The organism is Corynebacterium sp. HMSC14H10, assembly GCF_001807105.1.
GTDB lineage: Bacteria > Actinomycetota > Actinomycetes > Mycobacteriales > Mycobacteriaceae > Corynebacterium > Corynebacterium jeikeium_D.
In genome coordinates this window covers 1-43,087 of the sequence record NZ_KV787438.1, presented here as the reverse complement: position 1 = coordinate 43,087, position 43,087 = coordinate 1, and the positions used below count along the sequence as shown (strand labels likewise).

At 58.8% G+C, this 43,087-nt stretch carries 37 protein-coding genes; 26 read left to right on the top strand and 11 right to left on the bottom strand.

The genetic code is table 11. The features are described from left to right. Positions 1-114: 114 nt before the first annotated feature. From HMPREF3135_RS07795 to HMPREF3135_RS07785, 3 genes are all read right to left on the bottom strand, one after another. A complete protein-coding gene (locus HMPREF3135_RS07795) occupies positions 115-768 on the bottom strand; it encodes a response regulator transcription factor (RefSeq protein ID WP_016421571.1) in 654 nt (217 codons plus the stop codon). A gap of 133 nt (positions 769-901) precedes the next feature. Further along, the gene (locus HMPREF3135_RS07790) at positions 902-2,008 is read right to left on the bottom strand and encodes a histidine kinase (RefSeq protein ID WP_246818326.1); all 1,107 of its coding nucleotides are present in this window, start codon (positions 2,006-2,008) and stop codon (positions 902-904) included. Between the two features lie 263 nt (positions 2,009-2,271). Further along, positions 2,272-5,577 carry a heterodisulfide reductase-related iron-sulfur binding cluster gene (locus tag HMPREF3135_RS07785; RefSeq protein ID WP_070439040.1) on the bottom strand — a complete coding sequence of 1,102 codons (3,306 nt, stop codon included), beginning with the start codon at positions 5,575-5,577 and terminating at the stop codon, positions 2,272-2,274. 790 nt (positions 5,578-6,367) lie between these two features. On the opposite strand from HMPREF3135_RS07785, the gene HMPREF3135_RS07780 reads away from it, so the two are divergent. After that, on the top strand, positions 6,368-6,976 hold the full coding sequence (locus HMPREF3135_RS07780) for a YdcF family protein (RefSeq protein WP_016421568.1): 609 nt from the start codon (positions 6,368-6,370) through the stop codon (positions 6,974-6,976). A 6-nt stretch (positions 6,977-6,982) separates the two neighbouring features. Here HMPREF3135_RS07780 and HMPREF3135_RS07775 read toward each other — a convergent pair whose 3' ends face one another. Beyond that, a complete protein-coding gene (locus HMPREF3135_RS07775; protein WP_070439037.1) occupies positions 6,983-7,759 on the bottom strand; it encodes an enoyl-CoA hydratase in 777 nt (258 codons plus the stop codon). Positions 7,760-8,005: 246 nt separating this feature from the next. Between HMPREF3135_RS07775 and HMPREF3135_RS07770 the strand changes: the two genes are divergently transcribed. Beyond that, positions 8,006-8,770, top strand: a complete 765-nt coding sequence (locus HMPREF3135_RS07770; RefSeq protein ID WP_049171735.1) for a cyclase family protein — start codon at positions 8,006-8,008, stop codon at positions 8,768-8,770. Positions 8,771-9,047: 277 nt separating this feature from the next. Here HMPREF3135_RS07770 and HMPREF3135_RS07765 read toward each other — a convergent pair whose 3' ends face one another. Beyond that, entirely contained in the window at positions 9,048-9,779 is a 732-nt protein-coding gene (locus HMPREF3135_RS07765; protein ID WP_049171733.1) for a YcnI family protein, read from the bottom strand. Positions 9,780-10,297: 518 nt separating this feature from the next. On the opposite strand from HMPREF3135_RS07765, the gene dnaK reads away from it, so the two are divergent. The 4 genes from dnaK to HMPREF3135_RS07745 are packed head-to-tail and all read left to right on the top strand — an operon-like array spanning position 10,298 to position 14,396. Beyond that, positions 10,298-12,139: a molecular chaperone DnaK gene (dnaK, locus tag HMPREF3135_RS07760; RefSeq protein ID WP_048734453.1), complete on the top strand. Its 1,842-nt coding sequence runs from the start codon at positions 10,298-10,300 to the stop codon at positions 12,137-12,139. Positions 12,140-12,141: 2 nt separating this feature from the next. Next, positions 12,142-12,729: a nucleotide exchange factor GrpE gene (gene grpE / locus HMPREF3135_RS07755; RefSeq protein WP_016421563.1), complete on the top strand. Its 588-nt coding sequence runs from the start codon at positions 12,142-12,144 to the stop codon at positions 12,727-12,729. Positions 12,730-12,789: 60 nt separating this feature from the next. Then, positions 12,790-13,986, top strand: a complete 1,197-nt coding sequence (gene dnaJ / locus HMPREF3135_RS07750; protein WP_005511752.1) for a molecular chaperone DnaJ — start codon at positions 12,790-12,792, stop codon at positions 13,984-13,986. Then, positions 13,986-14,396 (top strand): heat shock protein transcriptional repressor HspR, encoded by a 411-nt coding sequence (locus tag HMPREF3135_RS07745; RefSeq protein WP_016421562.1) that lies wholly within the window; start codon positions 13,986-13,988, stop codon positions 14,394-14,396. The genes dnaJ and HMPREF3135_RS07745 overlap by 1 nt, the downstream gene beginning before the upstream one ends. Before the next feature lie 108 nt (positions 14,397-14,504). On the opposite strand, the gene HMPREF3135_RS07740 is transcribed toward HMPREF3135_RS07745, so the two are convergent. Further along, complete coding sequence (locus tag HMPREF3135_RS07740; protein WP_070439035.1) at positions 14,505-16,067, bottom strand: alpha/beta hydrolase; 1,563 nt, start codon at positions 16,065-16,067, stop codon at positions 14,505-14,507. Beyond that, positions 16,055-16,372 (bottom strand): hypothetical protein, encoded by a 318-nt coding sequence (locus HMPREF3135_RS07735; RefSeq protein WP_070439032.1) that lies wholly within the window; start codon positions 16,370-16,372, stop codon positions 16,055-16,057. The genes HMPREF3135_RS07740 and HMPREF3135_RS07735 overlap by 13 nt, the downstream gene beginning before the upstream one ends. A gap of 143 nt (positions 16,373-16,515) precedes the next feature. Between HMPREF3135_RS07735 and HMPREF3135_RS07730 the strand changes: the two genes are divergently transcribed. The 3 genes from HMPREF3135_RS07730 to HMPREF3135_RS07720 all read left to right on the top strand — a co-directional run bounded on the left by HMPREF3135_RS07730 (position 16,516) and on the right by HMPREF3135_RS07720 (position 18,819). Further along, on the top strand, positions 16,516-17,364 hold the full coding sequence (locus HMPREF3135_RS07730; protein ID WP_070439029.1) for a nitrilase-related carbon-nitrogen hydrolase: 849 nt from the start codon (positions 16,516-16,518) through the stop codon (positions 17,362-17,364). A gap of 115 nt (positions 17,365-17,479) precedes the next feature. Next, positions 17,480-18,097, top strand: a complete 618-nt coding sequence (locus HMPREF3135_RS07725) for a trimeric intracellular cation channel family protein (protein WP_038626783.1) — start codon at positions 17,480-17,482, stop codon at positions 18,095-18,097. A gap of 83 nt (positions 18,098-18,180) precedes the next feature. Beyond that, a complete protein-coding gene (locus HMPREF3135_RS07720) occupies positions 18,181-18,819 on the top strand; it encodes a DedA family protein (protein WP_070439026.1) in 639 nt (212 codons plus the stop codon). 131 nt (positions 18,820-18,950) lie between these two features. Here HMPREF3135_RS07720 and HMPREF3135_RS07715 read toward each other — a convergent pair whose 3' ends face one another. Next, the gene (locus tag HMPREF3135_RS07715) at positions 18,951-19,838 is read right to left on the bottom strand and encodes a fructose bisphosphate aldolase (protein WP_038626781.1); all 888 of its coding nucleotides are present in this window, start codon (positions 19,836-19,838) and stop codon (positions 18,951-18,953) included. 360 nt (positions 19,839-20,198) lie between these two features. Between HMPREF3135_RS07715 and clpB the strand changes: the two genes are divergently transcribed. The 3 genes from clpB (at position 20,199) to HMPREF3135_RS07700 (ending at position 25,373) form a co-directional block, all read left to right on the top strand. Continuing rightward, positions 20,199-22,778, top strand: a complete 2,580-nt coding sequence (clpB, locus tag HMPREF3135_RS07710; RefSeq protein ID WP_070439023.1) for an ATP-dependent chaperone ClpB — start codon at positions 20,199-20,201, stop codon at positions 22,776-22,778. A gap of 184 nt (positions 22,779-22,962) precedes the next feature. Beyond that, positions 22,963-23,610, top strand: coding sequence for a GNAT family N-acetyltransferase (locus HMPREF3135_RS07705; protein ID WP_049193764.1), 648 nt, complete (start codon positions 22,963-22,965; stop codon positions 23,608-23,610). 224 nt (positions 23,611-23,834) lie between these two features. Further along, the gene (locus HMPREF3135_RS07700) at positions 23,835-25,373 is read left to right on the top strand and encodes an HNH endonuclease signature motif containing protein (RefSeq protein ID WP_070439021.1); all 1,539 of its coding nucleotides are present in this window, start codon (positions 23,835-23,837) and stop codon (positions 25,371-25,373) included. A gap of 24 nt (positions 25,374-25,397) precedes the next feature. On the opposite strand, the gene HMPREF3135_RS11460 is transcribed toward HMPREF3135_RS07700, so the two are convergent. Beyond that, a complete protein-coding gene (locus tag HMPREF3135_RS11460; protein ID WP_187401481.1) occupies positions 25,398-25,565 on the bottom strand; it encodes a hypothetical protein in 168 nt (55 codons plus the stop codon). Between the two features lie 70 nt (positions 25,566-25,635). Between HMPREF3135_RS11460 and HMPREF3135_RS07695 the strand changes: the two genes are divergently transcribed. The 8 genes from HMPREF3135_RS07695 (at position 25,636) to HMPREF3135_RS07660 (ending at position 34,236) form a co-directional block, all read left to right on the top strand. Beyond that, positions 25,636-26,466 carry a sulfurtransferase gene (locus HMPREF3135_RS07695; protein ID WP_016421551.1) on the top strand — a complete coding sequence of 277 codons (831 nt, stop codon included), beginning with the start codon at positions 25,636-25,638 and terminating at the stop codon, positions 26,464-26,466. 188 nt (positions 26,467-26,654) lie between these two features. Next, complete coding sequence (locus HMPREF3135_RS07690) at positions 26,655-28,691, top strand: type III secretion system chaperone family protein (RefSeq protein ID WP_070439018.1); 2,037 nt, start codon at positions 26,655-26,657, stop codon at positions 28,689-28,691. Positions 28,692-28,742: 51 nt separating this feature from the next. Then, positions 28,743-29,303, top strand: a complete 561-nt coding sequence (pyrE, locus tag HMPREF3135_RS07685; protein ID WP_049169851.1) for an orotate phosphoribosyltransferase — start codon at positions 28,743-28,745, stop codon at positions 29,301-29,303. Between the two features lie 98 nt (positions 29,304-29,401). Beyond that, a complete protein-coding gene (locus tag HMPREF3135_RS07680) occupies positions 29,402-30,247 on the top strand; it encodes a lysoplasmalogenase family protein (RefSeq protein ID WP_016421548.1) in 846 nt (281 codons plus the stop codon). Further along, positions 30,234-30,905, top strand: coding sequence for a TrmH family RNA methyltransferase (locus HMPREF3135_RS07675; RefSeq protein ID WP_038626765.1), 672 nt, complete (start codon positions 30,234-30,236; stop codon positions 30,903-30,905). Before HMPREF3135_RS07680 ends, HMPREF3135_RS07675 begins: the two co-directional genes overlap by 14 nt. 69 nt (positions 30,906-30,974) lie before the next feature. Further along, positions 30,975-32,192: a glycoside hydrolase family 76 protein gene (locus tag HMPREF3135_RS07670; protein WP_049169856.1), complete on the top strand. Its 1,218-nt coding sequence runs from the start codon at positions 30,975-30,977 to the stop codon at positions 32,190-32,192. Between the two features lie 132 nt (positions 32,193-32,324). Then, a complete protein-coding gene (locus tag HMPREF3135_RS07665; protein ID WP_016421545.1) occupies positions 32,325-32,735 on the top strand; it encodes a DUF3151 domain-containing protein in 411 nt (136 codons plus the stop codon). A gap of 97 nt (positions 32,736-32,832) precedes the next feature. Then, positions 32,833-34,236 carry an FUSC family protein gene (locus HMPREF3135_RS07660; protein ID WP_005510217.1) on the top strand — a complete coding sequence of 468 codons (1,404 nt, stop codon included), beginning with the start codon at positions 32,833-32,835 and terminating at the stop codon, positions 34,234-34,236. A 101-nt stretch (positions 34,237-34,337) separates the two neighbouring features. Here the strand turns inward: HMPREF3135_RS07660 and HMPREF3135_RS07655 are convergent, their stop codons facing one another. Together HMPREF3135_RS07655 and HMPREF3135_RS07650 are read right to left on the bottom strand one after the other, a co-directional pair. Continuing rightward, positions 34,338-35,030, bottom strand: coding sequence for a DUF1707 SHOCT-like domain-containing protein (locus HMPREF3135_RS07655; RefSeq protein ID WP_070439015.1), 693 nt, complete (start codon positions 35,028-35,030; stop codon positions 34,338-34,340). A 134-nt stretch (positions 35,031-35,164) separates the two neighbouring features. Continuing rightward, positions 35,165-36,109, bottom strand: a complete 945-nt coding sequence (locus HMPREF3135_RS07650; RefSeq protein WP_246818325.1) for a hypothetical protein — start codon at positions 36,107-36,109, stop codon at positions 35,165-35,167. Positions 36,110-36,160: 51 nt separating this feature from the next. Here HMPREF3135_RS07650 and HMPREF3135_RS07645 point away from each other — a divergent pair, with 51 nt between their 5' ends. The 6 genes from HMPREF3135_RS07645 to purT all read left to right on the top strand — a co-directional run bounded on the left by HMPREF3135_RS07645 (position 36,161) and on the right by purT (position 43,022). Then, positions 36,161-37,450 (top strand): adenylosuccinate synthase, encoded by a 1,290-nt coding sequence (locus HMPREF3135_RS07645; protein WP_070439010.1) that lies wholly within the window; start codon positions 36,161-36,163, stop codon positions 37,448-37,450. Positions 37,451-37,722: 272 nt separating this feature from the next. Next, on the top strand, positions 37,723-38,307 hold the full coding sequence (locus HMPREF3135_RS07640) for an LppP/LprE family lipoprotein (protein WP_016421541.1): 585 nt from the start codon (positions 37,723-37,725) through the stop codon (positions 38,305-38,307). Positions 38,308-38,469: 162 nt separating this feature from the next. Beyond that, the gene (locus tag HMPREF3135_RS07635) at positions 38,470-39,108 is read left to right on the top strand and encodes an LppP/LprE family lipoprotein (protein ID WP_048734507.1); all 639 of its coding nucleotides are present in this window, start codon (positions 38,470-38,472) and stop codon (positions 39,106-39,108) included. 192 nt (positions 39,109-39,300) lie between these two features. Next, entirely contained in the window at positions 39,301-40,557 is a 1,257-nt protein-coding gene (locus tag HMPREF3135_RS07630; RefSeq protein WP_069358962.1) for a glycerophosphodiester phosphodiesterase family protein, read from the top strand. A gap of 96 nt (positions 40,558-40,653) precedes the next feature. Then, positions 40,654-41,685: a nucleoside hydrolase gene (locus HMPREF3135_RS07625; RefSeq protein WP_070439045.1), complete on the top strand. Its 1,032-nt coding sequence runs from the start codon at positions 40,654-40,656 to the stop codon at positions 41,683-41,685. A 116-nt stretch (positions 41,686-41,801) separates the two neighbouring features. Then, positions 41,802-43,022: a formate-dependent phosphoribosylglycinamide formyltransferase gene (gene purT, locus HMPREF3135_RS07620; protein ID WP_070439007.1), complete on the top strand. Its 1,221-nt coding sequence runs from the start codon at positions 41,802-41,804 to the stop codon at positions 43,020-43,022. The last annotated feature ends 65 nt before the right edge of the window (positions 43,023-43,087 follow it).

Here is a 43,087-nt window from a genome sequence, read left to right as displayed (position 1 = left end):
ATGCGGACACACTTTTCTTTACTTAACCCTGAATATGCCCCTTTTTGCTATCCATCTCGGGCCTGCAAAGGCTCAATTCAGAGCCGCTAACCGGCCAAATCTTAGAGCCCCTGGTTATTCTGCGGCAGCGGATGCCGGCGGGTGGAAGCCTGCGTCTATTGCTTTCAGCGCCAGGTCCAGGCGAGAGGTAGCTCCAAACTTATTGAACATGCTGGAGAGGTGCTTCTTGATAGTGCCCGGCGACTTGCCGAGTTCCTTGGCGATGTCGTGGTTTGACTTACCGCGGCAGATTAGGCCGAGAACCTCTCGCTCGGCTTGAGTGATCTTGTACGAGGAAATGTTGCGGGACGGCAGAGTTTTAATCAGCCGAGTCGCAGAAATCGGCGAGATGACGGTGCCACCCTGGAAGACATCTTCAACGGTGCCAATGACAGATTCCGGGCGGGCAGTTTTGAGAATGTAGCCATTTCCGCCGAGACTCAAGATTTTCAGCATTGTTTCATCGGTATCAAATGAGGTGATAGCGATGAATTTCGGTGGATTCTCCACCTTCTTAATGCGCTCAAGTAGCTCAACGCCGTCCATGTTGGGCATATGAATATCGGTCAAAACTACGTCAACGCCACCACGGGCAATAATGTTGAGAGCCTCGTGGCCATCGCTGGCTTCATCGACCACGGTGATATGCGGTGCCTTCTTGAAATAGGTTCGCAGCGTCGAGAGTACGAGTGGGTCGTCGTCGACAATGAGAACCTTAATGTCAGACATCCGCGAACCTTTCATAGAAGTTATAAAAACCGAACAATATCTGTCATCGTGTGATATTACTACGCTAACCAGGACTTTTCGAGAGATATCTTCGTCACAGGCGGCTACTACATCAATCTTACGCTAGCGTAACCTACTGGTTGGTAGGTGGCATGTGGAGTTTGCAATTCCACACATTTCCTTCTCGTTCTGACGTGATGGAACCGTCCCACGGTCGCACTCGCCGATGCAGTGAGGAAAGCCCCAAACCGCTCGAGAGCATCGCCCGCGGCAGAAAATGCGGTAGCGCCTTCGATATCTGATTGCTGATGTCGAGCGTGAAGCCATCTTCTTCATTGCTCAGCGCCAGAATGTGAACGTTCGTTTGCGGTTCGCCGTACTTCTGAATGTTCGTGCAGAACTCCGACAGCGCCGGCGAGATAACCTCTGAAATCTGCGTCAAAGAGGGCTCGGTTTCGATCCTCGTGGCCAGCGAAACGTTAAACCCAGCTTCCTGTAGTTCATCTTTGGCCTGTTGGAGCACCTTGTTCATGCTGGGAACTCGCTCATCCTGGCCGATAGCGGAGGTCAAAGAACTCTCGTCGTCAGCGGATTTCAGCAATGAAAGCAACTGGCGAAGCTGTAGCAGGCCTTCTCGGGAGGTCTCTGCGATGTCCTCCAGGGATTCTTCAAGTTTTTCATCGGTCCCTTCTCGCTCGATGGCGAGCGCCTGTGCCAGCATGGTTACGCGAGTAAAGGACTTGGCGGTGGAGTCGTGCAGTACGGTCGCCAACTCAAGGCGTTGTTCTTCCAGAGCGCGGTTAGATTCAATCGTTGCCCGCCGGCGTTGCTCTTTGTAGCGGCTGCGCATCATGCCGATGGCGTAGGCAATTACAAAAAGCAGTGTTGTCACAAAGGTTGCGACATGGTCGCGTGCGAAAGTACTTGTGTTTACGTCGTAGTTTGAAATCACCAACAAGAGCAACGCAGTGATTCTCGCCGGCATCTTGTTGTTGTTAGCACGCATCACTTCCACGATGAGAAGCGCACAGAAAATCTGCATTGGAGCTTGCTCTGTTGGGAGGAAGGTCAACGCCAAGAAATTCGCTGGGACAACCACCATGGCAAAGAGCGGCAAATACGTGGCCACTGCAACAAGAATGACCTGAAGGCCACCGATAATGGTCGGCAACAATAAATCAGAGTTGCTCTCGCGGAAAATTAGCGCATCGAGAGCCGTGAGGATCAGCGCAATGACCATCTCCACTGACCCCGGAGTCCTCAGAAAGTCTCTTATCTGTGACAGCGATTTCTTAATCACTACGCCAAGACCTCTTTCCACACCACAACGCGGTCATCTCTAACGGGATGCAGTAATCAATATGCAGTAATCAATATATTGTCAGTGCGGTTGAGAGTGCCATTTGCATGATTAATGCCGTGGCGCAGGGGTCGTCGTAAAGCACAAAAAATCCGCCCGGGAAGAATAACCTCTCGGGCGGATTCCTGTTTACTTAGCGAGCGCTACTTACGTCGCGCCGATCCTGGCAGCGGAACTCCGTGCTGGTTGCGCGGAAGGTTCTTAGCGCTTGCCGACGGCGCCTGCGTCTCCTCGGCTGGGGCCTCAGTGGCCTGCTCGGTGGAGGTGGCATCTTCCGCCGACTGCTGTTCGGTAACCTCTGGCTGCGCCGGAGCCTGCTCTGCCTCTGGCTGAGCAGGAGCCTCCTGAGCTTCGGTTTCCTCTGCTGCCGGGGCAGGGGTGCTGGCGACTGGCTTGGCCTTGCGTGCGCCACCCGGGATTGGAGCGCCCTTGCGTGCGCCGCCCGGAACCGGAGCACCGGATGCGGTCTTCGGCTGCTCAGCTGCTGGCTGGTCAGCTGCTGGCTGCTCGGACTCGGTGGCCGCTACTTCAGCAGCGGTGTCCTCGGCGGGAGCGGTTTCCTCGGCCTTCGGCTTGGCGGCCGGGGCTGCCTTCTTAGCACCACCTGGAACCGGGGCACCCTTGCGTGCGCCACCCGGAATCGGAGCGCCCTTGGTTGCCTTCGGAGCCTCAGCCGGAGCTTCGGTTTCTGCAGCTGCTGGCTCTGCCTGCGCGGCCGGCTTAGCGGCCTTGGCGCCGCCCGGAACTGGAGCGCCCTTCTTAGCGCCACCTGGAACCGGTGCGCCGGCCTTGGCGCCGCCTGGCTTCGGAGCGCCGCCCGGAGCTGGAGCACCCTTCTTGGCACCGCCTGGGGTCGGGGCGCCGCCCTTTGCACCACCTGGAACCGGGGCGCCGGCCTTGGCGCCGCCTGGCTTCGGAGCGCCACCCGGAGCAGGAGCACCCTTCTTGGCGCCACCCGGAGTTGGTGCGCCGGCCTTGGCACCGCCTGGCTTTGGAGCACCACCCGGAGTCGGAGCGCCACCCTTGGCGGCAGCGCCTGCAGCAGCACCAGCAGCTGCGGCACCAGCGCCGGCAGCGGAAGCCTTCTCTGCCTTCTTCTTCTCGGCAGCCTCAGCCTTCTTGCGCTTAGCTTCCTCTTCCTCGAGGCGCTGACGCTCTTCCTCTTCAGCCTTCTTCGGATCGACCCAGCCACGCTCCGGCTGCTCAATCCACTCCGGTTCGCGTGCCTGCGGCAGCTCGCCGTCGACCTTCACGGAGTCGCGGAGCATCTGGGCGATGTCCAGGACCTCCGGCTTCTTCTCGTCGTCCTCGATGACGTTGTTGACGCCATCGTTCATCATCGTCTTACAGAACGGGCAGCCGATGGCAATTGCCTCAGCGCCGGTTCCGACAGCCTCTTCGGTGCGGTTTACGTTGATGCGCTGACCGATGGTCTCTTCCATCCACATGCGAGCGCCACCAGCACCACAGCAGAAGCCGGTGTTCTTATTACGTGGCATTTCGACGAGGTTGGCGCCGGACGCGCCAATCAGCTCACGCGGAGCTTCGAATACCTTGTTGTGGCGGCCCAGGAAGCATGGGTCGTGGTAGGTGACCTGGCGGCCCTGACCCGAAGCAACCGGCTGCAGGCGGTTAGCACGAACCAGCTTGTTCAGCAGCTGGGTGTGGTGGACAACTTCGTACTGTCCGCCCAGCTCCGGGTACTCGTTCTTGAAGGTGTTGAAGCAGTGCGCACAGGTGACGACAATCTTGCGCTGCTTAGGCGGCACACCGTCGAAGACCTCGTCGAGCTGCTCGATGTTCTGCTCAGCCAACATCTGGAAGAGGAATTCGTTACCAGCACGGCGAGCGGAGTCGCCAGTACAACCCTCGGCCTGGGAGAGCACAGCGTACTTCACACCTGCGGTGTAAAGCATCTCTGCAACAGCCTTGGTGGTCTTCTTCGCATTGTCGTCGTAAGCACCGGCACAACCGACCCAGAACAGGTACTCGGTATCGTCGAAGCTCTCGACATCCTCGCCCCAAATCGGGACAACGACGCCTTCCTTGCGGACCTCATTGATCCAGTCGGCGCGAGTGGAAGCGTTCTGGCCCCACGGGTTGCCCTTGGTCTCAAGGTTCTTGAACAGGCCAGCCAGCTCGGTCGGGAAGTCCGACTCCACCAGGACCTGGTAGCGACGCATATCAACGATGTGGTCGATGTGCTCGATGTCAACCGGGCACTGCTCAACACAGGCACCACAGTTGGTGCAGGACCACAGAACGTCCTGGTCGATGATGCCCTCGTCGCCGTCGCCAACCAGCGGCTTGGTCAGGAGTGCTGCGCCAGCACCTTCGCCCTCGCGAGCGGTTTCGATGGTCTCGCCAGCCAACAGGTACGGGGCAGAAGCGTAAGCGTGGTCACGCAGCTGGTTAACCAGCAGCTTCGGGGACAGCGGCTTGGAAGTGTTCCATGCCGGGCACTGCTCCTGGCAGCGACCACACTCGGTGCAGGAGGTGAAGTCCAGCAGAGCCTTCCAGGAGTGGTCGGTGACTACGCCGGTGCCCATGGAGTCAACCTCCGGGTCAGCCTCTTCCAGGTTCAGGATTTCGCCGTTAGAGGTCATCGGCTTAGCCCCAGCGAGGGCGTTGTAGCCGTCAGCGTTGCGCTTGAGCAGGATGTTGGCGAACGCCAGGAAGCGGTGCCATGCGACACCCCAAGTGAGGTTGCGGCCAACAACGAAGAGCCAGACCATACCGGACAGCAGCTTAATCAGCGCGAAGATGGACACCATGACTTCGGAGGCCGGCAGAATCTGTGCGATACCACCGGTGACGAAGTTCGCCCAGGTCCAGACCTCGGCGCCAGTGTGACCGTGGTCGCCGTAGGTAGCCAGCTTGGCAGCCTTGACGAACATCATGCCCAGGCCCTCGATGAGGACGACGGCCTCAACGAAGTAGGCAGCCTTGGCGTTGGATCCGTAGAAGCGGCTCAGACGCTCCTTGCCCAGGTTGGTCTGGCGGACGAGAATCAGTGCCAGGATGCCCAGGGTGGTGCCCAGGCCGAGCAGTTCGTCGATGAAGTGCCAGGCCGTCAGATTCCTGAGGATTGGCCAACCACCGGCTGGCCAGAAGGTCTGAATGTACGCCTCGAACCACACTAGGGAACCGAGGAGGAAGCCCACCATGACGAACCAGTGAGCCACAGCAACGCCGGGCTTCTTGGCCATCTTGGTGTGACCGACGATCTCTCGGATCATGGTCCAAATACGGGTTCCCCATTCACCGGTGTGACCGTACGTCTTTTGGCCCACCATGATGGTCTTCACCATATGGGTGAATCCCTTAATAAAGATGAACCAGCAGGGCAGGGACAACAGGACGCCAATAACGCCGACTGCGACGGTGAATCCGGTAGATTCCGGAATCGCCGTGTCAGCCGTCGCCGCGGCGAGGTTGAGCACGCTCATAATGTTCCTTCTAGGCTGGCTCAGCCAGGGTGATGGCTGAGTGAAAATAGTTCTCTTGTGAGTTCTATCACGAGCCGCGGACGCTTACCTAACTAATGTGCAAAATAGTGCTGAATTCATCGATACACGGTGTAACCAGCGGTTATTTGACGAATTACGCAAAAAAATCGTTGTTTTATTCGAGAGGGGTTCGACGGGTTTTAACGCCTTCGCTTAACGACGGCGCGCGGCACTTTCGTCGTCACGCTTTTATGGGCGGAAGTGGCGGCGGCGTTGCGTGTATGTAGTTGTCGAGTGTTGCCGATTCGATGTTTTGCGGACGCATTGTGGGGGTAGTGCCGGAGTGTCGGGGCGGGACTGTGTCGCGAGACGGAGGGGGTGCTCGGTGGTGTGTTGGCCTTCGAAAATTGACTGAAGCAGACATGTATTCACATGCGTTACATGCTTAACATAAATAACAATAGTGACTTCTGTACCTGTGTTTTGGTGGATAATTTGCTATTGGATCCCGGGATTTGCTGGCAGTTAACGAAAAAGTCATTAAATGTAACTCACTTTTATGAATCCCAAGTGGATTTAAAAGCCTCTACGTCCGCAATTTACCTGGTAGGCGGCGTGCTATTTTGGTGGCGAAGAGAGTGCCTGGCCACCCCCGCGTAATTCTTATGTAGGCGCCATTTTGTGTAGCGCCTAGTATTAGCAGCGTGATACTGCGGATTTATCCGCCTGATTCTAAATGGCATGTGGAGTGTGGATTTCTCCGTGCCACTTTTTCTTGAGAGGGACTTTAATGGCGCGATCTTTCCGTGCAATCGCTATGGCTGGAGCAGGCCTTATTCTTACTGCGAGTGCGGTCTTTGGCTCGGGTGTAGTGGCAAACGCCAATCCGGTCAGTGCGGTCGCAGTCAAGGCGTTCAATAGCTCGCTTGTGACTCCAGTGGTGGTGTCCCCGGTCGGACGTGCAGCTGCGGAGACTGCGTTACTTGATCCTCAGGTGCCGATTATTGTGCTCGGAGCCCGTCTTAATCCCGACTGCAGTGCTCCTGCTGTTTTGACGTCCCGATTGGAAACTGCACGTTCGCTGGCGCTGCGTCATCCGCTTAACCCGGTCGTCGTCACGGGTGGTCGTACTCAGCCGGGCTGCCAGACTGAGGCTGAGTACATGCGTGATGCGCTTGCATCTATGGGAGTGTGGAAGCGACGAATCACGATGGAAACAAACTCAGACTCCACCGTTGAAAACGCGGCAGGCACTGCATACCTTGCAGGATCGGGAGCCCGTGGCGTTCGTGCTGCTGTCATTGTGACTTCTCCAACGCACACACCGCGTGCACGAGACACCTATGCTGCCGCCGACAACTCGGCTCTGTGGCTGGCAGTCCCGTCGACTGTGAACTAGCAGTTTCTAGGAATTGGTGAAGTTTGCCTCGCGCTTTTCAGTGAAAGCGGCCATGCCTTCCTTCTGGTCATTGGAGGAGAACAGGGAGTGGAAGGTGCGACGCTCAAAGAGCAGTCCCTGCGACAGCGTCATTTCGTAGGCCTGGTTGATCTGTTCCTTAATCTGAGTAGTGGCTACCAGTGACTTCGACGCAATGGTGTCGGCGACCTTCAGGGCCTCGTCGAGAAGCGCCTCCGGCTCGACGACGCGGGCGACCAGACCTGCGCACTCAGCTTCCTCGGCACCCATCATGCGGCCGGTGAGGCACATCTCCATTGCCTTAGCCTTGCCGATTGCGCGGGTGAGACGCTGCGAGCCGCCCATGCCCGGAGAGATGCCGAGGTTGACCTCAGGCTGACCGAACTTGGCCTTAGCGCCAGCGATGATGAAGTCCGCCATCATAGCGACCTCGCAGCCACCGCCCAGGGCGTAGCCGTTGACGGCGGCGATAACTGGAGTGCGGACGGAAGTCAGAACATCCCAACGTGCGAACCAGTCAGAGACATACATCTCGGTGCCGGACTTGTCCGCCATCTCCTTAATGTCCGCACCTGCGGCAAACGCCTTCTCGGAGCCGGTGATGATAATCGCGCCGATTCCCGAGTTGTTGTCGAAAGCGGTGGCTGCTGCGCCGATCTCTTCCATGGTCTTGTGGTTCAGGGCGTTCAGTGCCTTCGGGCGGTTCAGGGTGATAATGCCGACGCGACCTCGGGTTTCGGTAAGGATGTTTTCGTAGGTGGTCATTAGATACTCCTTTGGGATGGCTTGAGTTTGGTGAAAGTTGTGTATGTAGCCCGCAATTCCAAAATCTGAAGAACGTGGCTGCGGCTTGAAAAGTCTTTCCTGTATGCGAGGGTACCTGCGGTAGCGGGTGTCGTCAGGCTGTTTGAGCTGATAGGTGCAGGGTGGGGCGAGTTGGTGTCTTTTAGTGCTCGATGTGCCGGTGGCCATATTGGCTAACTAGACAGCTTTGTCTATATACTTCGCTTTATGTCGAACAAGAACACCGCAAACACGCACGAACTATGGGACATTGCTCGCAAGCTTCGGGAAAACCACACCTATGTTGACTTGACTCACGCGTTTCACGCCGGTCAGCCGAAATTCCCTGCGCTTCCCGACGAACAGCGAACACGGCTTTTCACCGTTGCTGAGCATGGATTTGAAATCGACCAGTATCAGTTTGTTGGCCAGTGGGGTACGCATGTGGATCCGCCTGTGCATTTCGTCCAAGAGACGAGAACTCTTGACAATATTGGCGTCGAGCAGATGATCCTGCCTTTGGTCGTCCTAGATTTCACTGCTGAAGTCGCTCGGGATAATGATTTCTCCCCTTCGATTGCTGATGTCGAGGCGTGGGAGGAACGCAATGGTTTGATTCCGGGCGGTGCATTTGTCGCATTTCGCAGTGACTGGTCAAAGCGGTGGCCTGACGCTGAGGCAATGGCCAATGCGGATGAAGAGGGCGTGACTCACTACCCAGGATGGAACGTTGAGGTTGTCGAATGGTTGATAGACAACCGTGGCGTTGTGGCGATTGGGCACGAGACCACTGATACGGACCCCGGCATCGTGGCTCATGGTGGCAGCTTGCCGACGGAACTCTATCTATTAGGGCGTGACCGATGGCAGATTGAACTTCTGGCTGGGCTCGACCAGGTGCCGGAAACGGGGGCTCTCGTGGTTGCCTCCTGGCCGAAGCCAAAGGATGGGACGGGGTTCCCAGCTCGAGTTTTTGCTGTTTTGCCAGTGTAATCCTCCCACTGCCTTCGAACGGTTTTCGAATACGCCATAAAGCTTCGCCTAACTCAATCCGAGCCTAGATGCGTGATTCAGCCGTCATTGTTTGAGAGCTTTGCATTGTCCGTTCACTGCGTCGACCGAAACGACGAGCCGACAGCACGGATTATCCTCCGGCGTGCATTGTCAAGATCGGCCGGCTCTATGTGCTCGCATGGGGTGAGCTCTGTGAAGGCATGGGCGGCAGTGCCGCGGTGAAGGCGGATTCCCGAGTGGCAATCCGCCTGTGGTCTTAACCTCGCTTACGCAGTGAAACTACCAATGCGGCAATACCGGTCAGCGCGCCCACGAGGCCGAGCCCCAGGCCCCAGCCGCCAAGCGTGCTGCTCGAATCCTCGCTGGTAGCAGCTGCGGAATGCTCCACGTCGTCTGAGCGGCTATCGCCGTGGTTTGTCTCGCTGGTGCCATGGTTGTGGCTGTGGTCGTGGCCGTGGCTATGTTCATTGTCTTCCGACTTCTCAATCAGCTCCACAGTTGGAACCGGGTAGTCACTATCGTGGTCCTTTTCAGCCCAGTTCATCGAACCCTTTTCACAGGTTTGCAGCGTCGGCACCTCAACTGTCGACGGCTTTGCGTCATCAGCCACCTTCACGCTGAGCGTCAGAGAATCCTTCAGGTCCGACGGCAGTGGAGTCTTTGCGGTGTAGATGACCTTCTGCACCTTTTCATTCTTGCCAGAGCCGGTCGACTCCTTGGTGACATCCCAGTTCGCGTTCACGTTCGGCGTAACCTTTTCGAACTCCTCCGGGATGGTGAACTCGACCTTCGTCGTCGGCGAACCGTCGCAGCCATGGCCGACCCCGAAAGCCAGATCCGCGTAGCCGCCAATCGGGGCAGACGACGGGGTTGCATGCACATGTGCGGATGCAATGGCAGGGAAGGCGAGGGTTAGTGCGGCGCTTGCCGACGCTACTGCGAGCCCACGGAAAAAGGGGAAATGGTGTCGCTGTGCATTCTGAGGCACGAAAAACTCCTAAATAAGTGGGATGAATTCTTGGCTCAATCGCCCCGTAAATGGGGAGAATTTAGACATGTATTAGTGGAGCCGCCAGAGCTGATTCGGTGTCAGGCCATGGGGTAACAAGGGCATGGCCTGTTGATGAGCCGGTGGCTGCAAAACACGTCAGGGGATTAGTCGGTTCGCTGTGCAGGAAAGTTCCCAGGGCTAGTGCTAGGAAATTCTTTGTCCCCCTGGAGTCCAGAGGCAGGATTCTGTATAGAAAATTGCGCTGTCGGCTACCGTGAGTGGCTTTAGAGCATAGTCTTGTAAAAATCTTTTATCGCGGTGACCTGCGGTGATGACGGTTTTTTTAGAAAAGTTGAGTCGGGTTGGAATAACTTTGTCCCATAGTCCGTTGCATAGCATGACAAACATTGAGTCGGACACACTCAAGTTTGCTTGACAGATTTTCTACGGCAATGCAGACTTGAGCGCGTAAGACTTAAGGGCAATTCTTTTACTTTTCTAGAAAGGTGTTCATCATGGGACGCGCTGTTGGTATTGACTTGGGTACGACGAACTCCTGTGTCTCCGTCCTCGAGGGCGGCGAGGCTCAGGTGATTGCGAACGCTGAGGGTTCGCGCACCACTCCGTCGGTGGTTGCATTTGCAAAGAATGGTGAGGTCCTGGTTGGCCAGTCCGCTAAGAACCAGGCTGTCACTAACGTTGATCGCACTATTCGTTCGGTCAAGCGCCACATGGGTACTGACTGGAGCATCGAGATTGATGACAAGAAGTACACTCCGCAGGAGATTTCCGCTCGTACGCTGATGAAGCTGAAGCGCGACGCTGAGTCTTACCTGGGTGACGACGTCACTGATGCGGTTATTACCGTTCCGGCTTACTTCAACGACGCTGAGCGTCAGGCAACCAAGGAAGCGGGTCAGATTGCTGGCCTGAACGTCCTGCGCATTGTCAATGAGCCGACTGCTGCTGCACTTGCTTACGGTCTGGAGAAGTCCGACAAGGAGCAGACCATTCTGGTCTTCGACCTCGGTGGCGGTACCTTCGACGTCTCCCTGCTGGAGATCGGCGACGGTGTTGTTGAGGTTCGCGCAACTGCTGGTGACAACAAGCTCGGTGGCGATGACTGGGATCAGCGCATCGTTGACTGGTTGGTTGAGAAGTTCCAGTCCAGCAACGGCATTGACCTGACCAAGGACAAGATGGCTCTGCAGCGTCTGCGTGAGGCTGCTGAGAAGGCCAAGATTGAGCTGTCCTCCTCGCAGCAGGCATCTATCAACCTGCCGTACATCACCGTTGATGCTGACAAGAACCCGCTGTTCCTGGACGAGACCCTGTCCCGTACTGAGTTCCAGCGCATCACCTCTGATTTGCTTGACCGCACTCGTAAGCCGTTCCAGCAGGTCATTGCTGACGCTGATGTTTCGGTTTCCGACATTGACCACGTCGTGCTGGTCGGTGGTTCCACCCGTATGCCGGCAGTCTCCGAGCTGGTCAAGGAACTGACCGGTGGTCGTGAGCCGAACAAGGGCGTTAACCCGGACGAGGTTGTCGCAGTTGGTGCTGCTCTGCAGGCCGGCGTTCTGCGCGGTGAGGTCAAGGACGTGCTGCTGCTCGACGTCACCCCGCTGTCGCTGGGTATTGAGACCAAGGGCGGTGTCATGACCAAGCTGATCGAACGCAACACCACTATCCCGACCAAGCGTTCGGAGACCTTCACCACTGCTGAAGACAACCAGCCGAGCGTTCAGATTCAGGTCTTCCAGGGCGAGCGTGAGATGGCTGCAGCTAACAAGCTGCTGGGCTCTTTCGAGCTGGGCGGTATCGCTCCGGCACCGCGTGGTGTCCCGCAGATTGAGGTCACCTTCGACATCGACGCCAACGGCATTGTCCACGTCACCGCTAAGGACAAGGGCACTGGTAAGGAAAACACGATCACCATCCAGGACGGCTCCGGCCTCTCCAAGGAGGAGATCGACCAGATGATCAAGGACGCTGAGAAGCACGCTGACGAGGACAAGAAGCGCCGCGAGGAGCAGGAAGTCCGCAACTCGGCTGAGTCCATGGCTTACCAGACCCGCAAGTTCGCATCGGAGAACGAGGACAAGGTTTCCCAGGACATCCGCGACCGCGTTGAAGAGGCTGCCAAGGAAGTCGACGAGGCTCTGAAGGGCTCCGACATCGAGGCCATCAAGTCCGCCGTCGAGAAGCTGTCCACCGAGAGCCAGGAGATGGGTAAGGCTATCTACGAGGCTCAGGCAGCTGAGGGTGCAACCGCAGCCGAGGGTGCTGAGGCCGCTGACGCTGACGACAACGTCGTTGACGCTGAGGTCGTCGACGAGGACGAGAAGGACAAGTAAGAATGACTGACCAGGATCAGGGAAACCAGCCCACCCCGGAGGAGCCGGCCAACCTGGCCGATCAGGTCAACGAGGTCTTCGAGCAGGCCAAGCTTGACGACGACGTGGAGCCGGCGACCGAAGGTGCCGCCGGCGACACCGCCGCGGAGGAAGCTGCAGACCCAGTTGCAGCCATCCAGCGTGAGTTGGATGAGCGCACGGAGGACCTGCAGCGCCTGTCGGCGGAGTTCGCAAACTACCGTCGTCGAGTTGACCGAGACCGTGAAGCCGAGCGCGTACAGGCGAAGGCAAAGCTGGCTGGAGAACTGCTGGTTTTGGCTGATGACCTCGACCGGGCTGAAGAGCACGGCGACTTGGCAGACGGCACGCCGCTGAAGGCTTTCGCGGATAAATTCCGTGGCGTGCTGACCGCACAGGGTGTTGAGGAATTTGGTGCCGCAGGAGAGGAGTTCAACCCGGACATCCACGAGGCTGTCCAGGATCTCTCTGAAGGGGATGACAAGGTTCTAGCCAATGTGCTGCGCAAGGGCTACCGAATTAATGACCGTGTCATTCGTACGGCGATGGTAATCATCGGCGATCCGCAGTAGCGGAGACACAAGTGACGCAGATTTCTTTGAATTAGTTTTTCTGAAAGGAGGAGATGCACCATGACTCAACGGGAATGGGCAGATAAGGACTATTACGCTGACTTGGGCGTCTCTAAGTCTGCGTCACTCGACGAGATTAAAAAGGCCTACCGCAAGTTAGCCCGGGAGAACCACCCGGACAAGAACCCGGGTAACAAGGCCGCTGAAGATAAGTTCAAGCGAATCTCCGAGGCATACTCGGTGGTCGGTGACGAGGACAAGCGCCGCGAATACGATGAGCTGCGTGCAGCTCTCGCAGGTGGTTTCCGATTCCCCGGTGCCGCAGGTGCCGGCGGAGCCGGTGCTGCCGGTGCACGTGGATTCGACTTCGACGTGTCGGATCTCTTCGGCGGAGGTGCCGGATTCGGTGGCAATGCTGGTGGTGCAGGTGGCCTAGGTGATTTCCTGGGCGGCTTCGTAAACCGCAATGGTGGCGCTGGTGCTGCCGGGCGGCAGAAGGCCCGCCGTGGTGCGGATGTGGAGACAGAGATTACGCTCGATTTCCGCGAGGCTGCCCAAGGTGTCACCATCCCGCTGCAGCTCACCAACCCGTCGCCATGCACGAACTGCAATGGTTCGGGTGCAGCGCCGGGAACCTCACCGGTGACGTGTACCACCTGTCATGGTTCGGGATATGTCAAGGAGCAAAAGGGGGCCTTCGGCTTCTCCAGTCCGTGTGCGGACTGTGGTGGCCAGGGCACTCGTATCGAGAACCCTTGCTCGCAGTGTAACGGCACCGGTGTGACCACCCGCCGTCGTACCATCACCGTTCGCGTCCCCGCAGGTGTGGTGGACGGCCAGAAGGTCCGTCTTGCGGGCCAAGGTGAAGCGGGACTGCGGGGACGTCCGGCCGGTGACCTCTTTGTCACCGTTCATGTTCGCCCGGATGAAGTCTTCACCCGCAGCGGCAACGACCTTGAGGTCACGGTGCCCGTGAGCTTCGGCGAGCTCGCACTCGGCGGCACCATTACCGTGCCGACGTTGGGTGACAAGATTCGCGTGCGTGTCCCGGCTGGCACAGCCGATGGCCGAACACTGCGTGTGCGCGGTCGAGGAATCCCGAAGCGCAATGGCACTCCGGGTGACCTGCTGGTAACCGTGCGTGTGAAGGTGCCGACCAATTTGGACGACAATGCCACTTCGGCATTGCGCTCCTACGTCGAAGCGGAACGTGCCAGCGGGTTCAATCCTCGTGAGGGTTGGGCAGGTGCGAAATAATGTCCGACAACACTGAGGTCTATGTCATATCCGTAGCCGCGAATCTCGCGGGCATGCATGCGCAGACGCTGCGCAATTATGACCGACTCGGGTTGGTAACTCCGCAGCGAACCTCCGGCGGAGGTCGGCGCTACACCAAACGCGATGTGGCGCTGCTGCGTGAGATTCAGCGTCTGAGTCAGGAAGACGGCGTCAACCTGGCCGGTATTAAGGCCATCATCGACCTGACTGAGCGGGTGGATTCGCTTGAGCAGGAAAATGCAGAACTGCGAGAGCAGCTCTATCAAGCAAAGGCACAGGCTCGTCGTTCGCGAGGCGAACTGGTTCACGTCCCACGCTCTACGGCAGTGGTGATGTGGGAGCCGCGCACACGACGCCGGCACAAAGACAACCGCGGTGGGGAAAGGTAATCCCACACGGCTGAGTGAACGGACTAACCAGCGTCGCCTGGTTAGTCCGTTTTCTTTTGGCTTGTTAATTTGGGCCGTGGATTCGCAACCGCTGATCTGAGAGACCGGTCAGCTGTCAGTTAGCCACCGGTTGGCCTCGCGGGTGAAAACTTCGTCGTCAAAGTAGTGTTCGATGTGTGGGTTGCCCTGGATGTGCCGATACTTTTGAGGAATATCCTGCACGGGAGTGACCATGAATTCGGCCAAGTCTCGCATGGACAGGCCACGCTCACTCAGGTTGAGTGCGTACGCGCCGAAATCCTCATCCGCTGGGTTTTTCCCATGAATCCCCAGTTCGGCAGGAATACGAATGGGGTCCATCGGGGACGTCGCCACTGCCACACGGTGGCTATTTTCATCTTCGGGTCGGACTGTGCCGTCCGGCTTGAGTAGTTTCATGTCGTTTGCGCGCTCCAGTCCGGGGCCAACACCTGGCGGAGCTATGAGCAGCACCCTATCCGCGTAGAGGCCACTACCAAGGGAAGCCTGCGAGACCACCGTCGCCCCATAGCTATAGCCGGCAACAACGTGCCGCTGAGTAGAAGACGTGCCGTGGCTAGTAATGCCACCGGCAATCGCAGTGTCACCACTATCGACACCACCGGAACGTTCAATCAAACCAGCTTGCAAATGCTGCAGCCGCTCAGCGGCAAAATTGTGATACTCGGTGCGTATGGCCTCACGGAGGTCGGGCGGCGCGTCATAGGAAAACAACACCACCGCCACATCCTCCGGATCTTCACCGGCGGCGTGGAAGGTCGCGGCTACGCGCTCGAACTGCCTGCTAGCATCCTCCGCGCTAGAGCTGGTGCCGGGGACGAGAGTAATCACAGTCGATGCTCGCTCAACGTCACCGAACGCAATCGCAGAATGTCCAGGCGAGGACTCCAATAGTTGTCCAGGAGGCAGCCCCAAAGCCCGGGCGCGAGCGGACATGGCAGCGTCTATCTCCGATAGCGGTCTACTCGAATACGCCCCAGTCAATCCGCTCCCAACTTCCAAGTCCCAACCACCGTCAAGCCCTCTGTCAGCAGGGTTGCCAGTACCACTGCCAGCCTGTGATGGCTGCAATCTACCCGAGCCGCTAACTTCGCTTGCCACCAGTGGTGAAAGAGCTGAGATTGCGCCCGCCGCCTTCTCATCGAGTCGGTTGAGTTCAGCCAAAGCCGACTGAATCCGAAGCTGCGAGGTTGCACGCCATTCGGCCATGGTGAAAGGCCCGGCAGGAATTTTGGGATGAACGAGGCTGCGCGCAATCGCAGACAGCATGCCCTCCGGCGGAGTCACCGCACCAGAAACCAGGTTCACCTGAAACCCCAGGTTGGTTGCCTGGTTTACCGCGTCGGTAAGTTCGCGGATGACGTCGTTAAGCATGGCGGCGGTGTCGCTGCAGCAGGCGGCGAGACGTTCGAGCGCGACGCTGCTTCGGCGCAGACGCGTGGAGCTGTGGGTGACAGAAACCTCGGCGGCGCTGCGGTTGTCGCCGGCGAAGTCATCCTCTGAAAGCGCGTTGAGTGCGGCCTGGGAACTGTCGGCGGAATCGGCGAGGGCGCGCGCCCCGGAACGCAGTGCCCGGGCAAGCGTCTCCAGCGAATCCACACGCCACAGCAGCGCTTCGCCTACCGTGACCATGACGGCTTTTCCAAGGCGGCGGACTGGTCATGCTCGTGCGCGAGAGCGCTGACCGCGAGGGCATCGGCAGCCTGCGCAATAACGTCGATGTTTGTGCACGCGGCAAGCAATGATTCCGACCACTTCCCACAAGTAGTGGAGGCAGCGGGGACAATCCGTGAGCCGGGCAGGGCAGCGGTGAGGTCGGCACTTCCCGGGGCAGCTGCGACGATGGTGGAAAGACCATCAATACGAGTGGAAATCTGCTGGTAAGAGCGGCTTAAAGCGGATAGTTGAGCTGGATTGACTGTGATGTGTTCGGCCATGTTTTTGATTCTGCTGGGTGGCGAAAAGCAGCGGAAGAGCATCTTCAGCGAACTGTGGATAACTCTGAGCGATAGCAACGCACGGCGACGTCCTGTGGATAACTTCAGGACAGTCAATCCGGGGGAGCCGGTAACATTTAGGCATGCGTATTGCACTGGCTCAGTTGGAATTGTCAGCATCGGTTGAAGAGAATCTGGACGCGGTAAAGGTGACTATCGCGCGAGCAGCACAGGACAACGCCGATTTGGTGGTCTTCCCCGAGGCCACGATGAAGGCGTTCAATTCCGGTCGCCTGGATGTCGTGGCGGAGTCCAGCAGCGATAGGTTCGTAGCGGAGGTCTCGCAGGCCGCTCACGATGCCGGAATCAGCGTGGTAGTCGGCATGTTCCGCCCGGCAGATGAAGTGGAGCGCGACGGTAAGACGATGCACCGCGTCTTCAATTCGCTGCTTCTGGCTTGGCGTGATGAGGACGGCCCCGGTGTCGAGTTCTACGACAAGCTCCACCTCTTCGACGCTTTCGGGTTTCGCGAATCCGATACCGTCGCGCCGGGCAACGCGCACGTGGTGTGTGATGTCCCGCTTGCCGACGGATCGTCGGTTGCCCTCGGCCTTGCGACATGCTTTGACATCAGGTTTCCGGAGCAATTCATTCAACTGGCCAACCTGGGCGCGGAGGTCATCGCGCTGCCTGCATCGTGGAATGATGGTCCGGGCAAGGTGACGCAGTGGCAGACCCTGGTTTCGGCACGTGCCTTGGACAGCACTTGCGTGATCGCGGCCGTTGATGCGGCACGGCCTGGTGGAGCGAAGGCTGCAGGCAAGGATGAGGGGCCAACTGGCGCGGGGCACTCCATACTGGTCAATGCGGACGGCGGGGTTATTGCTTCGGCGGGCTACAGCCCGCAGTTGCTTGTCGCCGATGTTGATATAGCGGAGGTGGAACGGATTCGCCGCTCGATTCCGGTGCTGGAAATTCGCGATCAGGGCTAGCTGGGAAGCAATGAAGAGGGGCGAGCCGAGCTGAAAGCAGGAGTGGGGAGCGAAGATTGCGGGATATTAGCCTATAGTTCTACCGATTCGGGCGAAGTCCTTTATATTTCTAATCATGCTGCTCCACATCCTCTGGGTCATTGGAATTACGGCCGAAGGCGTCACCGGCGCACTAGCGGCCGGTCGAATGCGCATGGATCTCTTCGGGGTTTCAACAATTGCGTGCATGACTGCTATCGGCGGTGGTACCCTGCGCGATGTCATTCTCGGCCACTATCCGTTGGTGTGGGTTGCAAGCCCACAATATTTGCTGGTTATCGTCGGTGCAGCACTGATCACGGTGCTGTTGGCTGACTTCCTGATGAAGCACTTCCGAGTCGTGTTCTTGGTCGCTGACGCGATCGGTTTGTCGGCGTTTTCCATCATTGGTGCCCGCGTGGCCATGGAGATGGGGCACGGTGTCATCATCGCTATTGTCGGCGCCGTTCTTACCGGTGCGTTTGGAGGTGTGCTCCGCGACCTGATGTGTGACCGCGTCCCACTGGTGTTCCAAAAGGAGCTCTATGCCTCCATCGCAGTCGTCGCGGCGACGCTTTACTACGTGCTCGACATGGTTGGCCTGCACGAGAGCATCAACATTATCTGCGCTGTACTGTCGGCGCTGTTCATTCGACTAGCGGCGCTGTGGCGTGGCTGGTCGCTGCCGGTATTTGACTATCAGGGGCGCGATTAAAACACAGTACCCAGAAAAACTCTCAGCAAAATACTCTAATTAGCTCAGCAGAATCGATAGTTGTTGCTGAAAAGATTGCCGTTATGGATTTTTCTGGATTCCTCTCCGGTATCGGAGACCCCGAAGCTCTACTCCAGGGGTTTGGCCCTTGGGTGCTTGCGGGGCTTGGACTCATCATCTTCATTGAGTCCGGTGTGCTCTTTCCTTTTCTGCCCGGTGACTCGCTGTTGGTCACTGCTGCCGTCTTAAGGTCAGAGCTAGATGTCCACACTTGGCAGGTGCTGGTTATCGGTATTATTGCCGCGGTGCTGGGCGATCAAGTCGGTTACTTCTTAAGCCACTCCTTCGGCCGCAAACTGTTCAGCGACAATGCAAAGGTGCTGCGAACTAATCGTCTGGAAGCGGCCGAGAAGTTCTTTGCCAAGTACGGACCTCTGTCGTTGGTGCTGGGGCGATTTGTTCCCATTGTGCGCACCTACGTTCCGCTGGCTGCGGGCACTGCGAATATGCCCTACGGAAAGCTCATCGGCTGGAATGTCGCCGGTGCGATTGGCTGGGTCGCCAGTATGGTCGCTGTTGGTGTGCTGCTGGGCAACATTCCGGGAATCACCAGTTCCATCGACAAGATCATGTTACTGGTGATTGCAATTTCCGTGCTACCGGTTGTCATTGGTGGTGTGAATGCGCGTCGTAAAGCAGCTGTTGCGAAGCGCTCGGTGTAGGACGGTGCTGTCGTAAGGGCAGAGGCGCCGACAGAAAAACTCCCGCACCAGGTTTTCTTGGTGCGGGAGTTTTTAGTTGCGCTAGCGGCTACCTAGAGGCGCGCACAAGCGCAGATGCACAGCGCGGACGATTAGGAAATCGAAGCCTCGTAGATGCCCTTGACGGACTCAGCCATAGTTGCGTTGAACTCTTCGTCGGACTGCTGAGCGGACAGGCCCTCAGACAGTGCACGGGAGAAGGAAGCAATCATGCCGTGGTTGCGGGACAGGCGCTCGTTGGCGTCCTCGCGCTCGTAGCCACCGGACAGGGCGACAACGCGCATGACCTTCGGGTGCTCAATCAGCGGCTTGTACAGGTCATCCTTGGTCGGGATGGAAACCTTGATCATGACCTTCTGGTCATCAGCCAGGTCATCCAGGCCAGCGAGCAGTTCGCGCAGGACGATGTCCTCAGCCTCTGCCTTGTCAGCAGCGTTGATGTCGACCTCCGGCTCCAGGATCGGAACCAGACCGTGGGACAGAACCTGCTTGCCGAACTCGAACTGCTGGGCAATGTTGGCCTTGATGCCCTCTTCGTTTGCCTCGGCAATGAAGGAACGCATCTTGGTACCGAAGATGCCCTTAGCGACAGCGCGCTCCAGCAGCTCATCCAGGCCCGGGCACGGCTTCATAAGCTGAACGCCGTTTTCCTTGTCAGCCAGGCCCTTGTCAGTCTTCAGGAACGGGACGATGCCCTTCTTTTCCCACAGGTACTGAGCGGTCGGGATTCCCTCAATGTCGCGATCCATGGTCTGCTCGAAGAGAATCGCGCCAATAATCTGCTCAGAGTTGAAGGACGGGGAAGTGATGATGCGGGTACGCATCTCGTGAACCAGGTCGAACATTTCATCTTCGTTCGAGTACTGATCCTCGTTGATGCCGTACAGGCGCAGAGCCTTCGGGGTAGATCCACCGGACTGGTCGAGAGCGGCGATGAAGCCTTTGCCCTCAGTCATCTGACGTGCCTGCTCGATGTTCATTCGAGTCCTTTCGTGAGAATGAAGGAATGTCACCTACCAGGGTAACCAAAACAGTATGAGTGCGCTGTCCACCCATCACTCACATGGGGGAAGTTGAATCCGGCGGGAGTGTGCTGGTGAGGACGTCGGGCGGTGTGTCGGAGTGTGTTCGCACGTGGGTTCTGGAGCTTTCCAACGTTTTCTAGTGCTTTCCGGCGTGCTACTACGCTTAACGACGCTGCCGAGCTCAATCCTTTTTGCTATAGGTGTGGTGTGAATCACGGTCGGGAAATTGAAAAACTTGAAGTTGAGTGGAACAGACTCAAGGTTGAATGCGTTATGGGTAGTGAATGACAAAGTTGAGCCAAAGGGGCGCAAGTTATGAGTTTTACACCAACAACTAAGACTGGAGAAGTTCTCCAGGAAGCTATGAAGGCCGCGACCAGCGCGGGTAACCCGGATATCCGGCCTGGGCACATTCTGGTAGCACTGCTGGAGCAAAAGGAGGGTATTGCGGCTCCACTGCTTGAAGCAGCGGGCGTTAATCCTTCCGGGGTTTTGACCCGCGCTAAGGAGTTGGTCGCGGGGTACCCGTCGGCAAGCGGGGCGAATATGGCGAACCCACAGTTTAATAGGGACGCCGTTAATGCTCTGAACGCCGCCGAGGAGCTGGCGGGGGAGCTGGGAGACGAGTACGTTTCCACGGAAATTCTGCTTATCGGTGTGGCAACTGGCCAGTCGGAGGCGGCAACTGTGCTGCAGTCGGCGGGTGCTACTGCCGAGGCGTTAAAGGGTGCGCTGACTAGTGTGCGTGGATCGAGGAAGGTAACAACGGAGAATCCAGAAGAGCAGTACCAGGCTCTGGAAAAGTATGCGACGGACTTAACCGCGCGGGCACGTGAGGGCAAGATTGACCCAGTTATTGGCCGCGATGCGGAGATTCGTCGCGTGGTACAGGTCTTGAGTCGTCGTACCAAGAACAATCCGGTGCTCATTGGTGAGCCGGGCGTTGGTAAGACGGCCATTGTAGAGGGGCTGGCACGACGCATTGTTGCAGGTGATGTGCCGGAATCTCTGAAGGGCAAGACGCTGATGAGCCTGGATCTGGGCTCTATGGTCGCCGGTGCGAAGTATCGCGGTGAGTTCGAGGAGCGCCTGAAGGCGGTTCTGGACGAGATTAAGGAATCCGACGGTCAGATTATTACCTTCATCGATGAGATTCACACCATCGTTGGCGCTGGCGCCACGGGTGATGGCTCGATGGATGCGGGCAATATGATCAAGCCGATGCTGGCTCGTGGTGAGCTGCGTCTGGTCGGTGCGACGACCCTGGATGAGTACCGCAAGTACATCGAGAAGGATGCTGCGCTGGAGCGTCGTTTCCAGCAGGTCTTTGTCGGTGAGCCGAGCGTTGAGGACGCCATTGGTATTCTGCGTGGTCTGAAGGAGCGCTACGAGGTCCACCACGGTGTTCGCATCCAGGACTCCGCGCTGGTGGCTGCAGCAACGCTGTCGGACCGCTACATCACATCCCGCTTCCTGCCGGATAAGGCTATCGACCTGGTTGATGAGGCCGCATCGCGTCTGCGTATGGAGATTGACTCCTCGCCGGAGGAAATCGACTCCGCGGAACGCATCGTGCGCCGCCTCGAAATCGAGGAAATGGCCCTGGAGAAGGAAACTGACATCGCGTCGAAGGAACGCCTGGACAAGCTCCGTGAGGAACTTGCAGATGAGCGCGAGAAGCTCAACGCTCTGAAGACTCGCTGGCAGAACGAGAAGTCCTCGATTGATGATGTCCGCTCCGTCCGCGAAGAGCTCGATGCCCTGCGCACTGAGTCCGAAAAGGCTGAGCGCGAAGGTGACTACGGGCGCGTCGCAGAGCTGCGTTACGGACGCATCCCTGAGTTGGAGAAGAAGCTGGAGGCCGCCGAGGAATCGGTCGCTGACGCAGAGGAAAACTCCATGCTCAAGGAGGAGGTCACGCCTCAGGAAGTCGCTGAGGTTGTCTCCGCCTGGACGGGTATCCCGGCTGGCAAGATGATGCAGGGTGAGACCGAGAAGCTGCTCGAAATGGAGCTCAACCTCGGCCGTCGCGTTGTTGGTCAGAATGCCGCTGTGGAGGCTGTCTCCGATGCCGTCCGCCGTTCGCGTGCGGGTGTTGCCGATCCGAACCGTCCGACTGGTTCCTTCCTGTTCCTCGGTCCAACTGGCGTTGGTAAGACAGAGCTGGCCAAGGCGCTGGCGGAGTTCCTCTTCGACGATGAGCGTGCGATGGTGCGCATCGATATGTCCGAGTACGGCGAGAAGCACTCTGTCGCTCGTCTGATTGGTGCTCCTCCTGGATACGTCGGCTACGACGCTGGCGGTCAGCTCACCGAGGCTGTTCGTCGCCGTCCGTACACCGTCGTGCTTTTCGACGAGGTCGAGAAGGCTCACCCGGACGTGTTCGATGTGCTCCTGCAGGTGCTCGATGAGGGTCGCCTGACCGATGGTCAGGGCCGAACCGTGGACTTCCGAAACACGATTCTGATTCTGACCTCCAACCTCGGTGCTGGTGGTACGCATGAGCAGATCATGGATGCGGTCAAGATGGCCTTCAAGCCGGAGTTCATCAACCGTCTCGACGATGTAGTGATCTTCGATCCGCTGACCTCCGAGCAGCTGCGCGGCATTGTGGACATTCAGGTTCGCAACCTGGCAGAACGCCTGGAGGCACGTCGTCTGGTGCTGGATGTCTCCGATGGGGCACTGGATTGGCTGTCGGAGCGCGGCTACGACCCGGCCTACGGCGCCCGTCCGTTGCGTCGTCTGGTGCAGAAGGCAATCGGCGATGAGCTGGCACGTCGACTGCTCGCTGGTGATGTTCGCGATGGTGACCGCGTAGAGGTCACGGTTGCTGACGATGGCGAGTCGCTGAAGGTTGTCGGCTATGACGAGGATGGCGTAGCCCGAATCTAGGGCGCCTGATACTCAGGGCGATAACTGCTGAGCAGGCTGTCTGTTTGTTGGGGCGGTTTGAGAGAGTTTTCTCCTGAACCGCCCTTTTTGTGCTTTTATTGTCCAGATTTATGTGTCTTGTGACCGACCGTGTGGGCTTGTTGCATTCCGGTCAGTCTGGAGTGCGCCGGTATAGTGCGCAAATATGACTAACTTTCAGTGGCGACCAGCGACAGACTCCGACCTCCCCTTCATTGCCTGGATGGACGAACTAACGGAAACATTCGGAGATGAAAGTCAGCCACTGCCGGAAGATTATGTAGTCACGAGGCGTCAATACGTCGACCAGTGGGACGCGAGTCAGGGCGGGGTTATCCTTTTCGCCACTTCGCTTGACGACGCTGACCTCGAGTCGCTCAGTAGCGACATGACCCGCACTGACCCATTTGAACCGAGGGTTTCTCGCGAGGCTACCTACAGTGCGGCCGCCATTAAGAAGGAATGGTTGGAGCGCGGGGATTCGTCGTCAAGTGAAGAGCACGAGAGCTACGAAGTGCCGGTGGGGGCGGCCTGGCTGCGTACGTTTACGCAGGACGGACCGGGGTACGGTTTCGTGGAAAATGGGATTCCTGAGGTAGCGATTGCGCTGCGTCCAGGTGTTGTTGGGCGCAGGCTGTCGCAGCCGATGATTGCGGGGCTCCTTGAGTATGCGCGTGAGCTGGGGTACCCGGGGGTTAGTCTGGCTGTCCATGATGCCAATCCGCGGGCGGCGAAAGCTTATGTGAAGGCGGGGTTTGAGCTAGTGGGACGCTCGAGCTTCCCGGATCATGACGTGATGGTGGTGCGGTTTTAGGGTTTCGGCGTGCAGTTTTTGGTGGGGGCTGCGCGGGTGGTGAGGGACTGCGCGGGTGGTGGGGTGTTTAGGTCAGGAGCGTGGCAGCGTTTCGGAAAAAGGTTCGAAAAAGTTGAATTTGGGGGTTGTCGGGTGTCGAATGGGTGTGCGATAATGTGGGGGAGGGAAATTAGTTAGTCCATTTGGGGATTCGGATTGCTAGCGTTTTAAAAGGGGGTGGGGAAATGTCTACATCATCGGCGTCAAACGGCGGTGGACCGCTTTCGACATCGCAGGTTTTAGATGCGGTTGCGCAGTTTGAAGCTCTGTCGACAGTCATCGTGGAGAACTTCGAAGTACTTGCACCGGATCATGCGCACGACGCATATAAGTCGATTGAGAAAGCGCGAAAACGACTCGCAGTAATTGATGCGACTTATGTGGAGACAATGAAAGGGCGGATGCCCAGCGCGGAGCACCGAAGGATCGCGTGGCTAGCGCAGGAGATGCGAATCTCGCGAGCAGAAGCGAGGCAGCGTATCAATGTCGTCGGACGTCTGAGTAGGAATGTTGATCCGTTTGCTCCGGCGAATGAGGATGTGCGAATGCCGAACCTTCGTCAGAAAGTTGAGGACGGTGTTGTCGGTGCGGATGCTGTTGCGAAGATTGACAAAGCCGTTCGCGAGCTGCCGGCAACGGAGCATGCACAGCTGTCTAGGCTGCTGGACAAGCACATTGCAGATTTAGTGGACAAAATCCGTGTTGATGATCTCAATAAATTGCCGAACCGTCTGCGGGCGATGCTGGGGGTTGATGACCCGTATACGGATGAGGACCGTGCTCGGAAACGAAGCCTAAAAATCGGTGCTCAAGGGCCGGATGGCATGAGCCGGTTGAGCGGTGTGGTTACGCCTTCGTTTGCGGCGGTGCTCAAAAGGCTGCAGGCAGATTATGCGCGACCTGGCGGGTTGCTCGAAGAAGGTGCCGATGACCAGCGGAATCCGGAGCAGCGTTTCCATGATGCCGTGGAAGCGGCGGTGAATGGGGGCTTTCAACCGGGCGGTGAGCTTCAGCCGGCGCGGGGGACGACATCGGTGGTCACCGTCGCGCATATCGCAGATGTGGCAGCGTTAGCTGGAGTCTCCCTGCCTGAGGGGGAAGATTTTGTACTTCCTGGATCGGGTAAAGCGGTCTCAGACGCGGGAGTGCGAATTTCCATTAGTCAGGCCGTGCAACAGATGGTCGATAGAAATTCGTTCCTCCAAGTCTTGGGGAATGAGGGGCAGACCTTGTACTTTGGTCGATCCCGCAGGCTGGGGACTTTGCCGCAGTATCTGGCCCTTCTTGGAGAGGAAGGAGGTTCCTCCGCGCCGGGCATGGGCACTCCGGGAGCTATGTGCGATGTTCACCATGTGCAGTCGTGGGCTTCCGGTGGTGGCACTGACCTGGATAATCTCACGTTGGTGGATCCGGGTACGCATCGAAAGATCGACGATGCTCGATGTAATGAAAATGCTTGGTGGACGCTCCGGCCGGATGAGGTGGCGGAGATTCTAGGAACTGACGAAGGGGACGGGGTTAGCGGGGAGTGTGAGCAGGCCTCTACTGATCGTGTGGTCTGGGTGCCCCCGAAAGACGAGGAAGGAAACCGGAAAGCGGAATCCAATGAGGACCCCGATACGTTCGATAGCCCGGGGCGCTGGTTGCGTCGTAAAGCGCGAGAGAAACGGACGAGGGACACAGCGGATGGCAATGGTGGGACGGGACAGGATCCCGGTGGGTAGTCGGATTGGGAGGCGGGGCCTGGCTTAGAGGTTGATCTTCCGTTTCGTAGTCAGCTTTGCGTTAATGAAGCGGTTAAGAAAAGGGGTGCCGACGCTGGCGGCATAGTGCAGTAGTTTTTCTGCGGTGGCACAGCCGATTCCATGGCCGGTGCCTGAGATGAAAACGGCCATGTGGGCAGCATCTTCAGACACCTTCCCAAGCTCCTAGTTTTAATAACGTACATATCGCGCTACCAAGTCAATCGATTTAGAATCCGGAATTATGACAACATCCATCTCGGTACAAGAGCTTCGTGACAAGATTGCCGGCGGCGGTCGCATCGTCGTCGTTGACGCACGCTGGTCGCGTGCTAAAAAACCATATGACTCCTACGCCACGGCTCACATCCCACTGGCCGTGTTCTGTGATCCCGAGTTGGACCTAGCAGGTGTTCCAAGCCGAGAAGCTGGTCGCAACCCGTTGCCGGATATCGAGCGTGTGCGCGATGCCGTCCGTCGATGGGGAGTCCGCTCGGAGCATCTGGTGATCGTCTACGACGCGGGCGATGGACTGTTCGCGTCACGTGCTTGGTGGATTCTGCGCTGGGCAGGTTTGGAGAATGTGCGTGTCCTCACCGGTGGGCTAGCTGCTTGGGAAGCAGATGGAAACGAGACTGCCTTCGGGCCCGGAAATCTGCCGCGGCCTGGAACGATTGCAGTGAGTGAAGGCAATATGCCTGTTGCCAGCCTCGATGACGTGCGCACCTGGTCTGAGCGTGGAATTTTGGTGGATGCGCGTGAGCCCAGCCGTTTTGAAGGTCGTAGTGAGCGCGTCGATCTGCAGGCAGGTCACATCCCGGGTGCCGTGAACCTGGCGGCTCGCAGTCTGCAAAATGCCGACGGCTCCTTCCTGCCTGTTGAGCAGCTCCGTGAGCGCTTTGCCTCCGTCGGTATCGAAGACGGTCGCAATGTAGCGGTCTACTCCGGTTCCGGTCTTCATTCCTCGCTGTTCATTCAGGCTATGGAAGAAGCGGGCATCACGGGCGCCGCTCTGTATGTCGGCGGCTGGTCCCAGTGGGCTGGCGATCCGAGCCTGCCTATCGTCCGCTTCTAAGCGGGCCCGGGCCAGGGCGACCGCCCCGGGGCCCTTGATGTGCCGTCCATGTGGCTTTTGCCCCTCGCCCTTTACCGTCCTAGAGAGTCCCGTACGCTCTCTCCTCGGGCATTGGCATTGCGCCAGACGGGGGACGGCATCTTGTCGCTGACCAAATAGAACTGCTTCTGGCTTAAGCTAGGAGATTAATGATTCCCCTAGTATTCACCCTCGCAGCGATTCTCATCATCGCCGCAGTCGCGCTGTTCGTTGTCGACCGCCGCCGTCGCAGCATAAGTGAGACTGCTGTGGCGTCTCCGTCATCGCCATCGCTTTACGACGAGCCCTCGGACTTCACCGGCGAAGTAACCGGTGTGGCGGCAGAAGATGTTGTGCCCGAACTGCCGGATTCTTCAGAGCAAGGAAGCTCCGAGACAGCTTCTGTGGCGAGACCGAATATCGCAGCTGATGCTGACTCTCACTCTGAGGTTGCCGCTGAGACTGATAGCGCCGCTGAAGTTGATTCTGAAACTGAGGTTTCGACGACAGAACTGGGGACTTCAGCTGTAGAAAAGACACCGACGGAGCCTGAATCTGTCTCGGGAATCGAGCCGGCGGCCACTGCTGAAATGCCCGAAGCAACAGAAGACGCGGGTGCTGCCGAAACATCGGAAGCAGCAGCTGATCTGAATGCGGGAACGGACGTGACTCTCCGAAGCGGCGCGGAGTCTGGCACAGAATCTGGAGCAGGGCCTGGCGCGGAGCCAGCCGAGTCGGTGACTGCTGAAGATACCGATACCGCGGATGAGCCCGAGACAGGTTTAGTGGGCGATGCCGTTGCCACAGGGGCCGACAGCACCACCGCTGCTGACGCTCGCACTGGAACTGTTGGGGGTACAGAATTCCGGGCTGCAGCCGGCGAAAATGCCGAGACTGACGAAGTGCCGCAATCATCCGATCGTGCGGCGCGCACCCAGGCCACCCAGGCCACCCCGCACACTGAGCCCACCCAGCCCGCGCAACCGCAGCGCGCTCAGCAGCAATCAGTGGCCCCTATCCGTCGACGTATCAGCGGTCGCCGTGTGCGTCACTTGCGGAAGGCCTGGGCGCAGGAACGTAATTCTGTCTATAACCGTGTGGACCATGAGCTGCCGTCGTACTGGCAGCGTACGCCGGACGGCGATGCCAAGGCCGTGGTCTCCGGTTTCGCCTTTGGCCGGGAAATGCACCTCGCCGATGTCGGCGGCATCACCACCATCGCCATCCGCCGCTCTGTATCCAGCGATGAGGTTTTCGAGTTGCGCCGCAGCGGCGGCACGACGCTGCCTCACGTAGCTACCGAAGCCGGCCTGGTAGTCGCAGCTACCGACCCAGAGCTCATTCATCGCATCTTCGACGACCGTGCAACCCGCATGCTTGCCGACGTACACCCGGCCATTACCCGCATGTGGTCCGAAAACTCCTGGTCCTTGGCTCAGCTGATTGATAATTCAGTGCCAGAGGACTGGGACGGTGCACTGGCATCGCTGTCGGACTTCTCCGACATTGCGCGCAGGTTGCCACCGGCGGAAGGCGAAACCGTCGCTCCGGACACTAATCAGTGGGATCCCACTCGTTTGCAGCTCACCGAGCAGTCCGTTGACTCTGGTTCCTTGATTTCGGATGGAACCGGGCGTGGGCACTTGCACGCGGTACCAGATCAGCGTCGCAACGGTTCTGCTAACCACGAATCGCAGGATCACAGCTCACAGAACGGGCATGCCCAGAGTCACAGCGCGCAGAATAGCAAGGGCGAAGAGCCGCTGGACGTTGAGGAAATTGTTTACGCAGATTCTCCTTCGTCCTCGTCCGCTGCTACCGCGGATGCAACCACGGATGATTCGCAGTGGCCGTCGCAAAGCAATGCACAACCCACGGTGGTGCAGGCGATTGACGGTTCGTCGTGGCGCCCTACGCGGGATATACCGCTGGATCCGACGGCGCTGCCTTCGCGGTCAACGGCACGAAAGATGGGTGCAAACGTTGGTGAGTCGGAGGACATTGGGGATTCTGGCCAGCAGATTCCTGCGCTTGGTGAGGACCCCGAACATAGCCGGATGCGCTCGAGCCAGGGGCGTGTGGTGCGATCAATTGTGAAGCCCGCCAGTATTTTTACCGACGCCGCCCCAGACCTCGACAGCAGCGACGACCCCACCGAATCTGTATCCGAGGACAAGGGCGCAACCCCTGATTCCGCGGACGAGTAGAACCAGACATATCCTTGAGCACACAGTCGTTTATTTAGGAGACAACCTCAGATGAGCATCCACACGAGCAATGTCAATCAGGAGAAGCTGCAGCGTTTGGCCGAGTTGGTCAAGGAGCTGGCGGTTGTCCATGGCAAGGTCACGCTGTCGTCTGGACGTGAGGCTGATTACTACGTTGACCTGCGCCGCGCCACTCTACATCATGAGGCCTCGCGTCTGATTGGTTCTCTGCTACGAGAGCTCACTGGAGACTGGGACTACGCGCACGTCGGTGGTCTGACGCTTGGCGCGGATCCGGTGGCTACCTCTGTCATGCACGCCGAAGGGCGTCCAATTGATGCCTTTGTGGTGCGTAAGGAAGCCAAGAAGCACGGCATGCAGCGCCGCATCGAGGGACCGGACATTGTAGGCAAGAAGGTCCTGGTTGTGGAGGACACCACCACCACGGGCAACTCGCCGCTGACTGCCGTCGCTGCACTACGTGAGGCCGGTGCTGAGGTTGTCGGTGTCGCCACGGTGGTTGACCGCGCGACGGGCGCCGACGAGGTCATCAAGGCTGAAGGCCTGGACTACCGTTACCTGCTCGGTTTGGATGACTTGGGTCTGGCCTAAGAATCTGAGCGCTAGAGCTATCGCCGAGCCTCACCCTGCTCGCCGAGCCTCACCCAGCTCACCGCCCCAACGCAGTCCCACGAAAGAGGAACATCCCCATGACCACCAAGCGCGCAGGACTCCTGTCCAAGCTCACCACGACCAAACTTCCCGGCACCAAGGAAACCGTCGCTGACATGTTTGTGCGTCGCACGGGCGAGGGCCTCGGCGCACTCGTCGGTATCGCCAGCGCAAGCTCCGACACCCGCCGTGCCCCAGAACGTGCCGGCTATATCGCCGCCAGTGCGGTCAACGTTGTCTCCAGTGCCTTCGGCTGGGAGACTCCACGTCGAGTTTCCAAGACTGTCCTCATGCCACTGTTGGCGGCCAATGTTTGGCGCCGTCGCCACGAGACGTCTCGCTTTACGACGACCACCCTGCTCATCGGCCTCGCCGGCGGTTGGCTGGGCGACTTGATTCTCATGCCGAATAAGCCGAACCTGAACCGCGGTTCTGTGCCGTTCGCAGTTAACCAGGTTGCCTACCACGTGCTGCTGTGGCGTGCCGGAGCTCGGATTAGCGCGCTGCGTGCTGCCATTCGCTTCCCACTGTGGGCTGGTTCGGTACCGCTGGTCGGTGCTGTAAAGCCCGAGGCGCTGCCCGCTGCTGTTGGCTACGGTCCGCTGCTGGCTGTGACCTCCGCACTGGCCGATGACCCGGCGCTGCTGGAGGGTGCCGGTGCTGTCGGTACTGATGAGCAGACCGGCCTGCCGATTGCCGATGCCGCCTACGGCCTCGGCCACGGTGGCAACCTGTTCCTCGTCTCCGACACGCTACTGATGGCTCGAAAGATGTTTGCGGAGGAGGGCGTCGTCGGCAAGCTTCTGAATGCGGCAGTGATGGACACCTACACCGTGGCGCAGTTGTTCCTGGTCGAGGGGCTGTTGGCTCTTGACCGCGCCTGAGCCCGGGAAGGGGCCGACGGAATGGTTTGAGGCTCGTGTCGGGGTGGGGCCGTGGGAGCAGGAGCACCCGAACGAACCCCGGCCGACCGGCCCAGAATACGATGAGCAGCTTCTGGATGAGGGCGACCGACGTAATGTCGTCGATGCCTACCGCTACTGGACGATGGAGGCTATCGTCGCGGAGCTGGATAAGCGTCGTCATCCGTTGCATATCGCCATCGAGAATTTTGAGAATGACTCCAACATTGGCACCGTGGTACGCACCGCAAATGCCTTCCTGGTGGAGGCCGTGCACATCGTGGGGCGCAAGCGTTGGAATCGTCGCGGCGCGATGGTGACTGACCGCTACCAGCACTTGCTGCACCACGAGACGGTGTCGGAGGTCATTAGCTGGGCGCGCGAGCATGATTTGGCTGTCGTGGCCGTGGACAATGTGCCGGGCTCCGTACCCATCGAAACCGTTGAGTTGCCCGAGCGTTGTCTTTTGCTCTTCGGCCAGGAGGGGCCGGGAGTGACTGAAGAAGCACAGCAGGCGGCGGATTTGACGGTGTCGATTGCCCAATTTGGCTCGACGCGTTCGATAAATGCGGGGGTAGCGGCGGGTATTGCCATGCACTCTTGGATTCGTACTCATGCAGATATCACCGCGGCCTGGTAATTGTCTGCTTAGGTGTTTTATTTCGAAGGCTGTTTTAGAGCTGTTTCGCAGCCGTTTTAAGGAGAGCCAGTGGTTCTAAAAATGTCGCGTCCGGAGGCCGAAACGTGGGCCTATCGTGCGGACGTGGCTGAACAGGCGATTCGCAACCGTCATGCGGCGAAGCTGTGGGGTCTTCCGGGCACGAATTTGGCAATGGCTTCCTGGCCCGCGCCGCTTCGACATAAGGTCTTCATCAACTGGCATTACTGGTGGCAGGCGCAGTATCTCGACTGCCTGGTAGACGCAGCCAAGCGCGTGCCTTCTAAGGAGAAGTACCGCGCTATCCGCCAGACCACTCGGGGTATCCGCATTCGCAACCTCACGCTGCTGACCAAGAACAAGTACTACGACGATCGCGCGTGGATGGCGTTGGCGCTCGGGCGTGCCGACGCTGTCCTCGGCGCATCGGTGCCCAAGAAGACGACAGCACGGCTGATTTCATGCTTGGGCGATGGTCGGCAGGAGTCCACGGGTGTGCTGCCGTGGCGTGAGCAGGACCTCTTTTTCAACGTCCCCTCGAACGGTCCTGCAGCCATCGCTCTGGCCCGGGCTGGTCGTATCAAGGAGGCAGAGGAACTTATCGATTGGGTTTACGCCAACCTCCTGTCGGACTCAGGGCTGCTCTACGACGGCATTCGCTTGTCCATGGCAGGTGCCGTCGTGCAGAAGGGCATGTTTACGTACAACCAGGGTGTCATGATTGGCGCTTGCCTCGAAGTGGGACTTGCGCTTCGGGCGCACGGCCAGCGTGAACAGGCGACGAAGTATTTCACGCGCGTGCAAAACCTCATCCACGCGGTGGCAAAGGATTTGGCGACCACCGACAATGTTATCGCCGGTGCCGGTGGCGGCGATGGTGGTCTGTTCAACGGCATCCTGGTGCGATACCTCGCCGATGCGGCGGTGCGTTTGCCTGGAGACAATCGCATGAATCGCGCGGCAGCTCGCATTGCTCGCCGACTGGTTCTGGCTTCGGGGGAGAAGTGCTGGTACCACCGCCTCGAGGTTGATGGCCTGCCGCTTTTCCCCGCAGATTGGAACGATAATGCTCAGTTCCCACAGGGCGGTTCGGTTGCGCAATCAGTCGGTGGCGCGGTTCGCGGTTCGGCGATTAAGGAGCGTGACCTCTCTGTCCAACTGTCGGGTTGGATGCTGATGGAAGCGTGCGCCCGAGTGGCCGATTTTGTTGCGACCAAGCTGGAAAATGGTGAGTCGTTGGATTCGACGAAGCCGAGCTGCCCGGAGTAGTCGGGGAACGCTAGTTGGTCGTCATCTGGCGCTTGCCGACGTTGTACCACCGCGCTGTGCCCGCCGTTGCCAACAGGGAGTCACCTACTGAGCCCCTGCCATCGCCACGTGATGCCTGGCACAATAGGACGCATGAAACTCAATGACATGATGGCTCCTGCTCCCGTGAAGCTCCCCGTTCTTGACGAGGCCGTTGCTGCCCGCAACGGTGGCGCAAGCCCGGAGGCCGTGGTTCGCGCATGCCCGCGCGATTCCCAGGCTTGGGCGGATTTGGCTGAAAGCGCCTTGTCCGAGGGCCAGGAGATTCAGGCCTATGCCTTCGCTCGCACTGGTTACCACCGCGGTCTGGACCTGCTGCGTGGAAACGGCTGGAAGGGGTTCGGAGCCATTCCGTGGGAGCACGAGCCGAATCGTGGTGTGCTCCGCGCCTTCGCAGCGTTGGCTAAGGCTGCTAAGGCTATCGGCGAGGATGATGAATTCGATCGCATGATGGCGTTGCTGCGTGACAGTGATGAATCCGCGTTGCCAGAACTGGGTCTTTAATCGCGCACAGAGATTCAGCGGGCACATAAGAGTGCACAACAGCACAACGGGTACATAAAAAGCGCACAGTTTTTTACATGAGGATGGTGACTTCGGCATGGCTGGCATAGCTGGTGGGGAAGATAAGGATGCCGCAGCTGCCAGGAATCTAGAGGACCTTGCTCCCGCGCATGTCGACGACCTCGTCGAAGCTAAGGAAACGCAATTCGTCGAGGATAATCCGCGCCCGGATTTCCAAGATTTTCGCAATACGTACCTACATCCGGCCTCCCGCGCAGCAAACAAGTTGCGTCAGAAAGTGAGGCCCCGCACGCGTTTCCTCCATGCGATTGACCGTGTGCGCTCCCGTTGGATGCTCATTGTCCAAGCCACGTTAGCCGCTGGGTTGGCCTACTGGTTCGCACTTGAGGTACTGGGGCACCCCAACCCGTTCTTCGCGCCGATGGCCGCTTTCATCAGCCTCAACGTGATGACCGCAGGTCCTCGCTTAAAGCACTCTGTGGAGTTGGTGCTCGGTGCCTCGTTGGGAGTCGGCATTGGTGATGTGATTATCTCCATCCTCGGCTCGGGTATCTGGCAGCTGACCGTCGGTGTGTTCGTCGCCATGGTCATCGGTGTGTTTGTCGGTCGAGGACCGCTTGTGGTCAACCAAGCGGCATCTTCAGCCGTGCTCATCGCCACCATTATTCCGCCGGGCACCGCTGGTTCTTATTACCGAATGATCGATGCTCTCGTCGGTGGTGTGGTGGGCATTATTGTGCTCATGATATTGCCGCGAAGCCCGCTGGCGGGTGCTCGCCGCAAGGTGGCCAAGGTCCTCGACATGGGTGCAGATGTACTTTATGACATCGGCATCGGCATGAAAGAGGGCGACACCGATCGCATCCGCACCGCACTGAGCGTGGTGCGCTCCATGCAGGCGCAAGTCTCGCTGATGGACCGCACTGTCGCCGACGCGGGCGAGCAGGTCCGTATCTCGCCGTTGCTCTGGCGCTCCCGGGATCGAATCCACTCGCTGTCACGTATGGTTCATCCCGTCGACAACGCCATGCGCAACATCCGTGTGCTCGCGCGTCGCGCTATCACAGCACGTGAGGACCACATCGACTTCTCGTCCGAACTGTGCGCACTTGTTCTCGGCGTGTCTGAAGGTACGCGTCTGGTCAGTCATGTGCTTGACGACGAAGCCGCCGTGCGCCGAATCCCAGAGTGGGGCGAGTTGCCTTTCGAGTCCGGCGACATCGCTATCGCTCAGCTTTCCGAGGGATCCGGAGAGGTCAAGCTTGAAGACGTGGTTCGGTACTTGCGTCGTCTAGCGGCGAAAATGCACCCGCGCGTGATCGAGGACGCAACGCTGTCGGAACAGGTTGTGTTTGCGCAGTCCCGCTCCTTGGTGGTGGACCTGTTGCAGGTGTGTGGCCTGTCCAGACGTTCAGCTGTGGCAACGCTGCCGCCGACGACGCCGTTCCCAGCAATGCCACCGGAGGTATGGGACGAGTAGCCGGTGAGGCGTGGGCGAGTAGTGGCTCGCTAGGCGCCAGGCGGTTACTGCCCACGTGCTCCGGCGCACATGCTACTGCCCACGTGCTACTGCAGCGTGCTCTAGTGCGGTACGCGCTTGACCTCGACGCCACCGAAAGCGACGAAGCCGCGCACAATAATCTTCGGAGCCTGTCCGGCGCCAGGAGCTGGAAGGTGACGTCCCGGCTTTCCAGTAACATCCGTGCCGCCGAAGATGGGCAGCACGTCGACATCAACTTGGTAGTGGTCGGGGACAATGACGTCGACTCCACCGAAGGCGCAGCCAATGTTGACGACAGTGGTTTCCGCGGTCAGGATGGCCTCGCGGAAATCCAAGCCAGTCCCGCCGAAGGCCGCTACCGTGGTGTGCGTGGGAGCGCACGTCCAAGGGCCTCTCTTGTCGGTGCCGCCAAAGATGCCGATGGAGAGCTTCGAACCAGTTGCCGCAGCGGAGCTATCAATCCGAGCTGGCTGATGATTGCTGGCTGCATTTGGTGCCACTGAATGGTGCTCGTCCGGGACGCTGTGTAGGTTCGGGCGCAGGTTAGGGTTTGGGTGCGCATGTGGAGTCGGCTCGGCCAGGTTCGCGGGCAGCGACAAGTCTTGTGTCAATGCGGGCAACTCATCGATGTACGTCGCCTTTTGGGCTTTCTCGGTGCGCTCCTGCAGTTCCGCAAAGTCAATCTGGCCATCGCGGAATGCCCATTCCAAGCGTTCCAGCGCAGTGTGGCGGGCCTGGTCGCCAGCGCGTAGCCGTGGGGTGTTGTCAGTCATGATGCTGTCCTATCGAGGCAGTGGCGGGCAGTGGCTTTAACACCCAAATGTTATCTGTACTCGAGCTATCGCGCAGGCCACTTTCGCGCAAGCCACTTTCTCACGGGCAGACCGTGGCTATTGCCCCGACGCAGTTAGTGCACAATCTGCAAGTCGCGAAGGTGTCGGTACATAGTTGTCTTCTCTCGCGGCTTTCGAGACTCGACTCCATCGCGCACATATCGGAAGCCCAGGCCACCAACTTGAACCGCCCGACCCGTCATCGGACGGTGTAGCTCGCGGGCCGGGGCTTCTTTCGCTTTACGACGGCCACCGCGACCCAATCCGAGTCGGCTCAGCAGGCCTTTGCCGACTCCATCCTCGTTACCGATTTCCGCTTCCGGAGCCGGAACTTCGGCCGCAACGATGCCCGGGGCATCGGGGGTAGGGCGAATCTGCAGGCCGGTGGATGTGCCGGAGAACATCTGATGCTCGTCGACATAGACCTCGCCAGTAAACCCGTTTGTCGAGGACACTCCGGTAATTCCCGGCTCTGTCAGTAGGGCGTAACCAACAACTGCGTGGCCGGTGTCGTCGCGAATCAGCGGCACTGGCGTCGTCGGGCGTGTGAGCGCGGCCGCCGCATCGAGCCCTTCTCCTCCTTCGATGCCCCAGTTTTTGGCCGCGGTCGAGGGCGCGGTGGGGACATGTGCCACTTCAATCCACAGGAGGTTCTTGCGCATCAGGTAGGTTGCCACGGTAGCCAGTGCCGCGTCGGTGCCAACGACCACAATTCGTAACGGCTCGCTCGGCTTTTGCGGAGCGGGTTGCGGAGCGCCTAAGTGGTCGACTTTCTTCTGCTTGGAGATTTCCTCCGGCGTCGGAGCTGTATCGACAGGCAGTACGTCCTTGGCCAGGTCGTCGATGAAAGCCAGCTCCTTGCGGGTGGGGATCATCGCGACGTCGTGAAGCGCATAGGCGGGTGGTGCCGGAGTAGCTGGTGCTGATGGTGTGGACGGTGCTGATGTAGACCATGATTGGCGGAGCAATTGGGAAAACGCGGGTACATCGGGGCCACACTGCAGCACAACAATACGCATAGGACTACACTCTAATGCGTCGTCTGCAATCCCAGGAGTTGAAGTAGGACTATGGCCGCAATCATTATCGTCGGTGCCCAGTGGGGCGACGAGGGCAAGGGCAAAGCAACCGATATTCTCGGTGGCCGCGTCGACTACGTCGTCAAGCCCAACGGTGGCAATAACGCCGGCCACACCGTTGTCGTTGGCGGTGAGAAGTATGAGCTGAAGCTGCTTCCGGCGGGTGTGCTGTCGGAAAACGCTGTGCCGATTATCGGTAACGGCTGTGTGGTCAACCTCGAGGCGCTTTTCGACGAGATTGATGGCCTCGAAGCTCGCGGTGCAAAGGCCTCCCGCCTGCGCGTTTCCGGCAATGCCCACATGGTTGCTCCGTACCACCAGACGCTGGACCGCGTGACCGAGCGCTTCCTGGGTAAGCGCGCTATCGGCACCACTGGCCGCGGTATCGGCCCGACGTATGCCGACAAGGTCGGCCGTACGGGCTTGCGTGTCCAGGACATTCTGGATGAGTCGATTCTGCGCCAGAAGATTGAGTCTTCGCTGGCTCAGAAGAACCAGATTCTGGTCAAGCTGTACAACCGCCGCGCTATCGACCCGGATGAAGTCTTTGATTACTTCATGGGCTTCGCCGATCGTCTGCGCCCGATGATTATCGACTCGGAGTTTGAGCTCAATCAGGCTTTGGATGCCGGCAAGCACGTCCTCATGGAGGGCGGCCAGGCCACCATGCTCGACGTCGACCACGGCACCTACCCGTTCGTGACCTCCTCGAACCCAACCGCTGGTGGTGCCTGCGTGGGCACCGGCATCGGCCCGACGAAGATCACTTCGGTGCTGGGCATCATGAAGGCCTACACCACCCGCGTCGGTGCTGGCCCGTTCCCGACGGAGCTGTTCGACAAGTGGGGCGAGTACCTGCAGACCACCGGCGGTGAGGTCGGAGTCAACACCGGCCGTAAGCGCCGCTGTGGTTGGTACGACTCGGTGCTGGCTCGCTACGCCGCGCGCGTCAACGGTTTCACGGATCTGTTCATCACCAAGCTGGATGTCCTGACTGGTATCGGCGAGATTCCGATTTGTGTCGCTTACGACGTTGATGGCGTGCGTCACGACGAAATGCCACTCACCCAGTCGGAGTTCCACCACGCTGTCCCGATTTACGAGACCATGCCTGCATGGGACGAAGACATCACTGGCTGCCGCACCTTCGATGAGCTGCCGGACAAGGCCAAGGATTACCTGAACCGCCTGGAGGAGCTCTCCGGCGCTCGCATTTCCTACATCGGTGTTGGCCCGGGTCGTGACCAGACCATCGTTGTCCACGATGTGCTGGGCAACTAGCGCTGGGCAACTAGCGCTGGGTACTTAGCCTGGGGGGCAGTGGCGAACTAGCCGGAAAATAGTCCGGCTTTCGACCCGGCTTTATCGAACTGTTAGATAAAAAATCTTCGGTGTCGAAACTGCTGGCTGCTGTAAAAAAGAACATTTGCTAACCACGAGAAGGCTCTGGGAATTGTCAGTTGACACTGGCATCCCAGAGTCATTTTTGTATCGTAGGCCTCACCGCGTGGTCCAACGACAGAAGTCCAAACGACAGAAGGCGTGTGGTTTTCATGCAAAACACAGGACACCGAGTACAACGACTGGCAAGTTCCGCCGTACTTTCCGGCGCGATGGTTTTCTCCGCAGTAGGTGGAGCCGTTGCAGCTCCCGCGGCTCAGGCGGAACCGGCCCCAGTGCCGGCACCGGCTCCGGCGAAGGCAGATAGCTGTACCCCGAACCCGGCAGCACCTGAAATCCAGGAGGCCCTGGATAAGGTCAACAGGGAGCGTCCGAACAACCATGATGGGTGGAAGTACACTGGCACCTCCAACTTCAGCCCGTGTAGCGATTTGAGCTTTGCTCTCGCAGATCAGGCCAAGCAGGGCAACGCTCAGTCCTCCACTGTGCTGTTGATGTTCCACAAGGGTGAGTTCATTGGTACGGACTCTGACCGGCCTCAGCACATCAACAAGGTGACGCCGACCCCTGATGGTAAGAACATCTCGGTCATCTACCACGACTGGGAGGCCCAGGAGGCCGCAGGTGCGCCGAACGCTGATGCGGCCAAGTTCACCTCTAATGTTCACTTCTTCTGGAACGGCGATCACGTCGTCCACGAGGGCAAGATTCCCGGCGGGGCGAAGCCCGCTTCCTAAGGACTCCCGAGAATTTTCGAGAGCTTTCGAGAATTCTTGGACACTCCCGGGGTCTCTTGAATTTTCCCAAGTAAACTCAATTCAGAGTCGGACATGAGAAAGTAATGCTCCGTCGTAGCGCAGTGCTTGAGAAAACTTGAGAGAACAGAAGAGGTTCCAGCCATGAGTGGTCATTCAGTTCGTCGCGGGTCGATGCTGGTTAGCGCGGCGGTCGCAGGTGTAGTGGCTTTGTCCGGTTGCTCCACTGATGAGACCGCAGCACCGACCTCTGCTTCTCAGGTAGATCAAGAAACGACGACCATCACTACGACCACCACTGTCGAGGATGACAGTGAAAGTGCAGATACCCCCAATCCGGATGTCGATGACAACGACTCCGATGGGGGTTCTTCTGCGCCAACCCAGGAAGAGGCTTTCGAAGAAGCGGTTGCCGACCTGAACTCAATGGAAGGTGGCAATGGCAGCGGTTGGACAGTCACGGACGATACGAACTGGGATACCACCAGCGAGTTGACCTTTGCCTCAGCAGTACAGAATGAAATTACGCATTCAACTACCGCTGGTGCAGTGCTGCTGTTTCATAAGGGCGAGTACGTGGGTACCGCCGGTGGTCCGCAGACAATCAACTCGGTCGAGGGCGATGGCAAAACTGTGACCGTCAATTTCTTCGATGTCAATAAAATGATCGAAGACGGCGGTGCCTTCGCCTTTAAAGACCAGTACAACGCTCCCGTTACGTACTCCTGGGATGGGTCAGAGGTCGCTCAAGAAGGCGAGATTCCAAAAGCAGAGGGAAATTAAACGCTCACCCCGCACTCTCTCCAGATGCGAGTGCTGTCAGGCCGTTTTAAAGTAGTGGCGCGCCACACAGTTTTCATCTAGATTTCTGTGTTCCGTAAACCTCCGACGGTAGTTTGTCGACACTGTGTTGTCGGTACTGCGCCGTCGCTATGAAGTCGCTAATACTACGCCCAAAGAGGAAAATCACCGGCCATGTCTTCTCGCAACTCATCTGACTCCATGTTTGACGAACGGACCAAGCAGAGCGAGCAGCCTCAGAATTCACGCGTCCACGGCACGCGCCGCGCAATCGCGGCCATCGCTATGGGCGCGTTTGCTATTTCTCCTATTGCAGCCTGCAGCAATGATGCAGACAACGACGCGGCATCGTCGTCAAGCAGTGCAAGCGCGGTCAGCACTACGTCGAGCGAAGAGAAGACCTTTGAAAAGCAGCAGGTTGCTGAGCTGAATGCGGCCGCGAATGTGCGGCCGGCTGCGATGGCTAAGCTGCCGGAGGGTTTTGATCTGCAGTCGCACCGTGGTGGTCGCGGTGAGTGGACGGAGGAGTCCAAGCAGGCGATGATCAACTCGTTGGAGCTGGGCGTTACGACGTTGGAGCTGGACATCGTCCTGACGAAGGATGGCGTGCCTATGGTCTGGCACGATCCGGAGATCCAAGACGATAAGTGCTCGGACACCGAGCCAGTGACGGAGGGGGATCCGCAGTACCCGTACGTCGGCAAGCTCGTGCATGATCTCACCTATGAGCAGGTACAAACCCTGGTCTGTGACAAGAAGCTCGAGGACTTTCCGGATGCGGAGCCAATCAAGGGCAATAGGATGATGACCCTGCCGGAGCTGTTCGAGCTGACTAAGGACAACCAGGACATCCACTTCAACATTGAGACCAAGATTGAGGGCGAAAAGCGCGCTGACTCGGCAGAACCGCAGGAGTTCGTCGATGTGATTCTCGACGAGATTGACCGCGCGGGTGTGGCTAATCGTGTGATGATTCAGTCCTTCGATTGGCGCTCGCTGCCGCTGGTCGCGGAACGGAACCCGGAGATTCCGCTGGTCATGCTGTGGGACGAGACCACCTGGAAGAAGGATTCTCCTTGGATTGGCGATGTCAATTACGACGAGGTCAATGGCGACATCATCGAGGCCGCCAAGCAGCTCGGCGTGCAGGTGCTCTCGCCGACGCACAGCATTCCTTACGGCAAGACACCGTCAGATGCTGACTACCACCCGGTCGCCACGCCGGAGCTAATCTCCCGTGCGCATGAGGCCGGCATGAAGGTGGTGCCGTGGACCGTAAATGAAAAGGAGACCATGCGCGAGCAAATTGCCGCTGGTGTCGACGGCATCATCACCGACTACCCGACGCGACTGCGCGAGGTCTTGGCCGAGCTGAAAATGCCGCTGCCGGAGTCCGCTCCGGTGGGTGATGCAGCGATGTCGACGAACTAGTAAACCCGGCCAGCACCAGCGGAAACTCGTCTGTATCCCTGTTTTGCCCATGTTTAGCTCTGCGGGCCGAGCATGTTTCGTGTCACACTTGACCTTATGACGCGTTTGAAAGTGCTTGCCGACGTTGACACGGGTATCGATGACAGTCTTGCTCTCGTCTACCTCGCGGGGTTGCATACCGCAGGCGAGATCGAGCTGGTGGGTGTGACCTGCGCAGGTGGTAACACCACTGCGGCATGGTCCGCTCGCAACACCAAGTACATGTTGAATCTCTGCGGTTGTCCGGAGGTTCCGGTTGTCAGCGGTTTCGAGGGGCCCGCTGACCGTGAACTGACCACCACGCCTGAGACTCATGGCCCGTACGGGCTGGGCTACAACCTGGCACCACCGGCCGTCATCTACGAACCGGGGCGCTCAGGAGCGGCGGATCCGCTGGCGCTGTGGCGACGAGTCATCGAGCAGGCACGGTCGACGGGGGAGAAGGTGCACCTGCTGGTCACTGGCCCTATGACCACCTACGTGGCCGCTTTGAAGAAATACCCAGAACTCATGCGGGAGCTCGACGGCGTGACCATTATGGGCGGTGCTGTGGACTACCACGGTAACGTCACCGAGTTTGCGGAATGGAACTTCTGGGTCGACCCCACCGCGGTCACCGAGGTGTTCGGCACCGCAGGTGCTGTGGCCGTCGAGCGCCCGGAGGATGCCGTGCGCAGCATCGCCACCGCCGCAGGCGCGCCGGTGCCGACGCTGGTTCCGCTCAATGTCACCGAGACCATCACCATTAGTGATACTGAGATTGAATCCTGGCGAGATGCCGGTATGAACTCGGAGCTGCTGCGTGTTCTGCGCCGCTCGCTGAAGTTCTACTTTGAGTTCCACCAGGGAGTTGGAGTCGGTTACAAGGCGCAGGTTCATGACCTCTTCGCTGCGATGGTGGCCGTCGGTGCGGTGACAGGGGAAGTGGAGAAGATGCGTCTCGTGGGCGTCGATAAGCGAACCTTTGCAGCTGAGCCAGCACGCCGCGGCCAGGTGGTGGAGGATTCAGCCGGAGCGGTGGCGAATGTTGTCCTGGCCGCTGACCGTGAGGTGGCGCTGGCTGAGTTCCAGCGGGTGTTCCCGCGCTAGGTTCCCGCCCGTGCCCGCCGCGGTGAATCAGCTCGCTGTCGTATGCTGGAGGCAATCAATTTAACAGCTGCTGGTTGCGCAGCGTATGTGCCGTAGACGAAAGCGAATTTATCTCGATGTTCACCCCTGAAGCCACCGGAACCCCGTACCAGCCGGGAGCAACGCGAGTTCTGCTGCTCGGCTCTGGCGAGCTCGGCAAGGAGGTGACCATTGCTTTCCAGCGTCTTGGCGTTGAGGTGCACGCTGCCGATCGCTACGAGCATGCACCGGCACACCAGGTAGCTCACCACGCCTACGTGTTGAATATGTCGGACCCTAGCGCACTGCGGGACCTGATTCTCCAGGTCAAGCCACACTTCATCGTCCCTGAGATTGAGGCTCTGGCAACCGAGGTGCTGGCAGAGGTCGAGGAAGATGAGACGCTGGACGTCACCGTTATTCCGACCGCACGGGCGACTCAGCTGACCATGAACCGAGAAGGTATTCGCCGCCTGGCTGCGGAAGAGGTGGGACTGCCGACTTCCCGCTATCACTTCGCCTCCAGCTTTGATGAGTTCACCGCAGCTGTTGATGAGATTGGCTTCCCATGCGTGGTCAAGCCGGTCATGAGTTCCTCGGGCAAGGGACAGTCCACGCTGCGTTCGCCGGAGGATGTCCAGGCCGCGTGGGATTACGCCATGAGTGGCGGTCGCGTTGAGTCCGGTCGCGTCATCGTGGAGGGCTTCGTTGATTTCGACTATGAGATCACGCTGCTGACCGTGCGCTCCGTTGATCCGGAGACTGGCGAGGGGGCAACGTGGTTCTGTGAGCCCATCGGCCACCGTCAGCAGGATGGTGACTACGTTGAGTCCTGGCAGCCGGCAGCCATGAGCGAAAACGCCCTGGACAATGCGCGCTCTGTCGCCGCGCGCATCACCAACGCGCTGGGCGGTCGCGGTATCTTCGGCGTCGAGCTGTTTGTCCGCGGCGATGAAGTGTGGTTCTCCGAGGTCAGCCCGCGCCCGCATGACACCGGCATGGTCACCATGGGTACGCAGCGTTTCTCCGAGTTCGAGCTGCACGCGCGCGCAGTGCTGGGGCTGCCTATCGACGTCACGCTGGTGTCCCCGGGAGCTTCCGCTGTAGTCTACGGCGGTGCTGACATCGAGCAGCCGGGCTACACCGGCCTAGCTGAGGCCATGGCTATTCCGGAGACAGACATTCGTATCTTTGGTAAGCCGTTTGCCGGTCCGCGTCGCCGCATGGGTGTTGCTGTTTCGACCGCAGATTCTGTCGACGCTGCTCGTGAGCGTGCATCGGAGGCGGCATCAAAGATTAAGGTCGTCGAACTGGGCTAGTTCGACGACCTAGTGTGCGCTGCGGTACGGCCATAACGGGTTAAGTGACAAAAAGTGTGTCTGAT

Excerpts from the sequence above, each read along its gene's own strand:
- HMPREF3135_RS07780 (WP_016421568.1), top strand. The coding sequence starts at position 6,368 with ATGGCGCGATCTTTCCGTGCAATCGCTATGGCTGGAGCAGGCCTTATT.
- HMPREF3135_RS07725 (WP_038626783.1), top strand. The coding sequence starts at position 17,480 with ATGCTGCTCCACATCCTCTGGGTCATTGGAATTACGGCCGAAGGCGTC.
- HMPREF3135_RS07690 (WP_070439018.1), top strand. The coding sequence starts at position 26,655 with ATGATTCCCCTAGTATTCACCCTCGCAGCGATTCTCATCATCGCCGCA.
- HMPREF3135_RS07680 (WP_016421548.1), top strand. The coding sequence starts at position 29,402 with ATGACCACCAAGCGCGCAGGACTCCTGTCCAAGCTCACCACGACCAAA.
- HMPREF3135_RS07655 (WP_070439015.1), bottom strand. The coding sequence starts at position 35,030 with ATGACTGACAACACCCCACGGCTACGCGCTGGCGACCAGGCCCGCCAC.
- HMPREF3135_RS07645 (WP_070439010.1), top strand. The coding sequence starts at position 36,161 with ATGGCCGCAATCATTATCGTCGGTGCCCAGTGGGGCGACGAGGGCAAG.
- HMPREF3135_RS07770 (WP_049171735.1), top strand. The coding sequence starts at position 8,006 with ATGTCGAACAAGAACACCGCAAACACGCACGAACTATGGGACATTGCT.
- HMPREF3135_RS07730 (WP_070439029.1), top strand. The coding sequence starts at position 16,516 with ATGCGTATTGCACTGGCTCAGTTGGAATTGTCAGCATCGGTTGAAGAG.
- dnaJ (WP_005511752.1), top strand. The coding sequence starts at position 12,790 with ATGACTCAACGGGAATGGGCAGATAAGGACTATTACGCTGACTTGGGC.
- HMPREF3135_RS07625 (WP_070439045.1), top strand. The coding sequence starts at position 40,654 with ATGACGCGTTTGAAAGTGCTTGCCGACGTTGACACGGGTATCGATGAC.
- HMPREF3135_RS07660 (WP_005510217.1), top strand. The coding sequence starts at position 32,833 with ATGGCTGGCATAGCTGGTGGGGAAGATAAGGATGCCGCAGCTGCCAGG.
- dnaK (WP_048734453.1), top strand. The coding sequence starts at position 10,298 with ATGGGACGCGCTGTTGGTATTGACTTGGGTACGACGAACTCCTGTGTC.
- HMPREF3135_RS07700 (WP_070439021.1), top strand. The coding sequence starts at position 23,835 with ATGTCTACATCATCGGCGTCAAACGGCGGTGGACCGCTTTCGACATCG.
- HMPREF3135_RS07630 (WP_069358962.1), top strand. The coding sequence starts at position 39,301 with ATGTCTTCTCGCAACTCATCTGACTCCATGTTTGACGAACGGACCAAG.
- HMPREF3135_RS07715 (WP_038626781.1), bottom strand. The coding sequence starts at position 19,838 with ATGAACATCGAGCAGGCACGTCAGATGACTGAGGGCAAAGGCTTCATC.
- HMPREF3135_RS07650 (WP_246818325.1), bottom strand. The coding sequence starts at position 36,109 with ATGCGTATTGTTGTGCTGCAGTGTGGCCCCGATGTACCCGCGTTTTCC.
- HMPREF3135_RS07795 (WP_016421571.1), bottom strand. The coding sequence starts at position 768 with ATGTCTGACATTAAGGTTCTCATTGTCGACGACGACCCACTCGTACTC.
- grpE (WP_016421563.1), top strand. The coding sequence starts at position 12,142 with ATGACTGACCAGGATCAGGGAAACCAGCCCACCCCGGAGGAGCCGGCC.
- HMPREF3135_RS07790 (WP_246818326.1), bottom strand. The coding sequence starts at position 2,008 with ATGGTCATTGCGCTGATCCTCACGGCTCTCGATGCGCTAATTTTCCGC.
- HMPREF3135_RS07735 (WP_070439032.1), bottom strand. The coding sequence starts at position 16,372 with ATGGCCGAACACATCACAGTCAATCCAGCTCAACTATCCGCTTTAAGC.
- clpB (WP_070439023.1), top strand. The coding sequence starts at position 20,199 with ATGAGTTTTACACCAACAACTAAGACTGGAGAAGTTCTCCAGGAAGCT.
- pyrE (WP_049169851.1), top strand. The coding sequence starts at position 28,743 with ATGAGCATCCACACGAGCAATGTCAATCAGGAGAAGCTGCAGCGTTTG.
- HMPREF3135_RS07720 (WP_070439026.1), top strand. The coding sequence starts at position 18,181 with ATGGATTTTTCTGGATTCCTCTCCGGTATCGGAGACCCCGAAGCTCTA.
- HMPREF3135_RS07705 (WP_049193764.1), top strand. The coding sequence starts at position 22,963 with ATGACTAACTTTCAGTGGCGACCAGCGACAGACTCCGACCTCCCCTTC.
- HMPREF3135_RS07635 (WP_048734507.1), top strand. The coding sequence starts at position 38,470 with ATGAGTGGTCATTCAGTTCGTCGCGGGTCGATGCTGGTTAGCGCGGCG.
- HMPREF3135_RS07740 (WP_070439035.1), bottom strand. The coding sequence starts at position 16,067 with ATGGTCACGGTAGGCGAAGCGCTGCTGTGGCGTGTGGATTCGCTGGAG.
- HMPREF3135_RS07785 (WP_070439040.1), bottom strand. The coding sequence starts at position 5,577 with ATGAGCGTGCTCAACCTCGCCGCGGCGACGGCTGACACGGCGATTCCG.
- HMPREF3135_RS07665 (WP_016421545.1), top strand. The coding sequence starts at position 32,325 with ATGAAACTCAATGACATGATGGCTCCTGCTCCCGTGAAGCTCCCCGTT.
- purT (WP_070439007.1), top strand. The coding sequence starts at position 41,802 with ATGTTCACCCCTGAAGCCACCGGAACCCCGTACCAGCCGGGAGCAACG.
- HMPREF3135_RS07695 (WP_016421551.1), top strand. The coding sequence starts at position 25,636 with ATGACAACATCCATCTCGGTACAAGAGCTTCGTGACAAGATTGCCGGC.
- HMPREF3135_RS07745 (WP_016421562.1), top strand. The coding sequence starts at position 13,986 with ATGTCCGACAACACTGAGGTCTATGTCATATCCGTAGCCGCGAATCTC.
- HMPREF3135_RS07640 (WP_016421541.1), top strand. The coding sequence starts at position 37,723 with ATGCAAAACACAGGACACCGAGTACAACGACTGGCAAGTTCCGCCGTA.
- HMPREF3135_RS07775 (WP_070439037.1), bottom strand. The coding sequence starts at position 7,759 with ATGACCACCTACGAAAACATCCTTACCGAAACCCGAGGTCGCGTCGGC.